The sequence below is a fragment of the Micromonospora sp. BQ32 genome, assembly GCF_059358895.1.
Map to the genome: position 1 here is coordinate 227,588 of NZ_JCADBI010000008.1, position 55,786 is coordinate 283,373.

55 protein-coding genes, 3 tRNA genes and 2 pseudogenes (2 of these 60 cut by a window edge) are annotated in these 55,786 nt (G+C 70.5%); 35 read left to right on the top strand and 25 right to left on the bottom strand.

The window, feature by feature from the left end; all coding sequences use genetic code 11:
• Positions 1-1,074: the final stretch of a sialate O-acetylesterase gene (locus AC5L30_RS17855; protein ID WP_494868536.1), read on the top strand. 1,104 nt of this gene lie to the left of the window's left edge; 1,074 of the gene's 2,178 nt are visible here — the last part of the coding sequence; its start codon lies off the left edge, out of view; its stop codon occupies positions 1,072-1,074.
• A 66-nt stretch (positions 1,075-1,140) separates the two neighbouring features.
• Here AC5L30_RS17855 and AC5L30_RS17860 read toward each other — a convergent pair whose 3' ends face one another.
• The 6 genes and pseudogenes from AC5L30_RS17860 to AC5L30_RS17885 all read right to left on the bottom strand — a co-directional run bounded on the left by AC5L30_RS17860 (position 1,141) and on the right by AC5L30_RS17885 (position 8,755).
• Complete coding sequence (locus tag AC5L30_RS17860; protein WP_494868538.1) at positions 1,141-2,484, bottom strand: O-antigen ligase family protein; 1,344 nt, start codon at positions 2,482-2,484, stop codon at positions 1,141-1,143.
• Between the two features lies 1 nt (position 2,485).
• A complete protein-coding gene (locus AC5L30_RS17865) occupies positions 2,486-3,847 on the bottom strand; it encodes a lipopolysaccharide biosynthesis protein (RefSeq protein WP_494868539.1) in 1,362 nt (453 codons plus the stop codon).
• Positions 3,844-4,911 carry a glycosyltransferase gene (locus tag AC5L30_RS17870; protein WP_494868540.1) on the bottom strand — a complete coding sequence of 356 codons (1,068 nt, stop codon included), beginning with the start codon at positions 4,909-4,911 and terminating at the stop codon, positions 3,844-3,846. Before AC5L30_RS17870 ends, AC5L30_RS17865 begins: the two co-directional genes overlap by 4 nt.
• The gene (locus AC5L30_RS17875) at positions 4,911-5,876 is read right to left on the bottom strand and encodes a glycosyltransferase family 2 protein (protein ID WP_494868542.1); all 966 of its coding nucleotides are present in this window, start codon (positions 5,874-5,876) and stop codon (positions 4,911-4,913) included. Before AC5L30_RS17875 ends, AC5L30_RS17870 begins: the two co-directional genes overlap by 1 nt.
• Positions 5,877-5,964: 88 nt before the next feature.
• Positions 5,965-7,595 (bottom strand): annotated as a pseudogene (locus AC5L30_RS17880) (sugar transferase).
• A gap of 86 nt (positions 7,596-7,681) precedes the next feature.
• On the bottom strand, positions 7,682-8,755 hold the full coding sequence (locus AC5L30_RS17885; protein WP_494868543.1) for an LCP family protein: 1,074 nt from the start codon (positions 8,753-8,755) through the stop codon (positions 7,682-7,684).
• Positions 8,756-8,995: 240 nt separating this feature from the next.
• On the opposite strand from AC5L30_RS17885, the gene AC5L30_RS17890 reads away from it, so the two are divergent.
• The 3 genes from AC5L30_RS17890 to AC5L30_RS17900 all read left to right on the top strand — a co-directional run bounded on the left by AC5L30_RS17890 (position 8,996) and on the right by AC5L30_RS17900 (position 11,753).
• Positions 8,996-9,829 carry an O-methyltransferase gene (locus AC5L30_RS17890; RefSeq protein WP_494868544.1) on the top strand — a complete coding sequence of 278 codons (834 nt, stop codon included), beginning with the start codon at positions 8,996-8,998 and terminating at the stop codon, positions 9,827-9,829.
• A 4-nt stretch (positions 9,830-9,833) separates the two neighbouring features.
• Positions 9,834-10,652, top strand: coding sequence for an MOSC domain-containing protein (locus tag AC5L30_RS17895; protein WP_494868545.1), 819 nt, complete (start codon positions 9,834-9,836; stop codon positions 10,650-10,652).
• Between the two features lie 111 nt (positions 10,653-10,763).
• Positions 10,764-11,753, top strand: coding sequence for an expansin EXLX1 family cellulose-binding protein (locus tag AC5L30_RS17900; protein ID WP_494868546.1), 990 nt, complete (start codon positions 10,764-10,766; stop codon positions 11,751-11,753).
• A 43-nt stretch (positions 11,754-11,796) separates the two neighbouring features.
• Here AC5L30_RS17900 and AC5L30_RS17905 read toward each other — a convergent pair whose 3' ends face one another.
• The 4 genes from AC5L30_RS17905 to bcp form a co-directional block, all read right to left on the bottom strand.
• Positions 11,797-12,324 carry a GNAT family N-acetyltransferase gene (locus AC5L30_RS17905; protein ID WP_494868547.1) on the bottom strand — a complete coding sequence of 176 codons (528 nt, stop codon included), beginning with the start codon at positions 12,322-12,324 and terminating at the stop codon, positions 11,797-11,799.
• 91 nt (positions 12,325-12,415) lie between these two features.
• A tRNA-Leu gene (locus AC5L30_RS17910) sits at positions 12,416-12,498 on the bottom strand.
• Positions 12,484-13,410, bottom strand: coding sequence for an HNH endonuclease signature motif containing protein (locus tag AC5L30_RS17915; RefSeq protein ID WP_494868548.1), 927 nt, complete (start codon positions 13,408-13,410; stop codon positions 12,484-12,486). Before AC5L30_RS17915 ends, AC5L30_RS17910 begins: the two co-directional genes overlap by 15 nt.
• A 30-nt stretch (positions 13,411-13,440) precedes the next feature.
• On the bottom strand, positions 13,441-13,917 hold the full coding sequence (gene bcp / locus AC5L30_RS17920; RefSeq protein WP_494868549.1) for a thioredoxin-dependent thiol peroxidase: 477 nt from the start codon (positions 13,915-13,917) through the stop codon (positions 13,441-13,443).
• Positions 13,918-14,212: 295 nt separating this feature from the next.
• Between bcp and AC5L30_RS17925 the strand changes: the two genes are divergently transcribed.
• Genes AC5L30_RS17925 through AC5L30_RS17940 form a run of 4 tightly spaced genes read left to right on the top strand, consistent with a single transcriptional unit; the run spans position 14,213 to position 16,891 of the window.
• A complete protein-coding gene (locus AC5L30_RS17925) occupies positions 14,213-14,929 on the top strand; it encodes an energy-coupling factor ABC transporter permease (protein ID WP_494868551.1) in 717 nt (238 codons plus the stop codon).
• Positions 14,926-15,351 (top strand): PDGLE domain-containing protein, encoded by a 426-nt coding sequence (locus AC5L30_RS17930; protein ID WP_494868552.1) that lies wholly within the window; start codon positions 14,926-14,928, stop codon positions 15,349-15,351. The genes AC5L30_RS17925 and AC5L30_RS17930 overlap by 4 nt, the downstream gene beginning before the upstream one ends.
• Before the next feature lie 14 nt (positions 15,352-15,365).
• A complete protein-coding gene (gene cbiQ, locus AC5L30_RS17935; protein WP_494868553.1) occupies positions 15,366-16,136 on the top strand; it encodes a cobalt ECF transporter T component CbiQ in 771 nt (256 codons plus the stop codon).
• Positions 16,133-16,891, top strand: coding sequence for an energy-coupling factor ABC transporter ATP-binding protein (locus tag AC5L30_RS17940; protein WP_494868554.1), 759 nt, complete (start codon positions 16,133-16,135; stop codon positions 16,889-16,891). The genes cbiQ and AC5L30_RS17940 overlap by 4 nt, the downstream gene beginning before the upstream one ends.
• Here the strand turns inward: AC5L30_RS17940 and AC5L30_RS17945 are convergent.
• Genes AC5L30_RS17945 through AC5L30_RS17960 form a run of 4 tightly spaced genes read right to left on the bottom strand, consistent with a single transcriptional unit; the run spans position 16,875 to position 19,840 of the window.
• Positions 16,875-17,987 (bottom strand): hypothetical protein, encoded by a 1,113-nt coding sequence (locus AC5L30_RS17945; protein WP_494868555.1) that lies wholly within the window; start codon positions 17,985-17,987, stop codon positions 16,875-16,877. The two genes, AC5L30_RS17940 and AC5L30_RS17945, sit on opposite strands and share 17 nt — an antisense overlap.
• Positions 17,984-18,700, bottom strand: coding sequence for a DsbA family protein (locus AC5L30_RS17950; RefSeq protein ID WP_494868556.1), 717 nt, complete (start codon positions 18,698-18,700; stop codon positions 17,984-17,986). Before AC5L30_RS17950 ends, AC5L30_RS17945 begins: the two co-directional genes overlap by 4 nt.
• Positions 18,693-19,217, bottom strand: coding sequence for a MauE/DoxX family redox-associated membrane protein (locus AC5L30_RS17955; protein WP_494868557.1), 525 nt, complete (start codon positions 19,215-19,217; stop codon positions 18,693-18,695). The genes AC5L30_RS17950 and AC5L30_RS17955 overlap by 8 nt, the downstream gene beginning before the upstream one ends.
• Positions 19,218-19,249: 32 nt before the next feature.
• Positions 19,250-19,840: a sigma-70 family RNA polymerase sigma factor gene (locus AC5L30_RS17960; protein WP_494868558.1), complete on the bottom strand. Its 591-nt coding sequence runs from the start codon at positions 19,838-19,840 to the stop codon at positions 19,250-19,252.
• Positions 19,841-20,012: 172 nt separating this feature from the next.
• On the opposite strand from AC5L30_RS17960, the gene AC5L30_RS17965 reads away from it, so the two are divergent.
• From AC5L30_RS17965 to AC5L30_RS17975, 3 genes are all read left to right on the top strand, one after another.
• Entirely contained in the window at positions 20,013-21,680 is a 1,668-nt protein-coding gene (locus AC5L30_RS17965; RefSeq protein ID WP_494868559.1) for a copper resistance CopC/CopD family protein, read from the top strand.
• Positions 21,681-21,697: 17 nt separating this feature from the next.
• Complete coding sequence (locus AC5L30_RS17970) at positions 21,698-22,432, top strand: YcnI family copper-binding membrane protein (RefSeq protein ID WP_494868560.1); 735 nt, start codon at positions 21,698-21,700, stop codon at positions 22,430-22,432.
• 151 nt (positions 22,433-22,583) lie between these two features.
• Positions 22,584-23,612: a hypothetical protein gene (locus tag AC5L30_RS17975; protein ID WP_494868601.1), complete on the top strand. Its 1,029-nt coding sequence runs from the start codon at positions 22,584-22,586 to the stop codon at positions 23,610-23,612.
• Between the two features lie 150 nt (positions 23,613-23,762).
• Here the strand turns inward: AC5L30_RS17975 and AC5L30_RS17980 are convergent, their stop codons facing one another.
• Complete coding sequence (locus tag AC5L30_RS17980; protein WP_494868561.1) at positions 23,763-25,046, bottom strand: glycosyltransferase 87 family protein; 1,284 nt, start codon at positions 25,044-25,046, stop codon at positions 23,763-23,765.
• A 72-nt stretch (positions 25,047-25,118) separates the two neighbouring features.
• On the opposite strand from AC5L30_RS17980, the gene orn reads away from it, so the two are divergent.
• Complete coding sequence (gene orn, locus AC5L30_RS17985) at positions 25,119-25,709, top strand: oligoribonuclease (RefSeq protein ID WP_494868562.1); 591 nt, start codon at positions 25,119-25,121, stop codon at positions 25,707-25,709.
• A 112-nt stretch (positions 25,710-25,821) separates the two neighbouring features.
• Positions 25,822-25,894 (top strand) — tRNA-His (locus AC5L30_RS17990).
• A gap of 113 nt (positions 25,895-26,007) precedes the next feature.
• Here AC5L30_RS17990 and AC5L30_RS17995 read toward each other — a convergent pair.
• Together AC5L30_RS17995 and AC5L30_RS18000 are read right to left on the bottom strand one after the other, a co-directional pair.
• Positions 26,008-27,300, bottom strand: a complete 1,293-nt coding sequence (locus tag AC5L30_RS17995; protein ID WP_494868563.1) for a L,D-transpeptidase — start codon at positions 27,298-27,300, stop codon at positions 26,008-26,010.
• A gap of 240 nt (positions 27,301-27,540) precedes the next feature.
• Positions 27,541-28,803 (bottom strand): L,D-transpeptidase, encoded by a 1,263-nt coding sequence (locus tag AC5L30_RS18000; RefSeq protein ID WP_494868564.1) that lies wholly within the window; start codon positions 28,801-28,803, stop codon positions 27,541-27,543.
• A gap of 187 nt (positions 28,804-28,990) precedes the next feature.
• On the opposite strand from AC5L30_RS18000, the gene AC5L30_RS18005 reads away from it, so the two are divergent.
• Positions 28,991-29,066 (top strand) — tRNA-Lys (locus tag AC5L30_RS18005).
• Between the two features lie 151 nt (positions 29,067-29,217).
• Here AC5L30_RS18005 and AC5L30_RS18010 read toward each other — a convergent pair.
• The 4 genes from AC5L30_RS18010 to AC5L30_RS18025 are packed head-to-tail and all read right to left on the bottom strand — an operon-like array spanning position 29,218 to position 32,571.
• On the bottom strand, positions 29,218-30,435 hold the full coding sequence (locus AC5L30_RS18010; RefSeq protein WP_494868565.1) for a tyrosine-type recombinase/integrase: 1,218 nt from the start codon (positions 30,433-30,435) through the stop codon (positions 29,218-29,220).
• Between the two features lie 3 nt (positions 30,436-30,438).
• Positions 30,439-30,648 (bottom strand): helix-turn-helix transcriptional regulator, encoded by a 210-nt coding sequence (locus AC5L30_RS18015; protein WP_433056882.1) that lies wholly within the window; start codon positions 30,646-30,648, stop codon positions 30,439-30,441.
• Positions 30,645-31,877, bottom strand: a complete 1,233-nt coding sequence (locus tag AC5L30_RS18020; protein WP_494868566.1) for a DNA methyltransferase — start codon at positions 31,875-31,877, stop codon at positions 30,645-30,647. The genes AC5L30_RS18015 and AC5L30_RS18020 overlap by 4 nt, the downstream gene beginning before the upstream one ends.
• Entirely contained in the window at positions 31,870-32,571 is a 702-nt protein-coding gene (locus tag AC5L30_RS18025; RefSeq protein ID WP_494868567.1) for a hypothetical protein, read from the bottom strand. The genes AC5L30_RS18020 and AC5L30_RS18025 overlap by 8 nt, the downstream gene beginning before the upstream one ends.
• A 717-nt stretch (positions 32,572-33,288) precedes the next feature.
• Between AC5L30_RS18025 and AC5L30_RS18030 the strand changes: the two genes are divergently transcribed.
• The 21 genes from AC5L30_RS18030 to AC5L30_RS18130 all read left to right on the top strand — a co-directional run bounded on the left by AC5L30_RS18030 (position 33,289) and on the right by AC5L30_RS18130 (position 54,638).
• Positions 33,289-34,119, top strand: a complete 831-nt coding sequence (locus AC5L30_RS18030; RefSeq protein WP_494868568.1) for a hypothetical protein — start codon at positions 33,289-33,291, stop codon at positions 34,117-34,119.
• A gap of 375 nt (positions 34,120-34,494) precedes the next feature.
• Positions 34,495-34,845 (top strand): pilin, encoded by a 351-nt coding sequence (locus AC5L30_RS18035; protein WP_494868569.1) that lies wholly within the window; start codon positions 34,495-34,497, stop codon positions 34,843-34,845.
• A gap of 2 nt (positions 34,846-34,847) precedes the next feature.
• Complete coding sequence (locus AC5L30_RS18040) at positions 34,848-37,115, top strand: TrbL/VirB6 family protein (protein ID WP_494868570.1); 2,268 nt, start codon at positions 34,848-34,850, stop codon at positions 37,113-37,115.
• A 6-nt stretch (positions 37,116-37,121) separates the two neighbouring features.
• Positions 37,122-38,072, top strand: coding sequence for a PrgI family protein (locus AC5L30_RS18045; RefSeq protein WP_494868571.1), 951 nt, complete (start codon positions 37,122-37,124; stop codon positions 38,070-38,072).
• Positions 38,069-39,832 (top strand): VirB4 family type IV secretion system protein, encoded by a 1,764-nt coding sequence (locus tag AC5L30_RS18050; RefSeq protein WP_494868572.1) that lies wholly within the window; start codon positions 38,069-38,071, stop codon positions 39,830-39,832. The genes AC5L30_RS18045 and AC5L30_RS18050 overlap by 4 nt, the downstream gene beginning before the upstream one ends.
• 17 nt (positions 39,833-39,849) lie before the next feature.
• On the top strand, positions 39,850-41,286 hold the full coding sequence (locus AC5L30_RS18055; protein WP_494868573.1) for a hypothetical protein: 1,437 nt from the start codon (positions 39,850-39,852) through the stop codon (positions 41,284-41,286).
• Positions 41,283-42,893 (top strand): type IV secretory system conjugative DNA transfer family protein, encoded by a 1,611-nt coding sequence (locus tag AC5L30_RS18060; protein WP_494868574.1) that lies wholly within the window; start codon positions 41,283-41,285, stop codon positions 42,891-42,893. Before AC5L30_RS18055 ends, AC5L30_RS18060 begins: the two co-directional genes overlap by 4 nt.
• Before the next feature lie 47 nt (positions 42,894-42,940).
• Positions 42,941-43,774, top strand: coding sequence for a replication-relaxation family protein (locus AC5L30_RS18065; RefSeq protein ID WP_494868602.1), 834 nt, complete (start codon positions 42,941-42,943; stop codon positions 43,772-43,774).
• On the top strand, positions 43,762-44,796 hold the full coding sequence (locus AC5L30_RS18070; protein WP_494868575.1) for a C40 family peptidase: 1,035 nt from the start codon (positions 43,762-43,764) through the stop codon (positions 44,794-44,796). The genes AC5L30_RS18065 and AC5L30_RS18070 overlap by 13 nt, the downstream gene beginning before the upstream one ends.
• Before the next feature lie 502 nt (positions 44,797-45,298).
• Positions 45,299-46,507: a hypothetical protein gene (locus tag AC5L30_RS18075; RefSeq protein WP_494868576.1), complete on the top strand. Its 1,209-nt coding sequence runs from the start codon at positions 45,299-45,301 to the stop codon at positions 46,505-46,507.
• A gap of 80 nt (positions 46,508-46,587) precedes the next feature.
• Complete coding sequence (locus AC5L30_RS18080) at positions 46,588-47,223, top strand: hypothetical protein (protein WP_494868578.1); 636 nt, start codon at positions 46,588-46,590, stop codon at positions 47,221-47,223.
• A 132-nt stretch (positions 47,224-47,355) separates the two neighbouring features.
• Entirely contained in the window at positions 47,356-47,784 is a 429-nt protein-coding gene (locus tag AC5L30_RS18085) for a hypothetical protein (RefSeq protein ID WP_494868579.1), read from the top strand.
• A 167-nt stretch (positions 47,785-47,951) separates the two neighbouring features.
• Positions 47,952-48,938, top strand: a complete 987-nt coding sequence (locus tag AC5L30_RS18090) for a DUF932 domain-containing protein (protein ID WP_494868580.1) — start codon at positions 47,952-47,954, stop codon at positions 48,936-48,938.
• A gap of 100 nt (positions 48,939-49,038) precedes the next feature.
• The gene (locus tag AC5L30_RS18095) at positions 49,039-49,548 is read left to right on the top strand and encodes a hypothetical protein (protein ID WP_494868581.1); all 510 of its coding nucleotides are present in this window, start codon (positions 49,039-49,041) and stop codon (positions 49,546-49,548) included.
• Between the two features lie 93 nt (positions 49,549-49,641).
• Positions 49,642-50,106 (top strand): hypothetical protein, encoded by a 465-nt coding sequence (locus AC5L30_RS18100; RefSeq protein ID WP_494868582.1) that lies wholly within the window; start codon positions 49,642-49,644, stop codon positions 50,104-50,106.
• Positions 50,103-50,444, top strand: a complete 342-nt coding sequence (locus AC5L30_RS18105) for a hypothetical protein (RefSeq protein WP_494868583.1) — start codon at positions 50,103-50,105, stop codon at positions 50,442-50,444. Before AC5L30_RS18100 ends, AC5L30_RS18105 begins: the two co-directional genes overlap by 4 nt.
• Before the next feature lie 11 nt (positions 50,445-50,455).
• Entirely contained in the window at positions 50,456-50,863 is a 408-nt protein-coding gene (locus AC5L30_RS18110; protein ID WP_494868584.1) for a hypothetical protein, read from the top strand.
• Positions 50,860-51,522: a hypothetical protein gene (locus AC5L30_RS18115; RefSeq protein ID WP_494868585.1), complete on the top strand. Its 663-nt coding sequence runs from the start codon at positions 50,860-50,862 to the stop codon at positions 51,520-51,522. The genes AC5L30_RS18110 and AC5L30_RS18115 overlap by 4 nt, the downstream gene beginning before the upstream one ends.
• Positions 51,519-51,911 (top strand): hypothetical protein, encoded by a 393-nt coding sequence (locus AC5L30_RS18120; RefSeq protein ID WP_494868586.1) that lies wholly within the window; start codon positions 51,519-51,521, stop codon positions 51,909-51,911. The genes AC5L30_RS18115 and AC5L30_RS18120 overlap by 4 nt, the downstream gene beginning before the upstream one ends.
• Positions 51,912-52,123: 212 nt before the next feature.
• Positions 52,124-52,759, top strand: a complete 636-nt coding sequence (locus tag AC5L30_RS18125; RefSeq protein WP_494868604.1) for a hypothetical protein — start codon at positions 52,124-52,126, stop codon at positions 52,757-52,759.
• Positions 52,760-52,928: 169 nt separating this feature from the next.
• On the top strand, positions 52,929-54,638 hold the full coding sequence (locus AC5L30_RS18130; RefSeq protein ID WP_494868587.1) for an AIPR family protein: 1,710 nt from the start codon (positions 52,929-52,931) through the stop codon (positions 54,636-54,638).
• A 93-nt stretch (positions 54,639-54,731) separates the two neighbouring features.
• Here AC5L30_RS18130 and AC5L30_RS18135 read toward each other — a convergent pair whose 3' ends face one another.
• The 4 genes and pseudogenes from AC5L30_RS18135 to AC5L30_RS18150 form a co-directional block, all read right to left on the bottom strand.
• Entirely contained in the window at positions 54,732-54,896 is a 165-nt protein-coding gene (locus tag AC5L30_RS18135) for a hypothetical protein (RefSeq protein WP_494868588.1), read from the bottom strand.
• Positions 54,897-54,975: 79 nt separating this feature from the next.
• The gene (locus tag AC5L30_RS18140; protein ID WP_494868589.1) at positions 54,976-55,311 is read right to left on the bottom strand and encodes a hypothetical protein; all 336 of its coding nucleotides are present in this window, start codon (positions 55,309-55,311) and stop codon (positions 54,976-54,978) included.
• A 224-nt stretch (positions 55,312-55,535) separates the two neighbouring features.
• Positions 55,536-55,661, bottom strand: a pseudogene (locus tag AC5L30_RS18145) (DUF2637 domain-containing protein); the annotation flags it as partial.
• Positions 55,662-55,718: 57 nt separating this feature from the next.
• Positions 55,719-55,786, bottom strand: the end of a protein-coding gene (locus tag AC5L30_RS18150; RefSeq protein WP_494868605.1) for a CU044_5270 family protein. Its footprint extends 964 nt past the window's final position; only the last 68 of its 1,032 coding nucleotides appear in the window; its start codon lies off the right edge, out of view — the gene reads right to left on this strand; it ends in the stop codon at positions 55,719-55,721.

Below are 55,786 nucleotides of genomic sequence, written 5' to 3' on the forward strand. Positions count from 1 at the left end.
CGGCGGGCCGCCCTGTGGGAGGGCGTGGTGTCCGGCGACGTGTACGTCATCCAGGGCCAGTCCAACGCGGTGGCGGCCAGTCACCAGGGCTCGTCGATCGGCGAGGAGTCCCCGTACGTCCGCAGTTTCGGCTCGACGACCGGGGACCGGGTCCTCTCCGGCGCGGACCGTACCTGGAACTACGCCGTCTCGGGTACGGTCCGCCAGCCCGGCTCGATCGGCCAGTGGGGGATTCGCGCGGCCCACCGACTCATGGACACCTACCAGGTGCCGGTGGCCGTGATCAACGGCGCGGAGAGCAGCAAGGTGGTGTCGTTCTTCCAGCGCAACGACCGCAACCCCGGTGACCTGCGCACCAACTACGGCCGGTTGCGGCAACGGCTCACCGCCGCCAACGTCATCGGCGAGGTCCGGGCGGTGTTCTGGTACCAGGGCGAGGCCGACAACAACGACGCCGCCGGGCACACCGCCGGGTTCACCGCGCTGTTGACCGACTGGCGTCGGGAGGTCGGCCTCCGAGCAGGCGGCGGCACCCGGTACTACGTCGTCCAGGTGGGCAGCTCACCGTGCGGAAACACCTCCGGCGGCCCGCTGCGCGAGGCACAGCGACGGATGGCCGACACCCTGAAGGTGACGGTGCTGTCGACCACGGCCCTGTCGGGCCGGGAGGGTTGCCACTTCGCCTGGGAACGGGGCTACCGCGAGTTGGGCGACCAGGCGTTCGCCGTGGCGGCCCGGGACATCCACCGCGGCCCCGGCGAGGGCGTGGCGGCCCCGAACCCCAAGTCGGCCGCCTTCACCGACGCCCGGCGTACCGAGGTGATCGTCCAGCTCCGCAACCCGGACCCGCTGACCGTGCACGCCGGCGCGGGCACCGACTTCACGATCGACGGCAGCACCGCCACCGTCACCGGCGTCGAGTACCGCGAGGGAGGGCGGCTTGTGCTGAGCCTGTCCGGCCCGGCCGGTGGCGCAAACCGGCTGAGTTACCGGGGCGATGCCGGGCCCTGGTGTGTGAACGCCACCGGGGCCGGTCTGCTGGCCTTCCAGGGGCTTCCGATAGCCGGCGGGTAGCAGTCCGCCCAGCGCCGGCCCGGTCGGGCGCCGGAGACCGCGCGGCCCGGCTCGCGCCTCGCGGGTTCAGTTGACGGCGGCGGCCCGGCTGTCCTGCCGGCCGATGAGTCGCCGGAGCCCGGCCAGGGGCGCCGGCCGGTCCACCAGGTCCACCGGCCCCGGCACCGGAGTGCGCGCGGGGGGCGTGGACACCGAGACGGTGAGAACCAGCAGCACGACGATCCAGGTCAGCCCGTCCACCGACAGTGGGTTCCAGACGACCTCGGTGAACGAGTAGACGATGAAGAGCACAAGCGGCGCCTTGGCGGTGAACGCCTGGCCGTCCTCGACGCCCCGGTGCAGCAGGGTGGCCATCCAGAGACCGAACAGGGTCAACGCGACCAGCCCGCCGGAGAAGATGACCAGGACGTACCCGGAGTGGAAGAAGTGGGTGGGTGCCGCACCGATGTCCTGGAGATAAAACCACTTCGAGACGCCGACACCGACGCCCTCCCGACCGCTCAGGTACTCGCGGGCGGCGACCCAGATGTTGCCCCGATTGCTCAGCGTGGTCTTCGACGCGCTCCAGGTCAGGTACGTGGCCGCGGTCAGTGCGCCGATGACGAGCGCGACGCAGACCGCGAAGGGGATCTGCGGGCTCGGCCGCAGGCGCTGCACGAGCAGTGCGGCCAGCACCCAGGCGCAGACCGCCCCGACGGCCAGGTAGCTGGTGCGGGAGCCGGTGGCGACGATCACCAGCAGGCAGAACGACGTCGTCGCCACCAGCTCAACGCGGCGCATCGCGCAGAACGCGGCCACCAGCGTGAATGACGCGAGCATCGCCACGTAGTTCTCGGAGTTGTAGAAGCTCTTGAACAAGGCCCCGGCCACAGAGCACTTCTCCAGCTTCCCGCCGGTACAGATCCGCCACGCCTGGTCGTACAGGGCGGTCGGGATGGTCAGCAGCGCCAGGACCGCCAGCCCGGTGTAGGCCACCGCTCGAACACTCACGGCGATGCGGGCAGCCATCAGCCAGATGACGAGCAGCATGAGCGCGGCCGCCGAGTACGGTGGCAACCGCGAACCGTAGAACCCGCCCCCGGTGAGGGCGTCGACGCCGGCGGACCAGGCCAGCAGCGCACCGGCCATCGCGATCGAGATCCGCAGCCACACGTGCGAAGGTCCGCGCAGAACCGCACGACCGGAGAGCACCAGCCAGGCCAGCAGAGCGACCAGCAGCACGCCGATCAGCGCCGAGCTCCTGTCACCGGCGAGCGCGGGCGCCGCGTTGGTGAGCACGGCGAACCCGACCAGAGCGACAGCGGTCGCACTGTCGCCGAAGGCGGCGGCGATGTTCCGCCGGATTCGGACCAACCACAGGGCTACCGCGACACCACCGACGGTCAGTAGGACACCGAAGATGGTCGTCACGTCAGACCCTTTCTCGGTCAGCTGCCGATGCCGCCTCGGCGTCGGCCTCGCGGCGCGGGTCGCGTCGCAGGGCAGCGACGAGGCACCCCCACAGCAGGACGGCGAGCAGAGCGTCGCACACCAGACTCGACACCACCGCACCCTGCCACCCGTACGCCGGAATCAGCCAGACGTTCAGGCCGGCGTTGACCACGCCGACCGCGATCTGGGCCACCGTCCGGCGTCCCTGCATCCGGGCACCGGACAGGGTATCGGCGGCGAGGTAGTGGATCGCCTTCAGTACCAGCAGCGCGCTCAGGCCCTGCAGGGCAAGGGTGGCGGCCTCGTATTCGGGACCAAAGACCAGGGGCATCATCCAGGCGAACGCGACGAGGAGGAGAGATGCCGGCACGCTGAACGCCAGGTAGCGCGGCAGCAGCTTGCGCGTGAGCCGCAGTGCGGCTCGAGGGCCGTTACGCCCGGCCTCGAAGAAGTTGGGGTACGCGACCGCCGCCATCGACCGGGCGGGCGTGTACGCGAAGTCGACAACGCGGTACGCCGCGGCGTAGATGGCCGCGCTCTCCGTCGTCCCCAGCTTGGAGAGCATCACCTTGTCGAGGTCGTTGTACACGGTCTGGGCGGACAGACCCACGGCGAACAGCATGCCGGTGCGCGCCTGCGCCAACGATCCCCGGACTTCCAACGGAGTCCGACCTGACCCGCGTAGGCCACCCAGGACCACTGCCACGCACACTGCCGCGGATACCAGCACCGAGGTCACGGCCCAGGCGTGCAGGGTGACCGGTCCGGCTGCCGCGGCCAGCGCGATGACCCCGACCAACCGGGAGACCTGTAGCAACGCGGGGATGACGGAGGCGAGCAGGATCCGACCCCGGGCCTGGACGGAGGCGGCCACGGCCTCGATGAGGCGCCAGGCCACCAGGTCGGCGAAGGCCAGACAGAAGAGGTCGATCAGGCTTGCCTGGGCACCCCAGATCAGCGCGCCTGCCGCAGCGACCAGCACTGTCGCACCAGCCCCGAACACCACCGACAGCAGCAGCCCCCGGGCCAGGTGACGGGCCCACTCGGCAGGCGCGTCGGCGTGGCTCTGGAAGATCAGGCTCGGTGCGCCGGCCGACGCGAAGGGCGAGATGACCGCCACCAGGGCCGTGATGCCGACGAAGAGGCCGTACGTGTCGATGGGCATCTCCCGCGCCAGCAGCACGAAGAGTGCTCCCTGGGCGAGGGTCCGCAGCAGGGTTCCCACGAAGAATCTGCCGGACTTGCGCAGGAAGGCGTCACCCCGGTGGGGCGCCCGGTGACGTGGTGATGCGCTGCGGTCCGGCTCGCCCACGAGGTCGACTGCGCCTTGGGCGAGGGTCATCGTCGGACCGCCTCCACCCACTGTCGGCTGATCCCGGCCGCGTCGAAGGCGACCGAGCGGGCGTGCCAGGCCTTCTCGAACTCGACGGGCCCGGGGCGCCCGAGACCCGTCAGGTGCCTGATCGCCTCGGCGAGGGCGGTCGGGGTCGGGGCCGTCGTCAGCACGCCGGGCACCAGGTCCGGCACCATCTCGTCGACGGCGGACACGGGCATCGCGGCGACGGGGAGTCCCACTTCGGCCGCCTCCACGAGGCTGAAACCGAAGGTCTCCGCCAGCGACGGGTGAACGAGCAGGTCGGCGTCGGCCAGCAGCCCGCGGACGTCGGGGATCCGGCCGAGGAAGGTCACCCGATCCGCCAGGCCGCGCTCACGCGCCCGGGTCTCCAGCAGTGTCCGCTCCTCGCCGTCTCCGGCAAGCGTCAGGTGGTAGGCGGTGGGCAGCTCCGCGAGCGCGTCGATCGCGCACAGGTGGTTCTTCAGCGGGCGGAGCGCGCCCGTGGTGACCAGCCGGATCCGTGCCGGGTCCGCGACTGGCCGGGGCGGGACGAACGGTGCGGTCGGGACCGGGTTGGGGATCGTGACGACGCGCGACCCGGAGTGGAGACCGCGTACCGTCCGGGCCACCCCGTCGGACACGGCCACGACGAGCCGAGGCCGGAGGGAACCGAATCCGGACGCGCGGGCGAGCATCCGCACCCGACGGTCGGCCCGCAGGCGCTCGGGCAGCAACGAGTGCTCCCAGGCGACGAACGTCCGCGATGAGCCAGCCAGAGCCGCCCCGACGGGCACGCTCCCCCACAATCCGCTGGCGACGACCTCCACGTCCGGCGGCAGGCTCCGCAGTCGGCGGCGCAGTGGGGGAACAGCTTCCACCAGCCGGGTGAGCCGCGACCCAAGGTTCAGGGTGTCGACACGGAGGTCGTCGAGACCGTCCGGCACTCCCCGGGACAGCACGGTCGCGGACACCTCCACGCCGTGCCGGGCGAGCCCGCGCATCACCAGAACTGCGGCTCGCTCCATGCCGTAGAGCGGTTCGAGCTGCGGCAGAACGAAGTGCAGACGCATCAGTGTGGCCGTTCGGTCTCAAGCGGTCGAGTGGGGCTGCTGGGGGCCTTCGACTTGCGCATGGCGACCCGTTCGAGGGTCGACCGGGGCACGAGCCCGAGCGCCGCCAGCACTGCGTTCCGGGCGGACGGTGGGGAGTTGCGGCGGATCGCCCGCACCATCTCCCGCACACCCTCCCGGTCTCGGGCCTGGAGAGCGTAGCGGAGGGTCTGTGCCGCGATGAAGTCCGAGAAGGTCCCCGGCGCCCACACACCCTCCCAGCGCTGGGCCCAGTGCCACGAGGTACGCCAGTCCGCGCCGGCCGAGATCGACCCGGGGCTGCCCACCGTGTAGACCGCCGTCGCCTCCTCCACCTGGACGATCTTCACCCGGGGCAGCCGGGCGACCCGGACCAGCCAGTCCCAGTCCTGGTGTCGGGGGAGCGTCTCGTCCCAGCGGCACTCGGTCGCCAACTCGTACGTCGTCAACAACGTCGACGTGGGCAGCGACTGCCGGCCGATGCCGAGGTGACGGCGGCGGAACAGGTAGTCCTCCGGCAGCATGCCGTCGGGGATCACCTCGGCGGGGGCCGGTGCCGGCAGCGGCTCGGCGCCGTCCTTGCGTTGCAGGATCCGGGAGGACACGACGGGGCGGAACCCGGCCGCCGCAACCCGCTCGAGCGCGGGCACCTGCGCCGCCAGCTTGGTCGGCAGCCAGGTGTCGTCGTCGTCGAGGAACGCGACGTGGCTGCCCGGGATGGCATGGGAAACCCCGAGATTACGGGCGTACGACCCGCGCCGGCCGCCGCCGGTGCAGACCACCTGGTCGATGTGCTGCCCCAGGTTCCGCACCGTCTGCGGCACCTCCGGGGTGTCACAGACAACCACGATGTGTACGGAGGCGCCCTGCTGGGAGCGGGCGGAGAGCACCGCGTCGGCGATGCTGGGGCGGCCCGTGGTGGGGATCACGACGGATACGTTCGGCATTGCGTTCTCCATGCGTTGGGGGTGCGACCGGCACACCGCCGGGTACGGCCGTTGGCCGTACCCGGCGGTGTCTCGGTGCGTGGGCGGATCAGCGGCCGCCGGCGCGGAAGACCTCGGTCACCGTACGGAGCACGACCTTGACGTCGAGCCAGAGGGACCAGTTCTCGATGTAGTAGTTGTCGAAGCGGGCCCGGTCGGAGATGGGGGTGTCGCCGCGCAATCCGCTGACCTGCGCCAGACCGGTGAGCCCGACCGGAACGCGGTGCCGCATCGCGTACTGGGGTATTCGGCCGAGAACTTCTCGACGAAGTAGGGGCGCTCGGGCCGAGGGCCGACCACGCTCATGTCGCCACGGAGGATGTTCCAGAGCTGCGGAAGCTCGTCGAGGGACGTCCTGCGCATGATCCGACCGATCGGCCCCACCCGCCGGTCGTTGGCGATGGACCAGTTGGTCTGCGACTCGTGCTCGTCGACGGGGCGCATGGACCGGAACTTGATGATGTTGAAAGGTCGGCCGTGCCGACCGATCCGCTCCTGGTAGAAGAAGATGCCGGGGCCGCCGTCGATGAGCGTGGCGACCGCGCAGATGAGGAGCACCGGGCTCAGCAGGAGCAGCGCCACCGAGGCGAACGCGATGTCCGACGCGCGCTTGAGCGCCGACTGCGGGCCGGAGAGGGTGATGTCGCCGATGCTGACCACCGGGACCGCGCCGATGTGGTCGCCGTGTGAACGGGACCCCCACAGGGGGGTGGCCGCCCACAGGTCGCACTCCGCCGTCCGGGGCCGGGACAGGAGCTCCATGAGTGAGGTCTCGGAGCAGTTCGCGTCCGCGACGATCACGACGTCACACTCGCGCAGCCGTACCAGGCTGTCGAGGTCGTCGAGGGATCCGATCAGCGGCAGCGCCGACGGGCCGTCCGGGGTGTCGACACAACCCACGAAGCGCAGGCCGTACTGGGGGTAGCGGCGCAGGAGCCGGGCGAGTTCCACGGCGGTGGGGCCACTGCCGACGATGATGGTGTTGTGTTCGACCCACCGGCGCTTGCGGGCGACGATGGCGAATTCGCGGGTGACGGCCCGGCCGAGGATGACCAGCCCCGCCGACGCGGCGACACCGCGGGTGAAGCTGAAGACGTACTCGGCGGATTCGTGACGCATCGCCGCGACGATGGTGACCGCGGACGCCGCGGCCAACAGGCGCCCGCAGAGGCTCGGCACCTCGTCGAGGAAGCTCACGTGCCGTCGTGCCCGGTAGAGGCCGCCGCTGGCGAAGATGATCACGGTCAGGACCGTCATGGCCAGGGTGCCGCGCCAGTACTGCTGGGTGACCAGCAGCGGCGTCAACAGTGCCAGGACGTCAACCGGCGCGGTCATCATCCAGGCCCGCAACCACCGGGTCCGGGTCGAGGCACGCGAGCCGGCGTACGGAAGGACGGCGGTCGTGTCCAGGCCGGCGCGGGGCTGGCGCTCTTCAGGTGCCGGTGCTGGTGCCGGCGAGGCGGAGCGCCGGTCAGCGGGCGACGGGAACGCCGGGGGCTGGAAGGCGGGAGGCTGGAATGCCGGCGGCTGGAAGGGCGAGGGCTGGTAGGCGGGAGGGCGACTCCCGCCCTGGCTCCCCTCGTCGTCCCCCTCACCCTCGCCCTGGGCGGTGGCGGCGGTGCCGTCGCGGTCGGCGGCCGGGACCGGCCGATGCCACATGGCGGGCTGACTGGACATCATGGACCTCCCCGTGAGAACCGGCTGACCTGGCCCGGTCCGTAGCGCGAGACAAGGTTGCGGCCGACGAACTGACCGCCGACCTGGTGTTACTTGGAGCTGGCGAGAATTTCGTCGACGGAGTCCCGGCGTACGGCATCGTAGAAGGTCTTTGCCTTCTCAGTGTTCGCGAAGACGACACTCTCGCTGCCCACCCGACCGGTGCCCTTCGTCGGGCTGGTGACGAAAGTGAGGTTACGGCCGCGCAGGTTCCGCAGGTCTGTCGCCATGCTGACGAGCGACATCTTCTCGTCCACCGACACGGCGCTGGAGGTCGCCTTGACGAAGGAGTTGAGCCGCCCGGGATTGGTCACGATGCCGCCGGACACGGCCTTGTCGAGGATGGCCTTGATGACCTGCTGCTGGTGACGGATGCGGGCGAAGTCGCCGTCAGCGAACTGTTTGCGCTGGCGGGAGTAGTCCAGGGCCGTCTCGCCGTCCATCCGCTGCACGCCCTGCTCGAACTTCCGGAACGGCGGATGGATCGAGGTGAATGACTTCTCCGCGTTGATGTTGACGCCGTCCAGGGCGTCGATGATTTCCTTGAAGCCGGCGAAGTCAACGATCATGACGTGGTCGATTCGCACCGTGGTGAACGATTCGACTGTTTGCACCATCAGCGGAATGCCGCCCCAGGCGTACGCCGCGTTGATCTTCGCGTCCCGGCCCCCGTGCTCCCCGTTCTTCGACTTCGGCACGTTCACCCAGGTGTCACGAGGAATTGAGACGAGTTGCGCGCTCGACCGGTCCTTCGGGATGTGCGCGACGATGATGGTGTCGGTGCGCGAGCCGCCGGTGCTGTCCGGGTCGCGGGAATCGCTGCCCAGGATCAGGATGTTCATCGCGCCGTCGGCCACCGCCTGCGGACGCCCCTCCTCGGGAACATCGGCGAAGGCGTCCACCCGGTCGATGTCCTTCTCCACCGAGCGGAGGTAGAGGGCGCCACCGATCATGCTGCCGCCGCCGAGGATCGCCGCGACTACCAGGCAGATGACGAGGACCCGACGCCAACGAGGGCCACGGCGTCGCCTCTTGCCCCCGGACGGGACATCCTCGTACGGATCGACTGTGTGTGGGTCGACGAATTCGGTGTCGGCATCGGTGTACCGCTGAGCACCAGACATGCCGGCGATGCTACTGATTGCGCGTGTCTGTCGTGCACCCTCGTCCTTTCGGGTATCGCATGCCTGCCGACCGGTGCGGCGAACCGGGCCCTGCGTCCGGACGGACTGCCGGTAACGCCGGCCCGGGAGCGCTTTCAAGGCCCTATTCTGCCGACCCCGCCGGAGGGCCGAAACAACGTAACCATCGGCTTTTCGCGATGACCCTCCCGCTGCCGCCCGAACCCTGCTACAACGGCACCCGTGGATCGAATCAAGCTCCGACGGGCCGTCGCGCGTACCCCACTCGCCCCGATTGCCGCTTTTCCCAAAAGACTTCGCACGATCGCACGGCATGACGCGAAGGTGCTGCGCCGCTCGGCGCGCTGGCTGCTGACCTCCCGCGAGCACCACAACTACACGTACGACCTCACCCCGTTGAGCCGCAACCACCTTGCCTGGTTCGTCAGCGTCGTCTGCGACATCCCGGTCAAACAGGTACGGGCGTACCTCGGCGAGATCGAGTCGGACGACGGCCTGCGCCAGCACCTCCTGGCGGCGATCGCCGCCTCCGACCGGCGCGGCCTCGCCGACAAGGAGATCCGCTTCGCCCGGCGGATCGGCTGGTACGCCATCGTCCGTGCCACCCGCCCCGCGCACGTCGTCGAGACCGGCGTCGACAAGGGACTCGGCAGCGTCGTCCTGGCGGCCGCCCTGCTGCGCAACGCGCAGGAGGGGCACCCGGGCCGGGTCACCTCGCTGGACATCAACCCCGAGGCCGGCTACCTCGCCCGGGTCGCACCGTGGTCGGAGGTCGTCGACCTGGTGATCGGCGACTCGATCGCCTCGATCGGCGCGTTGGACCGCCCGGTCGACCTGTTTCTGCACGACAGCGACCACAGCCGTGCCCACGAGAAGCGTGAGTTCGACGCCGTGGAGCCGAAGCTCGCCCCCGGCGCGATCCTGCTCACCGACAACGTCACCAGCACCAACGTGCTCGCCGAGCACGCCGAACGCACCGGCCGGCGGTTCCTCGCCTATCGGGAGAGCCCAGCCAATCACTGGTACCCGGGCGACGGCATCGGCGTGGCATGGTAGCCGGGTGCGGCTGACCTCGATTCACACGTACCCGGTCAAGGGTTGTCACCGGCTCGACCACGACGCCGCGTTCGTGCACCCCTGGGGCCTGGCCGGCGACCGGCGCTGGATGGTCGTGGGCGCCGATGGCGTCGGCGTCACCCAGCGGGAGACGACCCGGCTCGTCGCCCTGCGCGCCTCGGTGCGCCCCGGGGGTCTGTCGCTGCGCGCAGCCGGGCAGCCCGACCTCGACGTGCCCGAGCCGGCCGGCGGTGAACCGGTCGCGGTGCGCACCTTCCGCAGCCGCACCTTCCCGGTTCCCGCGCTGCCGGCCGGCCAGGCGGCCGACGACTGGCTCGGCGCCCTGCTCGACCGACCGGTCCGGCTGGTCTGGCTGGCCCGGCCGACCCGCCACGTGGCCGCCGGGGCCCGCGAACACGACACCGGTGACCAGGTCAGTTTCGCCGACGTCTACCCGCTGCTGCTGGCGAACACCGCCTCCCTCGACGTCCTCAACGACTGGCTGGCCGAGGCGGGGGAGGAACCGGTGCCGATGACCCGGTTCCGACCCAACCTGGTGGTCAGCGGCGCGCCGGCCTGGGCCGAGGACGACTGGGCTGGTCGGCCGCTGCGCATCGGCGACCGGATGTTCCGGGCCGCCGGGCCGTGCGACCGCTGCGTGGTGACCACCACCGACCAGGAGACCGGGGTGCGCACCAAGGAGCCGCTCCGCACCCTCGGGCGGCACCGCAACATCAAGCAGAAGCTCCTCTTCGGACTGCACCTGGTGCCGCTCGACAGTGGACCCCTGGCCGTCGGCGCCCCGATCGTCATCGCGCCCTGACCGAAAAGCCGACCGGCAACCGGCACCCCCCGATCACCGTCCGTCGATGCTGTCTTAGCTTTGGCTTAGCCCGCTTGTCGCTGGCCGCCCGGGTCCGGCAGCATCGCCGTCGTGACGGACGGAAGCGCTGTCGACATCAACATCGACCTGGACCATCCCGCGGAGGACCGGCCCGCGCCGTCGTCCGGGGTGAAGCCCTGGCTGGTCGCCACCGGCGTGACCGTCCTCGCGGCGGCGCTCGGGCTCACCCTCACCCTGCGCTCCGGCTCCACCCCGGCCTGCGCCGCCGGTCGGACGCTGGCCGCCGCACCGCCCACCGGCAACACCACGCACAGCGGCAAGGCGACCTTCTACGACTCCAAGGGCGCCGGCGGCAACTGCTCGAACCCGGCCGCCCCGGCCAACCGGCTCTACGTCGCGCTCGGTCCGACGGAGTACTCCGCCGGCGCCGCCTGCGGCGGATTCCTCGACGTCGTCGGCCCGAAGGGCACCGTCCGGGTGCTCATCATGGACCAGTGCCCGGAGTGCGAGCCCGGCCACCTCGACCTGTCCCGCGAGGCGTTCGCGCGGATCGCCGACCCGGTCCAGGGCCTCGTGCCGGTCACCTACCGCGCGGTGGTGAACCCGCCGCTGCCCGGACCGCTCACCTTCCGGATCAAGGAGGGCGCGTCGCAGTGGTGGTTCGCCGTCCGCGTCGGTAACCACGGCAACCCGTTGCGGTCCGTCGAGGTCCGGCAGGGTGACAGCGGCCCCTGGCAGTCGGCCGCCCGGCAGGACTACAACTACTGGCTGATCGCCTCGGGTGCCGGGCCGGGCCCGTTCAATCTCCGCGTCAGCGACGTGTACGGCAACCGGGTCACCGTCGGCGGCATCCGGATGGCGCCGGGCCAGGTGCAGAACAGCACGGTCCGGATGTACGCATCGGGCGCCGGGGCGGGCACCCGACGTCCGTCCGCGTCGACCCGACCGCCGAGCAACCGACCCGCCGCCACACCGACGCCGGCTCGTCGCCCGGTCGAGGTGGCGCGGACGAGCGCGCCGGCCACCGACCCGCCGACCACCAGCTCGGCCCGGGCGAACGCTCGGTGGTGCGCGGGCTGACGGTTCGTGCTGGACCCGTCCGGGCCGGGCGGCGGTGGTTCGCTCAGTCGGCGTCGGTCAGATCGAGCCACATCAGAATCTCGTCCCGGTCGTCATCGGGGGCCACCCGCAACGCGCCCGGCAGCCGGCCGACCTCCCGATACCCGAGGCGCCCGTAGAACTTGTCCAACCCCAGCCCGTCGCGCACCGTGACGTGCAGCGCCTCGTGGCCCAACGCCCTGCCCAGCCGGGCGGCCTCCACCATCAGCGCCGAGCCGTAGCCGGTGCCCTGGGTGTCCGGGTGGACCATCACCCGCTTCACCACGCACCAGTGCGCCGTGAGCGGAAAACGGTTGTCACTGAAGATCAGCATTGCCGCCAGCCGGTCCCCGGAGTAGCCGACCAGCAACCGGTCCGGTCCGTCGGCAATGCCGGCGAAAGTCGGATCGGCGGTGACGTGCACGTCGGTGGCGGTGACCGGTGGCACGAAACCGACCGCCCCGCCGGCGTTGCTGACGTCCACCCAGAGGTCGACGATCTCGGCACGTAGCTGCGGGGTGAGGTCGGGGTCGAGGACGAAGCGCAGACTCATGGCCGTCATCCTGACCCGACGACCAGGCCCACGACCTGGGACAGTGACGCGCCCGACAACCGCCGTCCAGCACGTGGTGTTCGTTGCCCTGTGCGGGAGAGGGGATTCGAACCCCCACATCCTTCCGGATACAGGTTCCTAAGACCTGCGCGGCTGCCGTTACGCCACTCCCGCCAACTCCCCGAGTCTAGAGTGTCGGGCTTCGGCGGTGTTGAGCCCGGCCTCCTTGAGGATGGTCGAGATCGTGCCGTGACTAACTCTGCATGCCCCGTCAGGCAGGTTGCGGAGGATGCCGGACAGCCGCTTCGGTCCGACATTCGGGTGCGCCAGCGCCTGGTCTATTACCGCGTCGCGATGAGCCCTCGAACGCCAACTGCGGCTCGGACGTGGTTTCAACACGCCGTCCTGCTCGAGCCCTCGCCGAACCTTGTGCAGATACGCCGGGGCCCAGCCCAACTGCCGTGCTGCCTCCACGGCCGTCACCTGTTGTGCGTCGATCCGACCGAACAGGTCGACCAGCTCTCCTCGCGTCGCTGGTCTGCGACCGGAACCGGCTACCTGGTGCGAGTGTTCCTCGCCCCCGGTCGCTGTTCCCATGGAAATGGTGGGGTCACCCGCCCGGTTCCGCCGGCCGGCGTAGGTGGCGGTCTGGCTGTGGCAGTTCGGGCACAGGAGCCGGAGGTTCGGTGGCCGGTTGTCGAGGAAGTCCCCGTTGATGTGGTCGACGTGCAGGATGAGCGACGCGCCTCGCCACACCGGCCCTGTCCCACATTCCTCGCACTCCTCCGGCACGCCGAGTGTGCCCAGCGCCCACTTCAACCGCACGCCGGGCGTCCGGCGGGACCCGTCGGGCAGCACAACCAGAAGCTGCGCGGATGTGGTGCGCCGTTCGCCACGCCGCCCCTTGTTGTGCGCACTGCGAGTGAAGTGCGACGTGTCGATGCCGAACCGCTTGAGCTGCCGGCTGATGTGCGCGTGCGAGCCACCGCTGACGCGTACGCCGAGCAACCGCATCACCTCGGTGACGGTGCGGGCGACGGCGGCAGCGGCGGCCAGCGCTTCGGGCGTGTACTTGTATCGAACCACTGACGGACCGTAGCGAAACGGTGCGACAGATCAGTCCAGGTCGAGGTCGCGGCGGAGCTTGGCGACGTGCCCGGTGGCCTTGACGTTGTAGAGCGCCCGCTCGACCTTGCCGTCGACGTCGATCACGAACGTCGAGCGGATCACGCCGGTGACGGTCTTGCCGTACAGCTGCTTCTCGCCGTACGCGCCGTAGGCGATCAGCACCGCCTTGTCCGGGTCCGACACCAGCGGGAAGGTGATGGCGTCGCGCTCGCGGAACTTCGCCAGCTTCTCCGGCTTGTCCGGGGAGATGCCGACGACCTCGTAGCCGGCGGCTTGGAGGGAAGCGAGCGAGTCGCGGAAGTCGCAGGCCTGCTTGGTGCAGCCGGGGGTCATCGCTGCCGGGTAGGCGTACAGGACGACCTTGCGTCCTCGCAGGTCGGCGAGGGAGAGCTGGTCGCCGGTGTCGGTGGCGAGGGTGAACTCGGGCGCGGGGTCACCGGGAGAGAGGCGGTCGGGCGCGGTCATGGCCCGACCTTACCGCCGAGCCGGCGAGCACCACCGCCGGCGCGTGAGGTGCGCCGGCCCGGAGCATGGGCGCATCAAGGTCAAACCGTGGTTCTGGAAACCGGGGTATCCAGGAGCCGAGGACGAACGACGCGGGATCAGGGAAACCGAGTCGATCATCGGAAGGCGGGCCGACAAAGCCTGGCCTGGAGTGATCAAGCCCATGCGTTGTTGCCAGAGTCTGGCAACAACGATACTTGGGAAATAGGCTGACCCACGCCGGCCCGATCGGGCCCGCTGACGCGTGGGAGGTCGCGTGGAGACACTGGCGATGCACATCTCGAACGGGATCATCGACGGTCCCGTGGCAGCGATCTTCGCTGCGCTCGCTCTTGCCGCGCTCACCGCCTGCGTTCTGCGCAGCCGGCGCGACCTGGACGACCGGCTGGCCCCGATGGCCGGCCTGGTGGCGGCGTTCATCTTCGCCGTCCAGATGCTCAATTTCCCGATCTTCACGGCCGGTGTCAGTGGTCACCTGCTGGGTGGCGCGCTCGCCGCCATGCTGGTCGGCCCCTGGGTCGGCGCGCTCTGCGTGGCCGTGGTGCTGGTCGTACAGGCACTGATCTTCGGTGACGGCGGCGTGGCCATGCTCGGCCTGAACATCACGAACATGGCGTTGCTCGGCACCGCCGCGGCGTACGCGCTGATCGCGCTGCTGCTGCGGGTGCTGCCCCGTACGCGGGCCGGTCTCGCCGTCACCGCGTTCGTCGCGGCCACGATCAGCGTGGTGGTGGCGTCGCAGGGCTTCGTCCTGGAGTACTGGCTGGGTGGCACCACCGACCTGGGCAACAACCTGGGTGGCCTGGCCGGCACGATGGCCGGCGTCCACCTGCTGATCGGCATCGGTGAGGGCCTGATCACCGCGACCACGGTGCTCACCGTCGCGAAGGTGCGCCCCGACCTGGTGTACGCGCTGCGTTCGCTGCGTACGCCCGCTGCCCCCGCCGTTCCGGTCACCGGAGGTGTCCGATGAAGAACCGATCCTGGGCCTTCCTGGCCGGCGGCCTGCTGGTCGCCCTGCTGCTCGCCGGGGTGGTGAGCAACTACGCCTCGTCGCACCCGGACGGGCTGGACTCGTCCCTGCTCAAGGGCTGCACCGTCGACGCCGACGACAACATCGTCGGGGGGAGCTGCCCAGCCCAGCAGGCCCGCGACCACGAGTTGGCCGACAGCCCGCTCGCCGACTACGGCGTACGGGGCGTGCGGAACAGCTTCGTCTCCACCGGCCTCTCCGGGGTGCTCGGGGTGCTGGTCACCTTCGCGATCGGGGCCGGCGGGTTCTGGCTGTTGCGCCGTCGAGGCAGCACGCCGACCGACGGTGACGCGGCGACGCCCGCCGCGGGCGACCCCGCGACGTCCGCCGCCGTCCGGCGCCGCGCCGACGCGGCCAACTGAGCGCGGGTACGCGGATGGGAGCCGGTCACGGGCACGTGCTGTACCGCGAGTCGAACTCGCCGGTGCACCGGCTCCCGCCCGAGGTCAAGATCGCGGCGATGGTGGTCTTCACCATCGCCGTGGTGGCCACCCCACGCGAGGCGTTCTGGGCCTTCGGCGCGTACGCCCTGCTGGTGGTGGCGGTGGCGGCACTGGCCCGGGTGGGGCCACGGTGGTTGCTCAGCCGAGCGTTGATCGAGCTGCCGTTCGTGCTGTTCGCTGTCGCCCTGCCGTTCCTCGGCAGCGGCGACCGGGTCGAGGTGCTGGGCCTGCGGCTGTCCGAGGACGGGCTGCACGGCGCGTGGAACATCCTGGCCAAGGGCACCCTGGGGGTGCTCGCCTCGCTGCTGCTCGCCGCGACCACCACCACCCGGGATCTGATCGTGGGGTTGGACCGGCTGCGTTGCCCGCAGGTGCTCACCCAGATCGCCACGTTCATGCTGCGCTACCTCGACGTGCTGGTGGGCGAGGCGCGGCGGATGCGGGTGGCCCGGATCTCCCGGGGCGACGACCCGCGCTTCCTGTGGCAGCTGCGCGGCTTCGCCGCCGGGATCGGGGCGTTGTTCCTGCGCGCCTTCGAGCGCGGCGAGCGGGTCTATCTGGCGATGCTGTCCCGGGGCTACACCGGGCGGATGCCCGCCGTGTGGCAGGGCGAGGGTGCGGCGAGCGTAGGTCAGTGGCTGGTGGCGGCGACCGTGCCGGTCCTGGCGGCCTGCATCGCCGCCACCGCCGTCGTGCTGTCATGATCGGCGTCGTGCAGACCGCTGTCTCGCTGGACGTTCGGGGCGTTCACTACGCGTACCCGGACGGGCACGTCGCCCTGCGGGGGGTTGACCTGAACGTGCCGCGTGGCGACCGGGTGGCGCTGCTCGGGCCCAACGGCGCCGGCAAGACCACGCTGGTGCTGCACCTCAACGGCATCCTCAGCCCGACCGAGGGGAGTGTGAGCGTCGGCGGGCTGACGGTCACCCCGGATCGGGCCACCCTGGCCGAGGTGCGTCGCCGGGTGGGCATCGTCTTTCAGGACCCGGACGACCAGTTGTTCCTGCCGACGGTGGCGGAGGACGTGGCGTTCGGTCCGGCGAACCTGGGTCTGCGTGGGGCCGAGCTGGCCGCCCGGGTGGACGAGGCGCTCGCCGCGGTGGGGATGAGTGAACACCGGGACCGAGCCCCGCAGCACCTGTCGTTCGGGCAGCGCCGCCGGGTGGCGGTGGCCACCGTGCTCGCCATGCACCCGGAGATCCTGGTGCTCGACGAGCCGTCGTCGAACCTGGACCCGGCGGCCCGTCGTGAGCTCGCGGAGATCCTGCGCGGCCTGCCGGTGACCCTGCTGATGGTCACGCACGACCTGCCGTACGCGGCGGAGCTGTGCGAGCGCTCGGTGATCCTGGACAACGGCCGGATCGTCGCCGACGCCCCCACCAACACCCTGCTCAACGACGCGCCGCTGCTGGCACAACACCGCCTGGAACTCCCCTACGGCTTCACCCCGCAGCCGTAGACCCACTCTCCGCGGCTTCGACGTGCGGTGCGACCGCGGTGGTGCGGGAGGCGGCGTGTAGGCGCAGGATGCCGGCGGCTGTCGCGCCGGCGCCGGTGATCAGGAAGAGCGCCACCATCACCCGGGCGGTCGTGGGCGACCAGGGCACCGGGGCGATGGCGCGGGCGAACACGGCGGCGTTCGCCGCTCCGGCGAAGAGCGCCAGGCAGGCCCCGGCCAACGCGACCACGAAGTCGGCGCCCGGGCGGCGGCTCAGCGCGTACCAGCCGGCGGCGATCGCGCCGAGGCCGGTGAGCAGGGACCAGATCTGCCCGGACAGCAGCCCGACCAGCACCCCACCCACCCCCTGGGCACCCGCGTCCAGCTCCCGTCCCACCGGGTAGCCGACGGCCAGCGCGCCGCCGCCGATCAGCAGCACGCCGAGCGCGGAGAGCGCGCGGGCGCCGGCCGGTGCGGTGGCGGCGAGCAGGCCGAGCGCGCCCACCGCGAGCAGCCCCACGATGGTCACCGCCCACCAGGTGTACGCGTCCGGCGGAGGCACCCAGTCAAGCGTGCCGCCGATCAGCACCGGGTCGGTGCCGTCGCGCAGCGGAATGGTCCAGTCCCGGACCCGGTGCTCGCGGTCGGGCGCGGCCCGTACCGCGGCTGGTGGTGTCGGCTCCTGCCACAGCGCGCGTTGGTCGTGCCACCGCACCGTGGTGCCGTCGGCGATCCGCCGCCAGGACGGTGCGGCGGCCGGGTCGGCCTCGGCCGGGAGCGCGGTGTCCCCGGTGATGGTGCGGTTGAGGTATGTGGCGGGGGAGTGGCTGTTCTCGAAGACCCCGTCCGGGCCGACGCGTAGGTACGGCTCACCGGAGTAGCCGATGACCTCGATGGCGCGGCCGGTGCGGTTGGTCAACTCCAGTCGGGCACCCGCCTCGATGACACGTACCTCAAGCCCTGGCCGCGCCGGTGCGACCCCGGTGGTCCGGGTGCGGTAGTCGGTGCCGTCCGGTGCGTCCGCGCCGTGCGCGGCGGCGGGCGCCGTGCTGGTCAGGGTCACCAGGCCGGCCGCGGCGGCGACCAGGCCGGCGCGGCCCAGCAGGGTACGGATCACTTGCCGGCCGCCGCCACGGCTGCGGTGAGAGCGTCCGGGGTGGGGTTCTCAACGGGTTGACCGTTGACCCTGACGGTCGGCGTGCCGGTGACGTTGCTCCGGCTGGCGTCGTCGGTGACGTGTGCGGTCCACGTCCGGTACGTCTGGTCCTTCACGCAGATGCCGAAGGAGCCCCGGTCGAGGCCCACGCTGGTGCCGATGTCGATGAGCTGGTCGTCGGTGAGCCCGGCGCTGCCCTCCGGCGGCTGCTGGGCGAAGAGCGCCTTGGCGTACTCATGGTACTTGCCGCCGGCGGCGGCGCAGCCGGAGGCGGCCGAGGAGCGGGTGGAGTACTCGGTGGTGGAGAAACGGTTGAGGTACGCGACCGGGTGGTAGACCACCTTCGCCTTGTTCTCGGCCACCAACTGTTCGAGCGTCGACCCGCTGGCCTGCTCGAACTGCTTGCAGGCCGGGCAGAGGAAGTCCTCGTAGACGTCGACGGTGACCGGGCCGCCGCCGATGACGATGCCGGTGCCGGCCGCGTTGGCGCCGGGTGGGGTGGTGAAGTCGTCGGAGCGCTGGTTGGACCAGACGGCCCAGCCGACGACGCCGGCGATGACCAGGACGACGACCGCGGCGGCGGAGACCCAGATCGTGCGGCGGCGGCGCCGCTCGCGGGCCAGCTGCTCGCGGACCACCCGGGCGGCGTCCCGCTGCCCCTTGCGACTACTCATCCTCGTCCTCCACAACGGGTTCGCCGGACAACCACCCGTCCACCGATACCGGCGTACGCGGCCAGATCAGCAGAAATCCGGCCAGAACCAAGAATCCCAGGTCCCGGAGGATCTCCGGGAGGTAACTGGGGGCCTGCCCCGCCGCCAGTTGCCCACCGCTGCCGAAGCAGCCGCAGTCGATGGCCAGCCCACGCGCCCAGGCCGAGGCGATCCCGGCGATGAAGACCACCAGCAGCGCCGCGGAGACCCCGGCGACGAGCCGGGTGGCCAGCCCGAGCAGCAGCAGCACGCCCAACGCCAACTCGACGAAGGGCAGGGCCGCGCCGATCACGGTCGCCACGTCGTACGGCAGCACCTGGTACGCGTTGACCGCCCGCCCGGAGGCGGCGAGGTCGCTGACCTTCGACGCCCCGGCGACCAGCCAGACGGCGGCGAGGCCGAGTCGGGCCGCGATGCCGAGCCAGGGACGGACCAGGGGCCAACGGCCGCCCCGGGTGGAAGGTGCTGTCACGCTCATTTGTCGTCCCGTCCGCGCCGGAAGTTCCGGGTTCAGCCGGTCAGGGCGTCGCCGACCGCCTCGACCAGGTCATCACGGGCCCGGGCGACCCGGGAACGGATGGTGCCCACCGGCACCCCTTCGACGGCGGCGGCCTCGGCGTACGACAGGCCGAGCAGCTGGGTGAGCACGAACGCGGAGCGTCGCTCGGGGCCGAGACGGCGGACCAGGTCGGCGGCACCGAGCTGGCCGGCCGGGTCCGGGTGCGATCGGTCGGTGTACGCGTTCGCCGCCAGGCGCTCGTCGAGCCGCCGACGCCTGATCACCGTCCGCAGGTGGTCGGCGCAGGCGCGCCGGGCGATGCCGAGCAGCCAGGTGCGGGCGCTGGAGCGACCCTCGAACGCGGGCAGGGCCCGAAACGCCCGCAGGTAGGTCTCCTGGGTCAGGTCGTCGGCGCTGTCCGGATCGACCAGGGCGGCGGCGAACCGCCAGACCTCGGCCTGGGTCAGCCGGACGAACGCCGCCTGGGCGGTGGGGTCACCGTCGCGGGCGGTCAGCGCCCACTCGGTTGCCGGGTCCCGGGCGACCTCATCGACCGGCTCTGCCGGACCGGCGGCACCGGAGTCACGCGGGACAGGGATCACGACACATCAGGTTACGCGGCACCCGGCCGTGCGTCAGGGTCGTTCGGCCCGTGGATGGTCTGCGCCACGTCGGGAACTTTCCCCGACCCCGGGCCGACTACCAGTTCATGACGTGCGACCACCGACGCGCCCACCCCCCTCGGGTCGCCGAAGGGGACACCCATCGGCGACCATGGCCGGCATGACTGTCGCCCCCCGCCGCTGGGCCGCCCGGCTGGCCGCAGCCGCCGGCCTTCTGGTCACCGTCGTCGCCTTGTTGATCGCGCCAGCCACCTCCGCCAGCGCCCACGCGGTGCTGGAGAGCAGCAGTCCGGCCGCCGCATCCATCGTGCCGAGCGGGCCGTCCGAGGTGGTCCTCACGTTCAGCGAGGCGGTCCGCAAGGTGCCCGGCAAGATCCGGGTCATCGCGCCGGACGGTTCCCGGGCCGACCGGGGCGAACCGTCGTTCAGCGAGACGGTCGTGACCATCCCGGTGGACCCGGCCGGCGCCCGTGGCACCTACCTGGTCAGCTTCCGGGTGATCTCCGCCGACAGCCACCCGGTCTCCGGGGCGTTCACCTACTCGGTCGGCGCCCCCTCGACCCCACCGGTCGACTCGGGCACGGACAGCCGCGCCAATCCGGTGGTGGAGACGGCGGTGAAGGTCGCCCGCTTCCTCGGCTACGCCGGCCTGGTGCTGCTGGTGGGGCCGGCGCTGGTGCTCGGCGCGCTCTGGCCGCGGCGGCTCTCCCGGCGGGGGCCGACCCGGCTGGCCTGGACCGGCCTCGGCCTGGTGGTCTTCGCCACCCTCGCCGACCTGTGGTTGCAGGTGCCCTACACGGCCGGTGGTGGTCTCCTCGACGTCACCGGCGAGGGGTTCGGGACGGTGTTCGGCAGCGCCTTCGGCGCCGCCCACCTGGTCCGACTCGGCCTGTTGGCGGCGTCCGTCTTCCTGCTCCGACCGCTGCTGGCCCGGCCCGCCGGCCGCGCGGACGCGATCATCCTGGGCGTGCTCGGTGGCGCCGCCCTGCTGACCTGGCCGCTGGCCGGGCACGCGTCGGCCTCCCCGGCGCCGGCGGTATCCGTGGTGGTCGACGCGGTCCACCTGGGCAGCATGGCGGTCTGGCTGGGCGGTCTGCTCATGCTCGCCGTCTTCCTGCTGCGGCAGGCCGACGAGCGGGAGTTGGGTGCGATCCTGCCGATCTGGTCGCGCTGGGCGGCGCTCGCCGTCTCGGCGCTGCTGCTGGCCGGCACCGTCCAGGCGCTGATCGAGGTGGCCACCCTGCAGGCGCTCTTCGACACCACGTACGGGCGCCTGCTGCTCGCCAAGATCGGGCTGTTCGCGCTGGTCATCGCCGTGGCCGCGTATTCCCGGCAGTTGGTGCGTAGCCGCGTCGCGGCGCAACGCCCGGTGCCGGTGCGCCGGGCGGTCCTGGCGGAGTTGGCGGTCACCGTGGTGGTGCTGGCGGTGTCCGCCACGCTCGTGCAGACCACGCCCGCGCGCACCGCGGCGGCCGGCCCGTCCGCCGGGGCCGAGGCCGGCCTCTTCAGCACCAGGCTGTCCAGCCCGCTGCTGTCCGTCGAGGTCGAGGTGAGCCCGGCCGAGCGGGGCAACAACTCCGTGCACCTGTACGCGTACGGCAAGGACAACCAGCCACTGCTGGTCGCGGAGTGGAAGGCGACCGTCGCGCTGCCCTCGGCGGGGATCGAGCCGATCGAGGTGCCGTTGCTGCGGTTGACGGACAGTCACGCCTACGGCGATATCAGCCTGCCGACCGCCGGCGAGTGGCAACTGAAGATCACCGCCCGGACGACCGACATCGACCAGGCCACGGTGACCGCCACCGTGCCCATCCGTTAGAGAGGCTCGCGAAACCCATGACCCGATTCCGGCGTACCGCAACCGCCGCTGCCGCCCTGGCGTTCACCGCCGCCGCCACCGCTGTGCTCGGCTTCGCCGGACCGGCGTCCGCGCACGTCACGGTGAACCCGAAGGAGGCGACCCAGGGCGGCTACGCCCGGGTGGCGTTCCGGGTGCCCAACGAGAGCGACACCGCCTCGACCATCAAGCTGGAGGTGGTGTTGCCGGAGAACGCCCCGGTCGGCTCGGTGTCGACGATGCCGGTGCCCGGCTGGACGGTCACCACGGAGAAGCGCAAGGTGGACCCGCCGATCGAGGTGCACGGTAGTCAGCTCACCGAAGCGGTCTCCAAGATCACCTGGACGGCCTCCGGTGACGCGGGGGTGAAGCCGGGTCAGTTCCAGGAGTTCCCCGTCTCGATGGGGCCGCTGCCGCAGGTCGACTCGATGATCTTCAAGACCCTGCAGACCTACTCGGACGGCAACATCTCCCGGTGGATCGACGAGCCGGCGCCGGGCGCCGAGGAGCCGGAGCACCCCGCTCCGGTGCTCACCCTGGCCGCCGCGGCGGCGCCGGCGGTTTCGGCCACGCCGACCGCTGCCGTCGCCTCGCCCGACGACGATGACGACGACGACGGCAACGGCCTCGCGGTCGGCCTCGGTGTGGCCGGTCTCGTCGCCGGTCTGGCCGGTCTGGCGCTGGGCGGGCTGGCGTTCGCGCGTACCCGCCGGGAGCCGGTCGCCAAGGCCTGACCCCGGTCACACCCACTGGCCCGCCGGATCATCCGGCGGGCCAGCGCGCTTTCCGGAGTCGGTGCCGACCGTGCCGTGGATATCCCCTGATCAGACGGCGTACGTCGGTAAGGTCGGCCGGGTGTTTTGCTACGGAGGGGGGACGGTGCGGATGCGGTTCGTGCGGGTGATCGCCGGAGTGCTGCTGTTGGTCGTGGGAATTCCGGCGCTGTTCGCCGGTGGCGGACTGTGGCTGGTGACCCGACACGCCGACCCCGGTGGGGCCTTCACCGCCCGCTTCGAGACGGTCCGCACACCCGGTCACGCGGTCGTGGTCACCGACCTCGACCGGTTGCTGCGACAGGATGCGCCCTTCGCGCGTACCGCGCAGACCCGGCTTCGACTGGACGCCCGCACCCCGGGCGGCCCGGCCTTCGTCGGGTTGGCGCCCACCGCCGAGGTGCGTGGCTGGCTGGCGGCGGTGCCGCACGCCACGGTCCGCCGGGTGGCGCTGGCCCGGGGGCCGCTGCCGGTCCGGCTCGATCCGGCCGGACCGACCGCCGACACCCCGGGCGTCGCGACGGCCGACGGGCCGGTCACGCCGCTGGGTCGGCCCTTCTGGGTACGCGAGGGGATCGGCTCGCTGGAGTGGGGTGCGGACGACCTCGCCGGCGAACCGATGAGCCTGGTGGTGCTGCGCCCCGACGGCGGCGCCGACCTGGCCCTGGACCTGCGCGCCGAGTTGCGGGCAGGGTGGACCGGCCCGGCGACCTGGGGTCTGCTGACCCTCGGCGTGCTGCTGGTGGTGTGCGCGGCGCTGCTTCTACTGCGCCCGCTGCGCCCGCGCGAGGTGATCTTCGTGGTGGAGCCGGACCAGGTGCCGGTGCTCGCCGGTCGGCTCGGGGTCACCTCGCTGAGTGGCCTGGGCCCCCGGCAACCCGACTCGACCCCGTCGTTGCCGGTACGACAACTCGCCCCGGTCGGCTCCGGGGCGGCCGAGCGGTCCCGGCCGGCGATCGGCGCTGAACCGGCGCGTGCGGCCACCCTCGCCGACCTGGACGGGCAGGTCCGGCTGCCCCGACCACCGGAGGTGACGCTGAGTCTCGCCTGGCCGCCGGCCGACGCGGACAACCACACGGCCCGACCGGTGGTGGTCCCACCGGTCGACGACCCGGCCCGGGGCGGCGGCCCGGCCGGGTGACGGCCCGGTCGGTGGCGGTCGCACCGCGTGTTGTGGCGCCCGGTGGCCGGGGTGAAACGGCGAGTGGCCCTCCGCGCTGCCGACGCGGAGGGCCACTCTCACCGGGGGATCGGTGCTACCCGAGCGACGCTTGAGGTAGATGAGGACAGATTAGCGCCGATCATGGCTACTCGGGAGGTCTGTCCAATTGATGCGATTTTCCGCACCGAAACCCGAACGCACCGGCAACGCCGCCAGCAACAGCAGACTGAGCAGCACGTAGGTGTTCTGGAGGAAGAAGTCCACCGGGTCGTGGGTGCGGACCGATCCCGCGCCCCAGGCCTGGAACGTCACCACGCCGTAGATGGTCAGGGCGGTGATGCCCAGCGCGAGCCCGGTCAGCCACCGGCGCCGGCGTACCTCGTCGGGGCGGTTGGCGCTCAACGCCGCGTCGGCGAGCAGCACCACCGCCGGCACGAACCAGTAGATGTGGTGGGTCCAGGTGATCGGGCTCGCCAGAGAACCGACCAGGCCGGTCAGCGTGAGGCCCGTCAACGGGTCACCGGCCCGCGCCGCCCGGGCCGCCCGCCACAGCCCGTAGCCGGCGACCACGGCGACCACCAGCAGCCAGAGCAGCCGGTCCGGCTTCTCCGGCTCGGTGAACCGGCTGAGCAGGCCGAACAGCGACTGGTTGCCGACGATGTCGGTGCGTCCCACCCGCTCGGTGGTCCACAGCTCGTGCGTCCAGAACCGCCACGAGTCACGTGGGGCGATCGCCGCCGCGAGCAGGGTCGCCGCCGCGGCGGTCGCGCTCGCCACCGCCGCGGCCCGCCACCGTCGGGTGGCCAGCAGGTACACGATGAAGATGCCGGGAAAAAGCTTGAGCGCCGTCGCCAGCCCCACGCCCACCCCGGCCCAGCGTCGCGCCTGCGGTACGGCGAACAGCAGATCGGCCAGGATCAGCACGACCAGCAGCATGTTGATCTGGCCGAAGGTGATCGTCTCGCGGATGCTCTCCACCGCCAGCACCAGCAGGATGGCGACGACCAGGGTGAACGTTCGGGGCAGGTCATGTCGAGCGATCACCGGCGCCACCAGCCACCGGGTGGTCAGCACCACGGCCAGCACGGTGAGCGCCGTGAAGATCGCCACGGTGGCGCCGAGCCGCAGCAGACCGAACGGCCACAGCAGCAGCGCGCTGAACGGCGGATAGGTGAAGTACAACTCGCCCTGCACCCGGTCCGGCTGGACGTAGTCGTAGAGCGGGTGACCGACGCGCCACCAGTCCATCGCGGACATGTAGATCTTGAGATCGAAGAAGTTGTGCACGAGGCCGGGCAGGTAGAGCGCTGGCAGCACAGCGCCGAGGGCCACCACCGCGACAAGGCGACGGACCGTACGGCCGCCGGGATCGTCTTCGGTGACGGCGGGCGGTGCGACGGGTTCTGCTGGCACCCCGAAACCCTAGCGGGCCGCTCCGCCGAGAGCGCGCAGCCGCAGCGCGTGGGCTGCGCGTAGGCTGTCCCGGTGGCTGATCTCCTCGTCTGGATCGACTGTGAGATGACTGGGTTGGACCTCGGCAGGGACAAACTGATCGAGGTTGCGGCACTGGTCACCGATCCCGACCTCAACGTGCTGGGTGACGGTGTCGACGTGGTCATCCACGCCGACGAGGCAGCACTGGAGGGGATGCCGGAGATCGTGCAGACCATGCACGCCAAGTCCGGCCTCACCGAAGAGGTCCGTCGCTCGGCGGTCACCCTCGCCGAGGCCGAAGACCTGGTCCTGGAGTACGTCCGCACCTTCGTCAAGGACCCCCGGACGGCTCCGCTCTGCGGCAACTCGATCGCCACCGACCGGGGCTTCATCGCCCGGGACATGCCCCGCCTCGACGCGCACCTGCACTACCGGATGATCGACGTGTCGTCGATCAAGGAACTCTGCCGCCGCTGGTACCCCCGGGTGTACTTCGGCCAGCCGCAGAAGGGCCTCGCGCACCGGGCACTGGCCGACATCCGGGAAAGCATCCGGGAGTTGGAGTACTACCGGCGCACTCTCTTCGTTCCGCTGCCCGGCCCGGATGTCGAGACCGCCAAGGCCATCGCCGCCGAACTCTGACCGTGCCAGCTCCTAGCGGGGAGCAGGGAACCCGCTGGACGAGGCGCGCCGTGGTGTGGCTATTATTGGTCCGCACCCCGCCCGGAGCGATCGACCGGGCGACGGCGGCATGGTGGCTGTAGCTCAGTTGGCAGAGCACCGGGTTGTGGTCCCGGTTGTCGTGGGTTCAATTCCCATCAGTCACCCAGTTGGTTTCACGAGTCAGGCCCCCTCCTCGGAGGGGGCCTGACTCGTTGTTGGGGCGAGACCGGGGCCTACGCGAAAGCCCCCTCCGAGGAGGGGGCTGTCGGCGGGTGGCTCAGGCGGTCGGCGTGGGGGACGGGGTGACCGTCCCGTCCGGGGTCGGGGTGGTGGCGTCCGGGTCGGCCGGAGGCTCGTACGGAAGGGCGCTGCCCTTGACGTACTCGTCCCAGCTCATGTTCCAGTCGGTCCAGCCGTTGCCGTTCTGCAGCTTGCGTTCGGTGCCCTTGACCGTGATCGGGTCGCCGATCTGGGTGTTCTTGAAAAGCCACTCGCCATTGGCCATGGACACGTTCACGCAGCCGTGCGACACGTTCACGCTGCCCTGCTGCCCCTCGGACCAGGGTGCCGCGTGGATGAACTCCCCGCCCCAGGTGAGGCGCTGCGCGAAGTCAATCTTGGTGCGGTAGCCCTCCTCCGGGCCCAACTCCTCGAACGTGTCGAAGACCGTCTTGCGCAGCTTCTCGATCACGACCATGGTGCCGCTGGAGGACGGGGTGCTCTTCTTACCCAGGCTGACCGGGATGGTCTTGATCGCAGCGCCGTTGCGGGTCACCGTCATCCGCTTGGTCTTGTTGTCCACCGTCATGACCACCGCCGCGCCGATCTTGATGTCCACCGAGAGGTCGGCCCGCCCGTACCAACCCTCACCCATCGGCAGGCCGCCCGCCTGCACCCGGTAGGAGACCTTGCTGCCGGTCTTCCAGAACTCCTTCGGCCGGTACCGGATCTCGGTGGGGCTGACCCAGTGCCAGATCCCCTCCTGCGCGGGGGTCGAGGTGACGGTCATCCGGCGCTGCACGTCGTCGCGGTAGTCCTCCGGGATGCCCCGGCTGAACTTCACGATCAGCGGCATGCCCACCCCGACCACCTGGTTGTCACCGAGGAAGCTGCTCACCCGTACCTGATTGCCCGGCTTGGCCATGGTGGTGAAGCTGCTGGTCGCCGTGGCGGGACGTCCGTCGTCGCCCTTGGCCGTCACGGTCGCCGTGTAGGTCGTGCCGTACGCCAGCGCGCCGGCCGGCAGCCACGACGTGCCGTCCTTGGCGAGGGCGCCCTCAACCGCCTTGCCGGCCGCGTCCTTCAGCTCGACCGCGGTCTCCACGGCGTCCTTCGTGGTGAAGGTGATGCCGGTGGACGCCGGCACGTCCTTGGCGTCGGCCGCCGGCTCACTGATCGTCGCCGCGGCCTTCGGTGCCTGGTTCTCGCCCCCGCCGTGCCACGAGGACGGCTTGCCGCCGTCGCCGTCGGTGCAGGCCGAGGTGAAGGCCAGCGCCACGGCGAGCAGCCCCGCCGCGAACACGCGGCGTCGCCCACCGGGCCTGATCAGCTGGTCCTGGCTAGCTCGCATGAATTCCCTCACAGTCGTGGTCGCTGCCCCATCGTCTCCTACTGACGCGCCAGAGCCGTCCCCGGTTGCCGAGGGTGAACCGAAACACGCCATCAATGGTGCCCGAATCCTGCTACTATCCGGCGTTTCGTGAGTCTGGTTCGTCTCCGTGCCGGGAGGGCGGGGGTCGTCGCGCGGCGGAAGTGCAAGGCTACGCCGACCCCACCAAAACGGCAGGGCCGGCGCAACGAGGCCGACGGCTCAGACCGCCGGGCCGGCCCCACCACTGGGCACCGGCAACGCGCTGCCCTTGATGAACTCCGACCAGCTCAGGCTCCACGCCGTCCAGCCGTTGCCGGCGGCGATCCTGCGCTCGGTGCCCTTGATCGTGATCGGGTCGCCGATCCGGGTCTTGCCGAACAACCACCTGGCATTCGCCATCGACACGTTCACACAGCCGTGCGAGACGTTCTGCCGCCCCTGCACATGCTCCGACCAGGGCGCGGCGTGGATGTACTCGCCACCCCAGGTGAGCCGCTGGGCGAACTGGATGTCGGTCACGTAGCGGTTGGCTGGGTCCGGGTCGTCGCGGGTGTCGAAGACCGTGGCTTCCTTCTTCTCCATTACCACCATCGTGCCGCTCGACGACGGCGTGCTCTTCTTGCCCAGGCTCACCGGAATGGTGCGCACCGGAGCGCCGTTCTCGTACACCGTCATCTTCTTGTTGGCGTTGTCGACCTTCATCTCGAACGACCGGCCGATCTTGGCGGTGGCCTTGCGGTCGATGTCGCCGTACTTGCCGTTGCTCAACGGCACCCCCGCCAGGGCGATCCGCACCGTGATGGTGGTGCCCGGCTTCCAGTACTCCGCGGCCCGGTAGTAGGCCTGCGTGCCGTTGCTGACCCAGTGCCACGCGCCCGGCTGCGGCGGATCGGTCCGGACGAACATCCGCTTCTGCACCGCCGCCCGGTCCTTCTTCGGGATACCCGGGTGGAACTCGGTGACCACCGGCATGGCCACCCCGTAGCTCTTGTCGTCGAAGAGGTACAGGCCCGACCCGATGGTCGACTTCGGCTTGGCCATCGTGGTGAAGCTGCTGGTGCCCTGGCTGTTCGTGCCGTCCGGCGCGCTCGCCGTCACCGTGGCCGTGTAGCGGGTACCCCACTTCAGTGGGGCGGACGGCACCCAGGACGAACCGTCGGTACGCAGCTTGCCCTCGACCGAGCCGCCGCTGTCCGCAGTCAGGGTCACCGCGGACACCTTGCCGCCGTCCGGGAGCTTCGCGCTGATCTCCGTACTCACCGGCCGGTTCTTCGCGCCGCTCGCCGGGCTCAGGGTGAGCGCCGGCCCGCTCGGTGTGCTTGGCGTCGACGGTGCGGCTGAACCAGGGGTGGCGCTCACGTCCGAGGACGCCCCGCCAACGAATTCCGGCTTCTTGTCGTCGCCGCCGCATCCGGTCAGTGCCAGCGACGCCACCAGAGTCAGGGCGCCCACCACCGCCCCGGCTCGCGTGAACCGTGCCATGCCCACCTCTGTTCTCGCGTACCTGGCGGACATCGTGCCGCATCACCGCCCCAACCCACGCCCCGATCCTGACGGCGGTGGTCGTTTTGGGGCTTTTTGCCGGCAAAGCTCGACCGAAGGGGGGACCCGGGCAACCGAATTGGAGCCCGCCTGGGAGGGGTGCTAATGTTCTCTCCGTTGCCGACGAGCGCCGCTAGCTCAACTGGCAGAGCAGCGGACTCTTAATCCGCGGGTTCGGGGTTCGAGTCCCTGGCGGCGCACCAACTAAAGGCCCTGACCAGCAAAAAGCTGGCCAGGGCCTTTATGTTTATCTATGCAGTTTCGAACCCTCCCCCGAAAACCCCCCAGTAACGGCCGGGGCGATCAGGTTCGGCAGGCCGGGTGGTAGGCGTACCGGCCGCCACCCGCCCCCGGCTATCCGGTCGGGGCCGGGCCAGAGTTGTGGGGTTCGGAATCGCCTGGCTCCGGCCTGCCCCCGAGCTGTTCGAGGATGGCAGAGCTGTCGGGGGCAAGGGCTGGCTTGACGATGTAGTGCTTCTTGGTGGTCTCCTTACTCCCGTGGCCGAGCTGTGCGGCGGCGCTGTCGGTGTTGGCCTCCTTGTCGATCAAGGTGGCAACGGTCTTGCGGAACGTGTGGGGAGTGACCCATTCAAGGCCGGTGTCAGCGCGGGCTGCGCGCCACTGGCGGCGAACGTTAGGTGGAGACAGCCAGGTGCCACGTCGGGAGGGGAAGATCGCGTCGTTGGGGTCGGCGGCGGCGGTGAGCTTGCGCTCCAAGAGCATCCCGACGGCGAATCGGGGCAGGACGACTGACCGGTAACCGGCATCGCTCTTTGTCCATTCCTGCCGGAAGAAGCCTTTGCCCTTGATGTAGATGATGGTGCCGCAGATTGTGAGGATGGGATGTTCGGCGCCGAGGTCGGCGTCTTCCCACCGCACTGCGAGGATCTCGCCGATGCGGGCGCCGGTGGCGAGCATGAGGTCAACGATGTCGGCCAGGTCGCTCGTGGGCCGAGGCCCCGACTTGCCGGGGGTGGGCTGCTGCCACTTCCGGATCGCCGAACGAACGTCGTCCAGTTGCTCCCGATCAAGCGCGACGACCTTCTTGCGGGGCTTTCGTAGTTGGCCGGTGTCGCGGATGGGGTTTGTCGTGAGCGCACCCCGGCGGACGGCGAGAGCGAACATCTGGCCGAGGACGACCTTGGCGCTCTTGGCGGCTGAGGGACGGTCCTCGGCTATCTTCCGCAGGAACTTGTCTAGGCGGCCTGCGCTGGCCTCTCGGATTCGTAGTTCGCCTAGAGCGGGCACGATCGAGACGCGCACGCTGATCTCGTACCTGCTGATGCTCTGTAGCGATACTCGTTCCTCTGCGGCTATCTCCTCCAGCCACAGAGCGGCGAGCGTGCTGACGTGCGTCTCCCTGGTGATTTCGTCGTCGTTAGGGGCGGCACGGTCGCGGACTTTGACTTTGAGCGCCCGTATGGCAGCGGGGGCGGTGGTGTCGGTGGCCTCGACGTCGCGGGTTTTGCCGTCGTGGTCGCGATATCGGGCTCGGGCGCAGTACCGGTTGGGGCCGAGCTTCTCGGTACGGATCGTGCCCAAGGTGCCGATGGGTAGTGGAGGTCGGGCCATGGCTCAGCGCTCCGGGTCGGTGTGGTCGTCGAGCCAGCGTTCGACTTCGCTGCGCCGGTAGCGCAGGGTGTTGCCGACCCGGATGGCGCGGGGTCCCTTGCCTCGGCTGTGCCAGGCGTAGAGGGTGTTCTTTGGCTTGCCGAGCCAGCCCGCTAGGTCATCGATGGTTAGGAGGGGGTCGGGCCGCCACTCAGCGGCGGTTGGGGCGCTCATGGCTGGTCTGCCGGGGCGGACGGGCCGGTCTGCGGGCGTGGTGTGTCGGGGTCGGCGGGTCGCTGGTGGGCGGTGGTGTCGGGCCGTTCGGACCCGGGAATGGTGTGTGGGTGGGGCGGGCACGGTTCGGGTGTCCTTTCAGCGTCCCGGCCCGGGTGGGGCCGGGGGTCGGTGGCGCTGCCGCCGGGGTTGGCGGGGTACGCCGGGTGTGCCCGTCGATCCATGCTGGCGGGGGTTGAGGTATCAAGCCCGTGGCCGGCGTGCGGTGCGGCGAGGGTGGACCCGCTCTTTGCGGAGTCGTGCGGGTTGTGGTGCGAGCCGCCGAGCTGAAACAGCAGAAGGTCTTCGTGCTGGATGAGCCATTGCGGGTCGCCGGTGTTGATGGCGTCGCGGACGTTTTTCATTTGGAAGAACGAGGTCCGCGGTACCAGTACGCCCTTTCGGACTCCGGCGATGAGCGCGATGAGTTCCTCGACCAGGGTCAGTCCGGCGGCGAGCCCGGCGGCGGCGACCATGCCGGGGATGTCGATGAGTTCCCCGCGTCGCCGGTAGGGGCGGGCGGTGACCGCGACGTATCCGCCGGGCTTGAGGACGGCGGCGCAGCCGGTGAGGATCTGGGTGAATCCTTCGGCCAGTTCGGCGTGTTCGGTGTAGGCGAGGTTCCCGGCGTCGGCACCGTACCGGTGGTGAATCTTGCGGACCTTGCCCCTTCGGGGGCCGGGCGTCCGCACGTGACCGTGGGTGGACGGCCCGTACGGCGGTGAGGTGATGACCAGCGAGACCTGGCCGTGGACCTTGCTCGGGAGCAGTGCGGGTAGCCGGCGGGCGTCGCCGGTGTAGATCTCGCCGGTGCCGGTGGCGCCCTCGCTGGCGGCGAGACGAATGTTGTCGGCGGCGTGCTGCGCCCACCGGTGCTCGTACTCGACGCCGATGCCGTGTCGGCCGAGGTGCATGGCCTCCACAAGGGTGGTGCCGATGCCGGCCATCGGGTCGACCACCAGGTCGCCGGGCTGGGTGTAGGTGGCGGTGAGGTAGCGGGGGATGGTGGGCAGCATCTTGCCCGGGTGTTCTATGGAGGCGGGGGTGTACCGGCCGCGCCGCAGGTCGCGGGAGGCGGTCTGCCCGGTCAGCAGGACCGAGCCCTGGACTCCGTTGGCGATGTCGGTGAACAGTCGGTCGATGTCGGGAAGATCGGGCGTGGAGGCGGCGGTCGGAGTGTGTTCACGCATCGGTGGCCTCCTGGTCGATCGTGCTAGCCGTGAACGCCAGGACGTCCATATGGGTCCGGGTATGCCGCCCGCCCAGCAATGCGGATCGGGTGCTCGCGGCGGTGGCCGCGTCGGTGCGCGGCTCGTGCGCCGGGAGCGGAACCACCAGCACCGGGATGTGCTGGTGGTAGTTCAGTCCGGCGATGCGGGCGGCGCTGATGACGGTGCTGCGCCGCGAGATCCGACCCGGCTCAAGGCCACGGGCGGGCAGCGCGACGAGGATGAACCCGCCGGGGCGTAGCAGCCGGTGCCACAGGTGCATCGCCTCGGCGGTGTCGTGCAAGCCCAGACGTTCGCCACCGGGGCGGGGCAGTCCGGCCAGCAGCAGCGCAATGCCGTCCTTGGTGAAGCACCTGTCGGGGCCAGACCGGTCGTCGGCGACTCGGTTGCGGTCACCGTCGGCGGTGAGGGTGGCCGGGCAGCGGTGCAGGTACCGGGCGGCCGTAGAAACGGTGGGGTGGTTGTCCAGGTCGGCCACGACATCGCCGTCACGGGTGTAGTGCCGAATCAGCCAGGCGAGACGCTGCGGGTCAATTCCGTACCATGCGGCCGGATCGACCAGCGGCGCGTCGCGGCGGTGGGCGGGAACGAGGAACAGCCCGACGGGCGGGCGCTCGGCGTGGGGCTCGGGGTGGTGCGAATGGGTCTGCGGCATGGGTGGTGGGCCACGTCCGCCGACAAGCGCTGACACTAAGGGAATACAGATCAGGGCCTCGATTTGGAGGACAGCGCAGCGACCGCCGACCACCGAGGCCATCGCAGCCGACCTGTTCAACCAGGATGAACAAGAGCGTGATGAGGTTGAACGCGCAGGTCAGAGGTTGCACACCGCCCTCAACAGCCCAGAGCGCACATCGCTATGTCTGGCTGTCAAGCGGATGTCAGTCTGATGGCGAGCCAGACCCCGGCGTCCGCTTCTCGCGCTGGCATGAACAAGATCGACCTCTCGCTTGAATACGGCTCGACCCGGCGACGGGATGCCTTGAACACGGTCTGCCCCGCAGCCCGCAAATGTCCGCCGACCATGAACACCTCTGGCCCGCGCCGACCGGCGCGGGCATTTTCGCGTCGATGCCGTCGAGTGTGTTCGCGGGCGTCCCAGCCCCCGCCGGGGCGGCCGGTGAATCCGGCAGGCGGTGGTTTAAACAGGCAGCCAGCCGGTTGCACACGGCTGCAAGCCCCGGCCACAACCGGTCGAGCACCACATCGAGAGTCGTCATCAACGCCTCGGCCGATCACGCTCTGTTCAACCTTAAACAAGATCATCAGTGTTCAAGATGTGTTCAACCGCCCTGGTGGCGTGGGTGCTGCACCGCCGACCGGCCTCCGATCGCCGGCCCGGCATCCCCGCTCACCATCAGGGAGTACACCCATGTCTGCGAACACTCGCCCGATTACCGGCCCGCTCGCCGGACACCCAGGATCGCGGCCTAGTGCGCCGCTGCTTGACGCGATCGACTACCGGTTCCGGCTGCGCGGCGAAGGCCCCCAGCCGCAGGCGGTCGACGGCCGGCAGCTCGGGCACGGCTTGCCGCGCCGCACCATCGCGTTGACCGAGCTGTCGGCGATCCTCATGCACCCCTCCTGCGGCACCGCCGCGCAGGACGCCGCGTGGAGGTGCCTCGTCACCCGAGCCCGCACCGGCGGCGAGCTGTGGATCGTTGGCGCGGTCGGGGTGGCCCTGCCCGGCTTGCGGCACCGGGCGCACCTGCTGTCGAAGCTGTCGTCCGGCGACCTGCACGCCGCCCTGGTGGAGGCGTTCCTCAAGGCGCTGCACACCGTCGACATCGACCAGCCGGGCGTTGTGAACGCCCTGCTCAACGCCGCGTTCTCCGGCGCTCGTTCCGCGCTGCGCGGGCAGGAGCCGGCCGCGTCGGGGGAGGCGAACTTCGCGCCCGGCTCGGCGCTGCCGCCCGCCCCATACGGCCACCCGGACCTGGTCCTGGCCCGCGCGGTGCGCCTCGGGGTGATCACCGTCGCTGAGGCGGACCTGATCGGCGGGACCTTCCTGGAGGACACCAGCGTCGCCGCGTACGCCGAGCGCACTGGCCTGCCCCGGTGGGGTGTCTACAAGCGGCGCACCGCAGCCGTCGAGCGGCTCGTTGCGGCAATCCGGTCTGGTGCGCTCAGCGACCCGACTGCCGATGTCATCGCCGAGGCCACCGGCACCACCGCGCCGGAGGCGGCACCCGGCCGCAGGTGATTCACCCCTGCTGAGCTGCGCTTTTCCAAATCGGCACTCGGATTTGTATTCCCCTAGTGCGGGACTTTCCCGCACAGGTGACCTCCCGACCGGCCCCGCTGACGGCGCTGACACCCCGTTCGCCCGGCCCACCAGACCTCTGTGAGGAGGACGGCCCTCGTGCCGGTCGGTGCTCATGGTCACCCCGTGCGGATCGATGCGCTCCCGCCTCTGTCACCCACCGCGCCGCAACCGAGCCCCGTCACGCCCCGGGGCCGGTTGCGGCCCAAGCCCGGAGGTGTTCCGCCCATGAGCAGCAAGCCCACTCGCGAACCCCCGTCGCGGCGCAAGCCGTCCCGGCGTCCTCGCCGCCCTCGGCTGCGCCCCTGCGACTGGATGCTCTACCAGGCCACCCGCCTGGTCCCGGTCCTGATCGTGGTGGCCGCAGTCCTGAGTACCGTCATCGTGCTGGGCGACACCGCCGCCTACGCCGCCGAGCCCCAGGAGCCGGCAGGTCCGGAATCCCTCGAAACCGTGATCAACAACATTCGGGCCTGGCTGGTCGGCATCCTCGTCGCCGTCGCAACCCTGTTCCTCACGGTCGGTGGCCTGCGTTACCTCGCCGCCAACGGCGACCCCAGCGAAACCGAAAAAGGCAAGCTCGCGATGAAGTCCGCCGCGATCGGCTACGCCTTGGCCCTACTGGCGCCGCTGTTCGTCACCATCGTCGGCGAGTGGGTGAAGTAACCATGACCCCGACCCGGACACTCGCCGCCCGAGGCACCGCCAGCCTCCCACGACTGGCCGTGGCACTGCTGCTCGGCGCGGGACTCGCCGGTGGGATCGCCGTCACGCCCGCGCTGGCCGAACCCGCACCCACCCCCGCGCCGGGCGTGCCCACCCCCGGTATCCCGCCGTCACCAGACGGCCCGATCCCCATCCCCACTCCGACACCGAGCCCCATCGGTCCGCCACCGACCAGCACCCCAACCCCAACACCAACACCAACACCAACACCGACGCCGGACCCGTCACCTGGTACCAGCCCGACGACACCACCAGCCACGTCGACCGATGACCCGGCCTGGTACGACATTCCCGGCCAGATCCGTAAAGGGATCAACGACTTCTTCGCCTGGATGGTCGAGACCGGCCTGGCTCCGGTCATGGACACCCTCGGCAAGACCGTCCTGTCGACCCCGGACCTGACGAACAACGAGCAGGTCAAGACGATCTGGACGACGAGTCTGGTCATCGCCAACACGGTCTTCGTGCTGTTTGTGATCGTCGGCGGGTTCGTCGTGACCTCGCGGGAGACCCTGCACAGCCGGCACGGGCTCAAGGAGATCCTGCCGCGTCTGCTGATCGGCGGGATCGGGGCGAACCTGTCGCTGCTGCTCTGCGCGAAGATCCTCACCGTCGTCAACGCGCTGACGGCCGCGATCGCCGGTCAAGGCGTCGACGGTCCGGCCGCCGCGACCGCGCTCACCCAAGCATTGACCAACGCCAGCCAGGGCAACAACTTCCTGCTGACGCTGATGATCCTCGCCGCGCTGGTGATGGCCATTGTGGTCGTGCTGACCTTCATCCTGCGCGTAGCGGCCATGATCCTGCTGATCGGGGTGTCCCCGCTCGCGCTGATGTGCCACGCCACCCCGCAGACCGAGGGCCTGGCCTACACCTGGTGGCGGGCGTTCGGGGCGTGCCTGGGCATGCAACTCGCCCAAGCCTTCATCATGCTGGCCACCATCCGGGTGTTCCTGACCCCCACCGGACCGGCGATCCTCGGCCTACCGATCACCACCGACGGATTTCTCGGCATCGGGGTCTGCCTGACGATGCTGTGGGTCCTCATCAAACTGCCGGGCTGGATGAAGCAGTTCATCCTCGGCCCGCTCGGTCAGTCCCGCGGCCGGGGTCTGCTCGGCCAACTCGTCTCGACCTATCTGACGTTCAAGACCCTCGGGTTGGCGGCCGGTGCGCTGGGCGGATCGAAGGCCGCCGGACGGACGGCGGGGACGGCCGTCCGTGGAGGCGGGACGGCACCCCGTCCCGGTCTCGGTCGTCCCGGACCTGGCCGTCCGCCCCGCCCCGGCCCACCGCGCCCACCCCGTCCGCCCCAGTCGGGACCGTCCGGGCCGTCCCCGATGCCCGCCGGACCGGCAGCGTTCAGTCACGCCCCGTCCGTCCACACGCCCCTCGCGCAGCCTGCCGGAACCACGACCGCTCCGGCGTTCAGTCACACCGCGCCGCCCGCCACCGCCGGCCCCGCCCCGACGGGTGCCGCCCCGCCCGCCGGGTTCTCGGCCACGCCGAGCCCGCAATCGGCCCCGCCCGCCTCGGTGTCGCCCAGTGCGCTGTCGTTCAGCCACCCGCCGACCACCTTGGCCCCGGCTGCGGCCAGAGACGCCACCGGCTCCGCACCGGCCTCCACCAGGGCACCAGGGGTGGTGTTCTCGGCGGCGCCGCCGGCTCAGACCGCACCGAAACGGCCTCCAGCGCCGGTCACGCCGACGTTCTCGGCCGCGCCGGCGACACCTGCTCGGCCGCGCCCGACAGCGGCGAAACGAGCACCAGCCACGCCCGCACGCACGCCACCGGCCGCCGGTGCTACCCCGGCCACCCCGCCACGGGTCACCCGGACCGCCGCCCCGACACCGCGACCGACCCCGACACCCAGACCGGCCCCGGCTGCCCGTCCGTCCCCGTCCGTGCGGGCGGCGGTCCCGTCCCCGGCAGCCCGTCCCGCCCCAGCCACCCGGACGGTCCCGGTGGCCGGTCCGTCCCCGACCGCCCTGCCGTCCCCGGCGGATCGTTCGTCCCCGTCCGTGCGCCCGGTGGTCGCGCCCCCGACCCCCCGTCCCGTCCCCATCCCGGCTGCGACTCCGGCGCCCGCACCGCCTCGCGACCCCGCGCCTGCGGCAACGCAGCGCGCGGAGCCCCCCGCCCGTCCGCTGCGCCCGGCCACGCCCAGCAGCCCGCAGCGTCCCGTCCGCCGCCGCCCTCGACAGGAGTGATCACCGATGCCACGACGAACCCCCGATGAGCCGTTAAGAGCACGAGTGCCGGCCGATGTGGAACGGCCCGACCGGATCGTGTTGGGTCTGACCCTGCGCCAGGTGGTCGTTTTGACCGTTACCGTGCTGATCCTCTACGCGGTCTGGACCGCCCTCGCGACGGCCGTCAACCCGCTGTGCTTCATCGCCGGGTCGATCCCGGTCGCCGGGGCGGCGTTCTTCCTCGCGGTCGGCCGCCGCGACGGGATCAGCCTCGACGCCTGGCTCCTCGCCGCGATCCGGCACCGCCGCACCCCGCACCGCCTGGTCCCCACCGACGAGGAAATTCGCCCCGCCCCGGCGTGGGTAGCGACCACCGGTGGGCGCGGTGACACGCTGCCACTCCCGGCACCGCTGCGGCTGCCCGCGAAGGGCATCACCGCCGACGGGCTGATCGACCTCGGCCCCGACGGCACCACCGCCCTCGTGTCGGCCTCGACGGTGGCATTCGGGCTGCGCTCACCCGGCGAACAGAACGGCCTCGTCGCCGGGTTCGCCCGCTGGCTGAACAGCCTCGACTCCCCGACGCAGATCCTTGTGCGGGCACAGCGCGTCGACCTGACCCACGTTGCCGACCGCATCGAGCACCGCGGCCCGTCTCTACCGCATCCGGCGCTGGAAGAGGCGGCCCGGTCGCACGCCTGGTTCCTCGACGACCTCGCCACCCAACGGGAACTGCTGCACCGGCAGGTCACCATCGCCGTTCGCGGACGGCGTGGCCCCGGCCACACCGCCCACCAGGCGCGGGAGGCGGTGCGAGCCCTCGCGGGGTGCGAGGTAACCGGGACGGTCCTGGACGCCTACGACACCCAGATGACCCTCGCCGCCTGCCTGGACCCGGCCGCCCCCACCCCCGCGTGGGCGGCGGCCGGCATACCGGAACTGACGACTGACCTGGAAGACGGTGACGACGCATGAAGCTACCCGCCCTGCCCCGCAGCCGCCGCCCAGCAGCCGAAACCGCCGGGGTTCTGCCCGGCAGCCCCGACGCCGTCGAAGTCGGCAGCCGATCCGTACACGTCGGCGAGGATCACTCCGCGACCCTCGCGGTGACCGGGTATCCGGCCGAGGTCGGTGCCGGCTGGCTGGAGCCGATCCTGTCCTATCCGGGCCGCGTCGACGTTGCCCTGCATATCGAACCCGTCGCCCCGGCCGTCGCCTCTGACCGGCTGCGTAAGCAGCGCGGCCGGCTGGAGTCCTCGCGGCGCTCGGATGCCGGGAAGGGTCGGCTGGATGACCCGGAGTTGGACGCCGCCGCGGCGGACGCCGCCGAGCTGGCCGCTCGGGTCGCCCGAGGCGAAGCCCGGCTGTTCCGGCTCGGCCTGTACCTGACCGTGCACGCCGACACCGAGGCTGAACTGACCGACAGGGTGGCCGAAGTGCGAGCGCTGGCGTCGTCGCTGCTGCTCGATGTGGCCCCGGCGACGTGGCGGCAGTTGCAGGGCTGGATCACCAGCCTGCCCCTGGCCGTCGACAGCCTCGGCATGCGCCGGGTGTTCGACACCGACGCCCTCGCCGCGAGCTTCCCGTTCACCAGCCCGGACCTGCCGGTCACCGCAGGGGATGCCGGCATGGGCGTGCTCTACGGCCTGAACCTCGCCTCCGCCGGGGTCGTGGTGTGGGACCGGTGGGCGCAGTCGAACTTCAACGCCGTCATCCTCGCCCGCTCCGGCGAAGGCAAGTCCTACCTCGCCAAACTCGACCTGCTACGCAACCTCTACCTCGGGGTCCAGGCGTTCGTGGTCGACCCCGAAGATGAGTATCTGCGCTTGGCGGAGGCCGTCGGCGGAACGATCATCCGCCCCGGCGCGCCCGGCGTGCGGATCAACCCCCTCGATCTGTCCGCCGCTGACGGCGACGATGCCCTGTTCCGGCGGACCCTGTTCATGCAGACTTTCGTCGCGGTGCTCACCGCAGGCGACACCACCGCCGCCGCCCTCGACCCACACGATGTCCCGGTCCTCGACGCCGCCGTGCTGGCCGCCTACCGGGCGAAGGGCATCACCACCGACCCGCGTACCTGGCGGCGTCCCGCTCCGCTGCTGACGGACGTGGCGCAGGCGCTGACGGAGATCGGCGAGGCCGGACGGACCCTCGCCGCCCGTCTGCATCCGTATGTGTCCGGGTCGTTCGCCGGCCTGTTCGACGGGCCGACGACCACCGCCCCGCAGGGGCACTTGGTGGTGTACGCGATCAAGGACCTGCCCGACGAGCTGAAGCCTGTCGGGACGCTACTGACACTGGACGCGATCTGGCGCACGGTCGCCAACTCATCGTCGCCGGATGTGCGCCGGATGGTGCTGGTCGATGAGGCGTGGCTGATGCTGCGCGCCGGCCTCGGCGCGAAGTTCCTGTTCCGCCTCGCCAAATCCGCCCGCAAGTACGGGGCAGGGCTGACCGTCGTCACCCAGGACGCCGCCGACGTGCTCGGCACCGAAATCGGTCGCGCCGTCGTCTCCAACGCGGCCACGCAGGTGCTACTACGCCAAGCCCCGCAGGCCATCGACGCGGTCACCGAGGCGTTCGGGCTCACCGACGGGGAGCGGGCCTTCCTGCTGTCCGCGGCACGCGGAGACGCACTCCTCGCCTGTGGCAACAGCCGGGTCGCGTTCCACAGCCTCGCCTCCGACGTCGAGCACCACCTCGTCGTTACCGGCCCCACCGCTGGCCGCCGCTGACCTCCTGGGAGTCTGCCATGTCCACTCCACTGCCCTCGCTCGTCGCGCCATCGCCCACCACCACACCGTCACCCATCCCTGGGTCGCCGTCCGCGACCTGCGTACCCGGCCACGACGGCATCCCGGACTCCATCATCGGGCACCTCATGTGCGGCACCTGGGCCGACAACGCCCCCGCAGCGACGGCGGTCTTCGTCAGCGCGCACTGGCCGCTGCTGCTACTTGGCCTCGCCGCGCTCGTCGCCGCATGGCTCGGGTGGGCGTGGTGGCGGCGGCGCGTGTGGCGTCGCCACGCCGGGCAGGCCCGCTGGTTGGAGATCGTCCCGCCGGTGTCGGCCACCCCCGCCGCGACCGTCGGACTGTGGCGGTTGCTCGCCACCGCGCTACCCGCATCGAGTCGGTGGTCGTGGCGCCCGCACCGCCTCGTCTGGGAGGTCCAAGCCGATCCGCGCGGCATGCGCTGCGGTCTGTGGCTGCCCCCGGGCATGAACCCGACCGCCGTGCTCCGGCTGCTGCAACGCGCGTGGCTCGGTGCCCGCGCCGAACAGACCCGCCCACCGGCCTTCGCACCCGGTAGCCCGGTCGCCGCCGTGGCGCTGCTGCCGACCCAACCGGAGTGGCTACCCCTGGTTGACGACGCCGCGCCGAGCCGGGGTCAGCGGTGGGAGGCCGGTGCGCCGCCGGAGGAGGACCGGCTCCGGGCGGTGTATGACGGGCTCGCCGCCGCCGGACGCACCGGCGGCGGACTGCTGCAGGTCCACGTCACCCGCGCCCCCGCCCGCCGCGTCGCCGGGCTACGCCGCGCCACCACCCACCCCAACCGTGTCCGCCGCACCCGCTCCGGCGCGTCCCGCGCCATCGGCCTGCTCGCTGACGGCCTCCGGGCGCTGATCATCGGTGTCCTCGACCTGGTGACGCCCGGTCCGACCACCCGCAAGCATCAGACCAACCGCACGGATCCGTACCTGGCCGAGCTGGCGCGCCAAGCGCGCGGGAAGTTGGCCGCCGCCCCGCATCTGCTTGTCGCGGTGCACGCCACCACCACCGGCCCGACTGTGGCGGCGGCACGAGCTGCCGCCGCTGACATCACTTCCGGCTTCGGCCTGCTGTCACCTCACTTCGCGCGCCGCCGGCTGCGCCGCGCTCAACCCGCCGCGACCTGGCGTTGGGTGTCCGCCGCCCGGATGACTCTCGCCTCGGTGGACGAGACCGCCGCCCTCGCCGGGCTGCCCGCTGAGCCGTCCGCGCATGGCTTGCCCGCCGCTGCCTCCCGGCGTCGCCCCGCCAGCCGCGAAGTCTTCACCGCCGGACCAGCCCCGGCCACCGGCCCGAAACGCCGCCCGGCACCTGACTCCACCGGCCCGGACCAGGACAGGCCGACCGAGGGCAATGCGCCGACTGAGGTATCACGACCTGGTCTACACGACCGAGATGTACCTGCGGTGGGGCAATGACCACAAACAGGAGCCTCCTCACGTCCGTCGGCCAGCGGCGGCGTGGCCTGCACCTCGTGCCGCCGGCCGAGCGGGGCGGACTGCCCGGCAAGGTGATCGGCGTCGCCAACTCCGGTCCCGCCGTGCGCGTCGGGATCGCTTTGGAGGATTGCCGCCATCACCTGCATGTCTGCGGTCCGACCGGCACCGGTAAGACCAGCCTGTTGTTGCGGATTATCCTCGATGACGTTGAGGCCGGTCGCGGGGTCGCCGCGTTCGACCCCGCGAAGGGCGACCTGATCCGCGACCTGCTCGACGTGCTACCCGCCGACTGCGGGGACCGCCTCGTGATCGTGGACCCCGACGAGCGCTCAGCCCCACCCGCGATCAACCTGCTCGACCCGCAGGTGCACGGTGGCACCGCGCACGACGTGGCCGCAGCTGTCACCTCCGTGATGTCGAAGGTGTGGGCGCGGTGGTGGGGTCACCGCACCGCCGACATCTGCTACCACGGTCTACTCACCCTGGCCCACCTACCTGGCTCCACCCTGGCGCAGCTCCCACGACTGCTCTCGGACGGCAAGTGGCGGGCCAAGCGGGTCCGGGCGGCCACGAGCCGGCTAGGGGCATGGGAGGGCAACACCCTCGGCGAGTTCTGGGAAGGCTTCGACGGTCTACCCGCCGGGCAACGCGCCGGCCTGGTAGCGCCGCTGCTGTCGCGTCTGCGCTTGGTCCTCGCGCACCCCCTCGCGAGTGCCCTGTTCGGGGTGCCGGCCACGACGTTCCGGTTCGCCGACATCCTTGACGGCGGCGTCCTGCTCGCCAGGCTGCCCAAGGGGGTCCTCGGCGAGGACGGCACCCGCCTCATCGGGTCTCTGCTGCTGGCGGGGTTGTGGCAGGCCACCGCCGCCCGCGCCCGCATCCGCGAAGCCGACCGGCTCGACGCCAGCATCGTGCTCGACGAGTGCCACAACTTCCTGCACCTGCCCATCGGCATCGATGACGCCCTCGCCGAAGCCCGCGGCCTGCACACCTCGTTCGTCCTCGCCCACCAGTACCTGGGCCAGTTGTCCTCCGACATGGCCGAGGCGATCGACGCCAACGCCCGCAACAAGGTGTTCTTCGCCCTCGCCCCGAACGACGCCGTCGACCAGGCCCACCACGTGCGGCCGTACCTCGATCAGGGTGACCTGATGCGCCTCGGCGGCTACGAGGTGGTGCTACGCCCAGTGGCCGGCGGCCGGGTCGTTCCACCGGTCACCGCGGACACCATCGCCCCACCCAAGCGGATCCGAGGCCGAGCTGCCGAGCTGCGCCGGCTTGCTCGGGAGCACACCGGTCTGCCGATGGGTGAGCGTCGGCAGTTGCTCGCCGACGCGGCCACCGGCGACTCGGATACCGACCTCGATGTCGGTGCCGGTGGCGTCGGCGCCGGTGATGGTTCAGGTCTGGCGCTCGGTCGGAACACCTTCGCTGCTGTTCATGGGGCGGGTTCACTAGAGGGTTCTAACGAGGGGTCCAACGAGGACTCCAACGACCGGGATCGCTCGCCTGAACGCTCGCCCATGAACGTGTCATATCCGCTGGTGGACGACGGTGAGGAGGACTGGTGGACCGGAACCGACTGATAAGAGATATCCCTCCTACCGGTACACAAGCTGCCAGCAGCTCCCGCCTGACGGCGTCCGTCGTCGCCGCCGAACTCTCCAGACTCACCCCCCGCGACCGGCTCCTCCTCGACCTGCTCGACCAGCACTCCACCTTCACCACCGACCACCTGGCCCAGCTCGCCTTCGGCTCGCTCGGCCGTGCCCGCAACCGGCTGAACCTGATGTACGTCCGAGACATCCTCGACCGGTTCCGCCACTACGAACGGCCCGGCTCGCAAGCCTGGAGGTGGACCCTCGGACCGGTTGGCGCGGCCCTGCTCGCGGCCGGACGAGGTGCGACGATGCCGCGCCCGGCTGCTGTGCGCGACACCACCGCACGGCTGGCCATGTCCCCGAGGTTGAACCACCTCCTCGCTACGAACGGGTTTTTCGTCGCGCTGACCGCACACGCGCGGGACGGGTCCGGGGTGCGGTTGGCGCGGTGGTGGAACGAGACGCGCTGCCGTGAGGCCACCGGCAACCTCGTCCGCCCGGACGGTCACGGTGTGTGGGTCACCGCCGGGCGGGCGGTGCCGTTCTGGCTGGAGATGGACCTGGGTACCGAGACGCTGGGGCGGGTCACTGACAAACTCACCGGCTACGCCGCGCTCGGCCCCCGTCGCGCGTACCTGGTGTTGTTCTGGCTGCCGACCGCTGCCCGGGAGGCCAACCTGCACGCGTACCTGTCCCGGGCCGGGGTGCCGGACGGGGTGAGCGTCGCGACCGGCGCGGACGACTACGCCGCCGGGCACGGTGGCCCCGCCGGGCCGGTATGGCGCGTCCCTGGCGACCCGGCACGGGTCATCCTGGCCGACCTACCCGGCACCGCAACGGGGGATGGTGCGCCGTGGGACGGGTGATCTCGTGGGCGGTCGGCGCGGTGGTCGCGTTGCTCGTGGTCGTCGTCGCGGCTGGGGCCGGGGCGGTCGTGGGGATGTTCTCCGGTGGTGGCGGTGCCGCCGGATGCCGGGCCACCGTCACCACCGGGGGCACGGCCCCGGACGGACTCACGGCCGAACAGGCGAGCAACGCCTCGGTCATCGTCGCGGTCGGGCAGCGCATGGCGGTGCCGCCGCGCGGGTGGGTGATCGCCGTAGCGACCGCGCTGCAAGAGTCGAACCTGATCAACCACGGGCACCTCGGCGACCGCAACGATCATGACTCGTTGGGCCTGTTCCAACAGCGACCGTCGCAAGGCTGGGGCACCCCCGAACAGGTCACCAATCCCGACTACGCCGCCAGCAAGTTCTACGAGCGCCTCCAACGGGTGCCCCGGTGGGAGGAGTTGCCGCTCACCGACGCGGCGCAAGCCGTGCAACGGTCGGCGTACCCCGACGCCTACGCCCCACACGAGGCCCGTGCCGCCGCCATCGTGGCCGGCTACACCGGCGGTGTCGTCTGCGACGGTGGCGATGGGCTACCGCCCGACGTGGCAGCGTCCCTGCCGCCGGGTTTCACCCTCCCCGCAGGCACCCCGCCGCCGGTCGTGACCGCGATCGGGTGGGCGCTCGCCCAACTCGGCACCCCGTACACCTTCGGCGGTGACTGCACCGACCCGCACGCGGGCATCCCCCGGCGACAGTGCGACTGTTCCTCGCTCATGCAACAGGCGTACCGGGCGGCCGGGGTCACCATCGGGCGCACCACGCGCGACCAGATACACGAGGGCAACCCGGTCCCCGAGATCGCGCACTTACGCCCCGGAGACCTGATCCTGATCCCCGGCAGCGACGGCACCCGCGCCGACCCCCGACACGTCGGCATGTTCATCGGCTCCAGTCTCATCGTGCAGGCCCCCAAAACCGGTGACGTGGTACGCATCAGCAAATTGTCAGGATGGGCCGACCAGGTAGCGGCAATCCGGCGCATCGTGCCGAGCTGACAGAGGCGAATAGAGAACGCGTCAAAGAGTCGCCGAACAGTTATGTAACGCGGCAGGACGTGAAGTGATTTTCGCCACGGTCTATTGAGGGGGATCGCTCGATGGTTGGCCGGCGCGCCCGGCGCGCCGCACCCTCTCGGGCCGGATTCTGGTCCCACCCGGTCCATGTTCGCCCTCTTCAGTGGACCCGCGCCGCTGCGCCGTAAACGCCCGGCGGAACGCCACCCATACCGGCACACCTATGAACGGCGAACGTCCGGCAGCGGCAACCACAGCGCCCGCAATGCCTATAGCCGACCGGTCGCCATCCATGGAACGGAGGCGGATGGCGGAACCCGGAACGGTTCCCGGAAAGAGTCTTGAACAGCGGGGTTGACAATTATCCGGTGCAGAGGGTCCATGGACGTGGGCACCGAAGCAACGGCCCCAGCGGAACCGCAAACAATCGCGCTAAGCGCAATGCCGAATCCGCTGCCACCCCTTTTCCGTGGAGGTAATTGTCATGACCGCAAACGCCAACCTGACCGCCGGTACCGACGAGGCCCGCGCTGTCGTCGCCGAGGCGCTGGGTCGCCATCCCGGCCTGACCGCCCGCAAGTTGGCCGGACAGGAGAACCTGTCCCTGCCGGTCGTCACCGAGGCGCTCAAGCACATGGAAGAGGCCGGGACCGCCACCCGCACCCCCGGCCCGACCAACGGAAACCGCAAGAGCGCCGACCTGTGGGAGCCCGTTACCCCGACCGGCGGCACCACCGACACGACGCCGGACACGGCCGACCAGCCGACCCCGGCCGACGAGCCGACCTCAGCCGACGACGACACCACCGGCGACGTGACGGCGGACGAGCCGACGACCACCGAGGACACCCCGGCCACCGCCGACGCGACGCCGGACACGGCCGACGAGCCGGCCCCGGCCGACGACAAGGCGACGCCGGGCGAGCCGGCGCTGCCCGAGGCTCCGGTGTCCGGGGTGCCCGTATCCGGGGTGCCGGTGTCGGGTGCGCCGGTCGGGCCGCGTCAGCCTGACCTCAAGGTGTTGATCATGGCGGGGGTGTTGGGTGGGCACCCGGACGGGATCACCGCTGACGAGGCGATCAACGAGAGCGGCCTGTCGGTCGCGATGGGGGACACGGTCCTCGCCGCGATGGAGGTTACCGGTGCCGCGCGTCGCCTGCCGGTCGGTGAGGACGGCGACGAGCTGTGGACCATCGGTGACGGTGACCTCGCGGCGGTGGACCCGGCCAACGCCCCGACGCACACCACCTGCCCGACGTGCGGGCACACCCGCAAGATCCGCCGCCCCTCGGTCCGGCGGGCCACCGGCACCGGCCGCACCACCGGTGAGATCAACAGCGACGGGTCGGCGAAGTTGGGCAAGAACGAGTTGCGCAACCGGGTCGAGGCGTTCATGCGCGACCTCGGCCCCGGCCACGACGTGACCCCCGGCACCGTCGCCCGTGAGATCGGCGGACGCAGCCCCGGCGCGGTCGGCAACGGCATGCGGAAGATGGCCACGGCCGGGGTGCTGGTGCTGACCCGTGAGGCCCCGGAAACCTACGCCCTCGCCGACGACGCGCCCGCCCCGACCGCCGAGGTGCGCGCGTTCCTCGCCCGGCCCCAGACCCCCGCCGCGCCCACCAATGACGACACCGCCACCGGCGACGAGGCCCGCACCGACGAGGCCGCCGCCGTCCCGGTCGCGGCCTGACCGATCACCTCGCCGGGGCCGGGCACCACGCCCGGCCCCGGCATTCGCGCGCCCCCAACAACCGGAAGGGACGACGACCGATGACCACCCCACACCCCCACCCCGACCACAGGCAGACAACCGACCCGGGGTCGCTGCGCTGCCCGGAATGCGAGCAACTGGCCCGGCTGGTGCCGCCGCGCGACTGGCCCCTCAACGGGTTCGCGGCACGTTCCGGCGCGTCACACACCGACGGCACGCCACTGTGCCCGGTCCACGGCCCGAACGGCTCACAACCGGCCGACCCGGTGGGCGCACCGGCCCGGCTGACCCTGTGGCAAGCCGTCCGGCAGACGTGGCTCGCTCACCCTGATTGGACCGTCACCGATCACCTCGCGTGGCTCGACGGCGAGGGCTACGACACCGACACCCCGGACGGCGACCCAGCCGACCTCATCGGCTGGTGGCCTGCCGCGCACCGGAGCGCCGCGTCGCTGTCCTGGCCGCCCGATCACGGCCGGGTCTACGCGATCCTCGGCGCTGACCTCCTGATCGTGTTCGACGACGCGGACAGCGCCGGTGACGTCCTGACGATGCTGCGGGTTGCGCAGGTGCCGGCCGACGTGCACGTGTTCAACGCGGCCGGTTGGGACGAGGTGGCCCGTCTCGTGCGCGCGGTCAACCCGGGCCTCGTCATCCGCGACAGCCGCCCCGGACCGGTAGGCGGCCGATCATGACGTACCCGTCCGGCGAGGTGCCAGAATTGCCGCCCGCGCTGGCCGCGCGTCCCCGCGACGCGCGGCGCGCGGCGCGGCCTACCCATCCCACCGGTCAACATCCACCCCAACCCGACCGGCGACGGGTCGCACGTGGACTTCACCACGATCAACACCACCACCTCAACCCGCCTCGCCGTCGAGCGCCGGTGCTCGCTGTGCGGTGAGCCGATGGGCTATTGGGTTGCGTTACTCGGCGGACCCCGCGCGGCCGAGTTGATGCGCTATGCCGACCCGCCGGGGCATCCCGAGTGCATGACCGCCGCGCTGTCGCTGTGCCCGCACATCGCGCTCGGGCGGCACCGCCGCGCCCGCGCCGACCGTCCCGGGGCGGGCATCATCCCGCCGGGGTCGCACGGCGACAAACCCGACCGGTACCTGTTGGGCATCACGCGTGACTACCGGACCCGGTTCATTCCCGAACACGGGTTCACCGTGTACCTACCGGCCCCGTTCAAAACGGTTCACGTGTACCTGTACGGCCCGGACGGGCGGCTATACCCGGCCACCAACACCCGGTAGGCCACGGCCGGCAGCGGGCGTCAAATTCGCCGCAGAAACCTCGATCGACTCCAACCGATCGTCTTGATCCACCGATAGAGGTAGGAAACATTGTTAGTGACGGCGCGGCCGGGGTTGCAATCCCCGGCCCGCCGCCCGCCAACACACAACCTGGAAGGGGTGCCACCGTGGCACACGAACTGGAAACGCTCGCGAATGGGCAGACGGCCTTCGCCTCCGCGCGGTTGACCGCGTGGCATCAGCTCGGCACTGTGGCCGACGAGTGCATGACCGCCGAGGAGGTTATGAGCAAGGCGTGGCTCGGCGGGTGGGAGGTCCGCAAGATCGCCCTTCAGGGCATCGAGGTCACCGAGCGCGGGGTGACGAAGGTCGACTGCACCGACAAGTACATGACCGTCCGCACCAACCCGGCCACGGGCGAGACCGAGTACCTCGGCGTGGTCGGTGAGGACTACAGCGTGGTGCAGAACGAGCAGGTCGCCGAGACCCTCAACCTCTTGGTCGACGCCTCCGGCGCGCACTTCGAGACCGCCGGCTCGATGCGCAAGGGACGCTCGGTGTTCGTCACCATGAAGCTGCCCACCGCGATGCAGATCGCCGGTGTGGACGACATGGACCTATACCTCGCGGCCACCACCTCCCACGACGGCACGGCCGCCCTGCGCCTCGATGCGACCCCCGTGCGGATCGTCTGTAAGAACACGCAGAACCTGGCCTTCGCCCGGTCGGTCAGCTCGTACACGTTCCGGCACACCTCGAACGTCTCCAGCAAGATCGCCGAGGCGCGGCAGGCCCTCGGCCTGATGTGGAAGGCGTTCGGCGACTTCGAGACCGAAGCCGAGAAAATGATCAACGAGTCGTTGACCATGGGTGAGTTCGAGAAGGTTGTCGCGCAGGTGTGGCCCGTCGCCGACGACACCTCGGACACCGCGAAGAACAACGCGAAGCAGCGCACGGCCGCGTTGCGGTACCTGGTCCGGGACGCGGACACGCAGAAGGCGATCAAGGGCACCCGGTGGGCCGGATACCAGGCCATCACCGAGTACGTGGACCACTTCGCCCCCGCCAAGACCGACCTCGCCCGCGCCACGCGGGCGCTGACCGGTGCCGGTGCGGACCTCAAGGCCCGCGCGTTCGAGCTGCTGGCGGTCTGACGTGGCCCGGCACGGGGGCCGGGCCACCACGCCCGGCCCCGGTACCGGCGAGCACCCCGCCACCGGTACCGCGTCCGTTCCCACGCCTGCAGCCGAGCCCATGCTCGCGCCGGAGCCCACCGCCGCCACCATGATCGGACTGGCCAACCGGGTGAGTGCCCACCACGCGGCGGCTGAGGTCGCCCGCGCGATGGCAGAACACTCAACCAGCGAAGCCGAACACGCCCACCTCATCGCCCGCGCCGAGCACTGGGAAGCCCTCGTCAACGAGCAGTGGAACGCACTCTGCTCAGCGATCTGGGCGACCGCACCCGGCGGGGCGACGGTCGAGCGATTCCTGCCGGTCCGGCCGCTGACCAACGGCCACGTCGAGCTGCACACCTACAGCACCGAAGGCCGCCGACTCGTCGTGCTGCTCACCGGCGCGCAGGCCCTCGCCGTCGGCGCGCACCTGACCGCGTACGGGGCGCTCAGCCTCGACCGCAGCGGCCAGAAACTCGACCCCGGCCTACCCCACGTCAAGGCCGCACCGCCCTTCGACGCGGACGGGACCGCCGGTGCACCGGCCAACCCGGACGGTGCCGCCGGGCCACCGCCCGCCCATCCCTGACCGCCCGTGACGTGCCGCGCGGCCACGGTCGCACCCCGGGCCGCGCGGCACACCCGGCGACATCACCCCTCGAACTCACCACGGAGTTTCCGCATGACCGCAGAACGATTGTTCAACCTTGCCGCCGAATTCGCCGAGGCGACCGGCAACGCCGAACGTTTCCACGCCCGCGCGGCCAGCGCCACCGGCGACGACCGCACCGCTCTCACCGTGAAGGCGTCCAGCTGGAAGGGCATCGCCGCCCAACGACGCGAAGCGTTGCGCACCGGATTGAACGAGGCACTGCCCGGGACCGTCACGGCCACGCCAGACGAGGAGCTGCCCGTCGCCATCTGGCAACGACGTCACGTCGAGGTCCGCGCCATCACCCTCAACGCCGCCCGAGTGCGGGTGCGCTACAGCCCCGCACAGGCGGTCGCCCTCGGCACCGCCCTCATCGCCTTCGCAACCCTGACCGACCAACGAGGCGGCGGCACCCTCGGCGACATCCTCGCCACCTTCCCACCCACCACGAACGCCGGCAACGAACCTCGCGACGAGGACGGGACACGGGCATGACGACCTGGATCGACCCCTCGGAGAACACCGACGGCATCGGCGACGGGCAACGCACGGTCAGCACCGAGCAGCTCGCTGGGGCGCTCGCCCTACTCGGCTCGATCGACCCTGTCTGCGCCGACGTGCTCGCCCGTCTCAACCTGCGGGTCTACCCCGGCGAGCCCGGCGACCAGACCGCATACGTGGTGCTCGACGTGCACGGCGTCTCCATAGGCGTCAAACGCCGCGCCGACGGCCTGTACCTGCACGCCGACACCACCGAGACCGACGACCGGCTCATCGCCTTCGAGGTCAACGGCTACGGCGAGACCGACCACCTGACCAACCCCTCCTTGTGAACGGAGCACCGATGTACCGGTCCCTGGACGTCGGCGACACCGCCCGCGTCGTCACCCCGTCCGATGCCACCGAACACCGCCTCGGCACCGTCACCGACGTCACCTACTCGACCCCGCACACCACCCACGCGCGCCGCTACACCCTGCGCTTCCCCAACGGCACCGAGCGCACCTACCCCGCCGACCGCGTTGCTCGGCGTACTCGCGCCGACGACCACGCCGCCCTGGAGGCCGCCTTCACCCAGGCGAGCGTGGCTCTGCACGACGCCTGCCGCATCGCCCACGACTACGACCCCGACCTCAGCACCGGTACCGCGAGCCTGCTCCGGCGGCTGGTCGACCTCACCCGGCTGCGCCTCGGACTGACCCTCAACCCCGCCTCCCCGCACAACCGGCACCAGACCGGAGGCGAACAGTGAGGCCGCACCTTCCAACGCCCGACGGGGCCGGCGTTCCCGCCGAGCTGAGAGCGCTCGGCTCGACCTCGGCGCCGATCCCGGAGTCGCTGTACTGCCGACGCTGCCGACGAGGCGTCAACATCCGCGTCAGCGACCTCGGCGTCGTGAAGTACCTGCACGCGGCCGAGCAGCGCGGCCACAGGAACCAGGACCACGACCCCGAGCCGGTGCCGGTCACCGAGATCTCCGACCCGATCATCGAGTGCGACTTCTGCTCCGCGCCCGACGCCGCCTGGATTTACCGGTGCGCCAACCAGTTCAGCGCGCACCGCCGAGTCACCACACGAGTCGTCGGCGTCACCGACTACCGGTCTCGCCACGGCGCGGCGCGGGCGCACCGCACCGACACCGAGCACGCCTTCACCCAGGCATGGGGAGAACGGTGGTCGGCCTGCAGCGGCTGCGCCGACCTCATCGAGGCCCGCGACCTCTACGGGCTGATCCGCCGCGTGACCGACGCGCTGCCCGCCAAATTCACACGAGGCAAACACCTCGCGCGAACCCGCGGCGAGCTGCACAACACCTACTCCGAGGTGTTCGACACCCTCACCCCGCACCGAGGCCGGATCGCACCCGGCCACCCCCTCGGCATCTGGCCCGACACGGAGACGACCTCATGACCGACACCACACGGCGCGAGCGGCCGACGTTCACCCACGCGAAGGCCCGACGCCGCCTCGGCGCAGTGTGCTCAGCCGACGACGGGCCGCTGACCCGCATCACCGACGACCCGCACCTCGTCACCTGCCCGGACTGCGAAGGACTGGTCGAGTTCGACGCGCTACCCGACGACGCCACCGCAGGCGATCCGCGCGTCATCGAGGTACTACGCGAGGTCACACGCGGCAACTGCCGCAAGATCGACGGGGTGATGGTGGACATGACCACCGCCGCCGCGATCCTGACCGTCCACGACGCACTGAAACCCGCCACGCGGGCGAAACTGGCAGCGCTGCGCATCGACCGGATGGCGCAGGTGGCGTGGCGGCTGCTGCGCCCGCACGTGTAGGCCGGGGTGGGTCGGTGGCCGGCGGGCACACCCGAGGGTGCGTGCAATTCCCGACCGGCCACCTCGCCCACTCCGGGCCGCCTGCGGACACACGGCCGCTTCTACCCGAGCCGGGGCGTGCCGCCGATCCTACGGCGAGCCGTAGCCGCCTCTACGGCACGGCGCCGGCAGCGAGCCACCACCGGAGGGAGGATGGGGGCGTGGCACGACGCATGATCGGCGGACGGATCGCCCTCGACCGGGCCGGAGTCGCCGCGTTCACCGGTGCGGCCTACTCCACGGTCAACCACTGGCACCGCCACCGCGCCCGGTTCGACTTCCCCGATAGCTTCCAACACGACGGCCGCGAGTGGTTCTGGCTTGACGACATCAAGGCATTCCACGTCGCGCACCAGGCCGCGAAGCGCGCCGAGTTGACGAAGGTCGACCGCCGCGGCGACTCCGAAGACCTCATCGGCTCGGGCGCGGCGGCGAGGGTCCTCGGATACGGCTCGTATCGCAACCTGCCCGACACCCTGTACGACCACCCCGACCGAGTCGAGATGCTGCCGGACGGGCGGCTGCGCCGACTGTGGTTCCGGCGCACCGTGTGGGCCGTGGCCGACGCCCGTACAGGCCGACAGTCCACCGGCCGCACGCCCGGCACGACCGGTGCCCGCAAACCACACCCATACGCCGACGACCCTCGATTCCCGGCCGCCGTCGCGCTGCTGGCGGAGGCCGACCGCACCGGGCTTGACCAGCGTGGACTCGGCGTGACGCTGGCGCGGAAGCTCGGCATCACCCAGCGCACCGCACAACGATTGCTTGCCGCTGCCTGTGAGGTGAGCGGCGCCCTTCCCGAGTAGGCGGCCTGGCTTGATTTGTGGGAATAGCAGCCAGAGGCTTAGAGGCTGATCGGTGGCTATTGTGGGATTGGTGGGTGGACTTGCTCGATCGGTCAATGCGCAGGGCTGTGAATGCGCGGACGGAGCCTGTACGCCCTCGGAGGTTTGAGCAGAAGATGATGGGAGCGTCGTGGATCCACTTATTAGGGGCCTCTTCAAGGAATTCAGGGAGACCCAGGAACTCCTCGGCATGGCGGAGTCGGACGCTTTTGAGCTGTTTGTCGCAACCTTACTGCTCCGTGATGACGTGTTGGATCAAGTGGACATGACGGATCTCTTGTTGGACCCGGCCACCATCGGCATCGACTTGGCGATCCTTGAGGTCAACGGTGAACTCGTAACCCAGCGTAGCGAAGTGTCGGGTGTATGCGAAAACAAGAGAAGCCTCGAAGTTGTGCTCACGTTGATGCAGGTCAAGGCGTCAACGAGTATTAGCAGTTCGGAGATCTTGAACTTTGGGGATGCGACAAAGAAGGTTCTTTCAAATACAGTTCCTTCGCAGCATCCGAAGCTTGCAGCCGTCTCCGACGCACTGTTCGGAATATTTGATGACTATGCATCAAAACTGAAGGGGCGGCCTCGCGTAAACTTGGCGTTCGTCAGCACGGCCAACGATGCTTCGCTCGCGGATGGGAACGTACTCGACAGGGCGGCGACGGTCCAGCGGGAAGTGCAGGCTCTTAGTTACGTTGGCGAGTTGGCGTTTGAACTTTACGGGGCGACCCGCATTTATGAGGCGTCGAGGAAAAAGACTCAGGCTAACGAGACGGACATCGTGCTCGAAAAAGCCGTCAACTTGCCCGGGATGCCTGGCATTAATCAGGCTATCCTCGGCGTTGTTTCCGTTCGAGAGCTTCTCAAGCTTATTCAGACTGAGGATGGGACTCTGAATGAGAGAGTGTTCTACGACAACGTGCGAGGCTTCAAGGGTGAGGAAAACGACGTAAATCAGCAGATAATCGAGACTCTGGGATCGCCGCAGCGTGCACTGCTGCCCGTCTTGAACAACGGTGTCACGGTGGTTGCTCGGTCGTATGCGCCCAAACCCGGCGACGCCGTCTCTTTGACTGGTTACCAGGTTGTCAACGGGTGCCAGACGAGCCACTGTATTTACTTGGCGCAGGAGTCACTTGGCGACGCTGCGGACTCTGTTTACGTGCCCATTCGGCTCGTAGTCACGGATGACGAAGATGTGGCGACACGAATCATTCGCGCAACAAACTCGCAGACCGCTGTCAATGACAGCGACTTGGTCGCCCTTACCAAGTTCCAGAAGCGCCTTGAGGACTTCTATTTGCAAGACCAGCTCGGGGCTGGTTTGACTTACGAGCGACGAGCTGGGCAGTTCTACTACCGTGATGTCACGCGTACGCGCATCGTTACTATTAGTGAGCAGATGCGAGCCGTCGCGGCGACGTTCCTTGACCTACCGCATCTTGCTGCTCGATATCCCCAGCATCTTTACGCAGAGGTCGGGGACTCGATCTTTGACGACGACCACCGCCTTGCCCCGTACGTTGCCTCGGCTTTTGCCGCATATCGACTAGAAACGGCTTTTCGTACAAGTCTAGAGGCTGAATACAAGCCTATCCGCTACCACATACTGATGGCCTATAAATATGAGTTGTTTGACGGGCGATCCGCGCGGCTGAATGAGCGTTCTGTCGATCAACGAAGTCAGCAGATGGTTGATTTGCTGCGTCAGGCCGACTACGTGTCGGCCTTCAGGGCAACCGCGCAAAGGATCGTTGAGGTGGCAGGTGGACAACTGCCGACCGCGGACCGGCTGAAGCGCCCACCCTTCACGCAGGAATTGATTAGCCGTCTTATCCGGGGGTAGGAGCAAGGCGAGGGCGAGCCCGGCAGCCGAAGCACCGACAGGTGCCGCCGCGTCCGCGATGGTGGAACCGACGGCACCCGTCTGCGGGCTGTCTCAGTCCTCGTCGTCGTCCGTAACGGCCCGAGGCGTCGGAACCTCGATCAGGTAGCGCAGCGCGCCGTTGATGTCGGTGTCTCGGCTGTCGGCGGTGCGCTTGAGCACGTCGTACACGTCGTCAGCAACCTCGATCGTGTGGAGGCCGGGCGTTGTGTCGGTCATGTGTGGTCCCTTCTGGCAGCGTGCGGCGTGGTGCCCGTTCGGGCAGCCGTGCCTATCCACGCTGACCTCGACGGTGCGATCAAGACCGCCGCCGGTCCCAGGCCAGGGCTACGACTGACGGCTCTGTTCGAGGGTGGAGCGTTGCCGTTCGCGTTTGATGTGTGTCACTGGGGGCGTCGCCTCGAATGGCGGCGTCGGCGGCGCGGAGCAGGGCGGCGGCGAGGCTGCGAGCGTGCTCCGGGTTGAGGCTTAGTTGTAGGCCGTCCTCGGCCGGAACGCTGAACTCGGCGTAGGGGCGTTCCAGGTCGGCGGGATCGGTGCCGATCCAGCTCGGGGCCTTGTCCCAGAACGCGACGCGCACGTGTGCCTCAACCAGGAGGCACGCCTGGTAGTAGACGTGCACGTTGTCCGCCACGCCTCGGTGCAGGAGTGCCCGGGGCGAGAAAGGTCGGCGTCGTCGTGGCGGCACTCCGTACACCAGGGCGGGCAGTGCTGCGGGTGCGGTGGGCGGGCGGCGCTGGCCGCTCGGGCAGGCTCGCTCACCTACGGCCTCCTCGCGCGTTTGATCATGTGTGGTGAGCTGACGATGGCACGTTATACCGATGCGGTGGGGCGAGAGCCGTTGACCGAGCGTGCCTCCTAGCGCAGCGTGGCGAGGAGTTCCGACACGGCGCTGTTGCGGATCGAGTGGCCATTTTGGCGTATGCGGCGTGCGAGGGCATCTCGGCTGACGGTCTAGCCTTCGCGGATCAGCTCGTCGCGGGAGCAACATCTCTATCGTTGGTGGGTGACGTCCTGGAGACGCTACCCACCCAACTCCCATCAGCGGCGCATGACGGCGTACTCGGCGACCAGATATGACCGGTAGGTGATTACTGCGGGGATTGTTA

What these genes read in the sequence shown, in the direction of transcription:
- AC5L30_RS17970 (WP_494868560.1), top strand. Translation starts at nt 21,698, where the DNA reads ATGACCCGATTCCGGCGTACCGCAACCGCCGCTGCCGCCCTGGCGTTC.
- bcp (WP_494868549.1), bottom strand. Translation starts at nt 13,917, where the DNA reads ATGACCGCGCCCGACCGCCTCTCTCCCGGTGACCCCGCGCCCGAGTTC.
- AC5L30_RS18100 (WP_494868582.1), top strand. Translation starts at nt 49,642, where the DNA reads ATGACCGCAGAACGATTGTTCAACCTTGCCGCCGAATTCGCCGAGGCG.
- AC5L30_RS17885 (WP_494868543.1), bottom strand. Translation starts at nt 8,755, where the DNA reads ATGTCTGGTGCTCAGCGGTACACCGATGCCGACACCGAATTCGTCGAC.
- AC5L30_RS18110 (WP_494868584.1), top strand. Translation starts at nt 50,456, where the DNA reads ATGTACCGGTCCCTGGACGTCGGCGACACCGCCCGCGTCGTCACCCCG.
- AC5L30_RS17975 (WP_494868601.1), top strand. Translation starts at nt 22,584, where the DNA reads ATGCGGTTCGTGCGGGTGATCGCCGGAGTGCTGCTGTTGGTCGTGGGA.
- AC5L30_RS18055 (WP_494868573.1), top strand. Translation starts at nt 39,850, where the DNA reads ATGTCCACTCCACTGCCCTCGCTCGTCGCGCCATCGCCCACCACCACA.
- AC5L30_RS17950 (WP_494868556.1), bottom strand. Translation starts at nt 18,700, where the DNA reads ATGAGTAGTCGCAAGGGGCAGCGGGACGCCGCCCGGGTGGTCCGCGAG.
- AC5L30_RS18050 (WP_494868572.1), top strand. Translation starts at nt 38,069, where the DNA reads ATGAAGCTACCCGCCCTGCCCCGCAGCCGCCGCCCAGCAGCCGAAACC.
- AC5L30_RS18120 (WP_494868586.1), top strand. Translation starts at nt 51,519, where the DNA reads ATGACCGACACCACACGGCGCGAGCGGCCGACGTTCACCCACGCGAAG.
- cbiQ (WP_494868553.1), top strand. Translation starts at nt 15,366, where the DNA reads ATGGGAGCCGGTCACGGGCACGTGCTGTACCGCGAGTCGAACTCGCCG.
- AC5L30_RS18000 (WP_494868564.1), bottom strand. Translation starts at nt 28,803, where the DNA reads ATGGCACGGTTCACGCGAGCCGGGGCGGTGGTGGGCGCCCTGACTCTG.
- AC5L30_RS18040 (WP_494868570.1), top strand. Translation starts at nt 34,848, where the DNA reads ATGACCCCGACCCGGACACTCGCCGCCCGAGGCACCGCCAGCCTCCCA.
- AC5L30_RS18030 (WP_494868568.1), top strand. Translation starts at nt 33,289, where the DNA reads ATGTCTGCGAACACTCGCCCGATTACCGGCCCGCTCGCCGGACACCCA.
- AC5L30_RS17955 (WP_494868557.1), bottom strand. Translation starts at nt 19,217, where the DNA reads ATGAGCGTGACAGCACCTTCCACCCGGGGCGGCCGTTGGCCCCTGGTC.
- AC5L30_RS18075 (WP_494868576.1), top strand. Translation starts at nt 45,299, where the DNA reads ATGACCGCAAACGCCAACCTGACCGCCGGTACCGACGAGGCCCGCGCT.
- AC5L30_RS18015 (WP_433056882.1), bottom strand. Translation starts at nt 30,648, where the DNA reads ATGAGCGCCCCAACCGCCGCTGAGTGGCGGCCCGACCCCCTCCTAACC.
- AC5L30_RS18095 (WP_494868581.1), top strand. Translation starts at nt 49,039, where the DNA reads ATGCTCGCGCCGGAGCCCACCGCCGCCACCATGATCGGACTGGCCAAC.
- AC5L30_RS17930 (WP_494868552.1), top strand. Translation starts at nt 14,926, where the DNA reads ATGAAGAACCGATCCTGGGCCTTCCTGGCCGGCGGCCTGCTGGTCGCC.
- AC5L30_RS17940 (WP_494868554.1), top strand. Translation starts at nt 16,133, where the DNA reads ATGATCGGCGTCGTGCAGACCGCTGTCTCGCTGGACGTTCGGGGCGTT.
- AC5L30_RS17865 (WP_494868539.1), bottom strand. Translation starts at nt 3,847, where the DNA reads ATGACCCTCGCCCAAGGCGCAGTCGACCTCGTGGGCGAGCCGGACCGC.
- AC5L30_RS18135 (WP_494868588.1), bottom strand. Translation starts at nt 54,896, where the DNA reads ATGACCGACACAACGCCCGGCCTCCACACGATCGAGGTTGCTGACGAC.
- AC5L30_RS18105 (WP_494868583.1), top strand. Translation starts at nt 50,103, where the DNA reads ATGACGACCTGGATCGACCCCTCGGAGAACACCGACGGCATCGGCGAC.
- AC5L30_RS18010 (WP_494868565.1), bottom strand. Translation starts at nt 30,435, where the DNA reads ATGGCCCGACCTCCACTACCCATCGGCACCTTGGGCACGATCCGTACC.
- AC5L30_RS17870 (WP_494868540.1), bottom strand. Translation starts at nt 4,911, where the DNA reads ATGCGTCTGCACTTCGTTCTGCCGCAGCTCGAACCGCTCTACGGCATG.
- AC5L30_RS18060 (WP_494868574.1), top strand. Translation starts at nt 41,283, where the DNA reads ATGACCACAAACAGGAGCCTCCTCACGTCCGTCGGCCAGCGGCGGCGT.
- AC5L30_RS18045 (WP_494868571.1), top strand. Translation starts at nt 37,122, where the DNA reads ATGCCACGACGAACCCCCGATGAGCCGTTAAGAGCACGAGTGCCGGCC.
- AC5L30_RS17875 (WP_494868542.1), bottom strand. Translation starts at nt 5,876, where the DNA reads ATGCCGAACGTATCCGTCGTGATCCCCACCACGGGCCGCCCCAGCATC.
- AC5L30_RS18080 (WP_494868578.1), top strand. Translation starts at nt 46,588, where the DNA reads ATGACCACCCCACACCCCCACCCCGACCACAGGCAGACAACCGACCCG.
- AC5L30_RS18025 (WP_494868567.1), bottom strand. Translation starts at nt 32,571, where the DNA reads ATGCCGCAGACCCATTCGCACCACCCCGAGCCCCACGCCGAGCGCCCG.
- AC5L30_RS17905 (WP_494868547.1), bottom strand. Translation starts at nt 12,324, where the DNA reads ATGAGTCTGCGCTTCGTCCTCGACCCCGACCTCACCCCGCAGCTACGT.
- AC5L30_RS18035 (WP_494868569.1), top strand. Translation starts at nt 34,495, where the DNA reads ATGCTCTACCAGGCCACCCGCCTGGTCCCGGTCCTGATCGTGGTGGCC.
- AC5L30_RS18125 (WP_494868604.1), top strand. Translation starts at nt 52,124, where the DNA reads ATGATCGGCGGACGGATCGCCCTCGACCGGGCCGGAGTCGCCGCGTTC.
- AC5L30_RS17995 (WP_494868563.1), bottom strand. Translation starts at nt 27,300, where the DNA reads ATGCGAGCTAGCCAGGACCAGCTGATCAGGCCCGGTGGGCGACGCCGC.
- AC5L30_RS18020 (WP_494868566.1), bottom strand. Translation starts at nt 31,877, where the DNA reads ATGCGTGAACACACTCCGACCGCCGCCTCCACGCCCGATCTTCCCGAC.
- AC5L30_RS17965 (WP_494868559.1), top strand. Translation starts at nt 20,013, where the DNA reads ATGGCCGGCATGACTGTCGCCCCCCGCCGCTGGGCCGCCCGGCTGGCC.